52 protein-coding genes and 1 pseudogene (1 of these 53 running past the window's edge) are annotated in these 57671 nt (G+C 48.1%); 23 read left to right on the forward strand and 30 right to left on the reverse strand.

All coding sequences use genetic code 11. From position 1 onward, the window contains the following. Nucleotides 1–217: 217 nt before the first annotated feature. Nucleotides 218–928, forward strand: a pseudogene (locus EHO61_RS00005) (transposase); the annotation flags it as partial. Between the two features lie 67 nt (nucleotides 929–995). Further along, entirely contained in the window at nucleotides 996–2156 is a 1161-nt protein-coding gene (locus tag EHO61_RS00010) for a transposase (RefSeq protein ID WP_246031942.1), read from the forward strand. Here EHO61_RS00010 and EHO61_RS00015 read toward each other — a convergent pair whose 3' ends face one another. Continuing rightward, nucleotides 2157–3434: a PilZ domain-containing protein gene (locus EHO61_RS00015; protein WP_135811626.1), complete on the reverse strand. Its 1278-nt coding sequence runs from the start codon at nucleotides 3432–3434 to the stop codon at nucleotides 2157–2159. A 186-nt stretch (nucleotides 3435–3620) separates the two neighbouring features. Here EHO61_RS00015 and EHO61_RS00020 point away from each other — a divergent pair, with 186 nt between their 5' ends. Beyond that, on the forward strand, nucleotides 3621–4148 hold the full coding sequence (locus EHO61_RS00020; RefSeq protein ID WP_135811627.1) for a hypothetical protein: 528 nt from the start codon (nucleotides 3621–3623) through the stop codon (nucleotides 4146–4148). Next, nucleotides 4148–4936, forward strand: a complete 789-nt coding sequence (locus EHO61_RS00025) for an enoyl-CoA hydratase/isomerase family protein (RefSeq protein WP_135811628.1) — start codon at nucleotides 4148–4150, stop codon at nucleotides 4934–4936. Before EHO61_RS00020 ends, EHO61_RS00025 begins: the two co-directional genes overlap by 1 nt. A gap of 67 nt (nucleotides 4937–5003) precedes the next feature. Here the strand turns inward: EHO61_RS00025 and EHO61_RS00030 are convergent, their stop codons facing one another. Next, the gene (locus EHO61_RS00030) at nucleotides 5004–6146 is read right to left on the reverse strand and encodes a putative glycoside hydrolase (protein WP_135811629.1); all 1143 of its coding nucleotides are present in this window, start codon (nucleotides 6144–6146) and stop codon (nucleotides 5004–5006) included. Between the two features lie 92 nt (nucleotides 6147–6238). Here EHO61_RS00030 and EHO61_RS00035 point away from each other — a divergent pair, with 92 nt between their 5' ends. From EHO61_RS00035 to EHO61_RS00065, 7 genes are all read left to right on the forward strand, one after another. Next, a complete protein-coding gene (locus EHO61_RS00035; protein ID WP_135811630.1) occupies nucleotides 6239–7162 on the forward strand; it encodes a histone deacetylase family protein in 924 nt (307 codons plus the stop codon). A 13-nt stretch (nucleotides 7163–7175) separates the two neighbouring features. Next, the gene (locus EHO61_RS00040) at nucleotides 7176–7445 is read left to right on the forward strand and encodes a hypothetical protein (RefSeq protein WP_425460321.1); all 270 of its coding nucleotides are present in this window, start codon (nucleotides 7176–7178) and stop codon (nucleotides 7443–7445) included. Between the two features lie 94 nt (nucleotides 7446–7539). Further along, entirely contained in the window at nucleotides 7540–9579 is a 2040-nt protein-coding gene (locus EHO61_RS00045) for a tetratricopeptide repeat protein (protein WP_135811631.1), read from the forward strand. Next, a complete protein-coding gene (locus EHO61_RS00050) occupies nucleotides 9576–11579 on the forward strand; it encodes a tetratricopeptide repeat protein (protein WP_135811632.1) in 2004 nt (667 codons plus the stop codon). The genes EHO61_RS00045 and EHO61_RS00050 overlap by 4 nt, the downstream gene beginning before the upstream one ends. A 66-nt stretch (nucleotides 11580–11645) precedes the next feature. Beyond that, nucleotides 11646–12002: a hypothetical protein gene (locus tag EHO61_RS00055; RefSeq protein WP_135811633.1), complete on the forward strand. Its 357-nt coding sequence runs from the start codon at nucleotides 11646–11648 to the stop codon at nucleotides 12000–12002. 62 nt (nucleotides 12003–12064) lie between these two features. Then, nucleotides 12065–14473, forward strand: a complete 2409-nt coding sequence (locus tag EHO61_RS00060) for a TonB-dependent receptor (protein ID WP_135811634.1) — start codon at nucleotides 12065–12067, stop codon at nucleotides 14471–14473. 16 nt (nucleotides 14474–14489) lie between these two features. Further along, nucleotides 14490–14879: a hypothetical protein gene (locus tag EHO61_RS00065; RefSeq protein ID WP_135811635.1), complete on the forward strand. Its 390-nt coding sequence runs from the start codon at nucleotides 14490–14492 to the stop codon at nucleotides 14877–14879. A gap of 42 nt (nucleotides 14880–14921) precedes the next feature. Here the strand turns inward: EHO61_RS00065 and EHO61_RS00070 are convergent, their stop codons facing one another. From EHO61_RS00070 to EHO61_RS00085, 4 genes are all read right to left on the reverse strand, one after another. Then, nucleotides 14922–15368 carry a methylglyoxal synthase gene (locus EHO61_RS00070; protein ID WP_135811636.1) on the reverse strand — a complete coding sequence of 149 codons (447 nt, stop codon included), beginning with the start codon at nucleotides 15366–15368 and terminating at the stop codon, nucleotides 14922–14924. 60 nt (nucleotides 15369–15428) lie between these two features. Then, nucleotides 15429–16589 (reverse strand): glycosyltransferase, encoded by a 1161-nt coding sequence (locus EHO61_RS00075; RefSeq protein ID WP_135811637.1) that lies wholly within the window; start codon nucleotides 16587–16589, stop codon nucleotides 15429–15431. 36 nt (nucleotides 16590–16625) lie between these two features. Then, nucleotides 16626–18185, reverse strand: a complete 1560-nt coding sequence (locus EHO61_RS00080) for a glycosyltransferase family protein (RefSeq protein WP_135811638.1) — start codon at nucleotides 18183–18185, stop codon at nucleotides 16626–16628. Nucleotides 18186–18434: 249 nt separating this feature from the next. After that, nucleotides 18435–19946 carry a hypothetical protein gene (locus EHO61_RS00085; RefSeq protein WP_246031923.1) on the reverse strand — a complete coding sequence of 504 codons (1512 nt, stop codon included), beginning with the start codon at nucleotides 19944–19946 and terminating at the stop codon, nucleotides 18435–18437. A 337-nt stretch (nucleotides 19947–20283) separates the two neighbouring features. Here EHO61_RS00085 and EHO61_RS00090 point away from each other — a divergent pair, with 337 nt between their 5' ends. Further along, complete coding sequence (locus EHO61_RS00090) at nucleotides 20284–21240, forward strand: lysophospholipid acyltransferase family protein (RefSeq protein ID WP_135811639.1); 957 nt, start codon at nucleotides 20284–20286, stop codon at nucleotides 21238–21240. 61 nt (nucleotides 21241–21301) lie between these two features. After that, nucleotides 21302–22117 carry an FcpA-related putative periplasmic flagellar protein gene (locus EHO61_RS00095; protein WP_135811640.1) on the forward strand — a complete coding sequence of 272 codons (816 nt, stop codon included), beginning with the start codon at nucleotides 21302–21304 and terminating at the stop codon, nucleotides 22115–22117. A gap of 20 nt (nucleotides 22118–22137) precedes the next feature. Here the strand turns inward: EHO61_RS00095 and EHO61_RS00100 are convergent, their stop codons facing one another. The 3 genes from EHO61_RS00100 to miaB form a co-directional block, all read right to left on the reverse strand. Then, a complete protein-coding gene (locus tag EHO61_RS00100; protein WP_135811641.1) occupies nucleotides 22138–22974 on the reverse strand; it encodes a hypothetical protein in 837 nt (278 codons plus the stop codon). 71 nt (nucleotides 22975–23045) lie between these two features. Then, the gene (locus EHO61_RS00105; protein ID WP_135811642.1) at nucleotides 23046–24827 is read right to left on the reverse strand and encodes an LptF/LptG family permease; all 1782 of its coding nucleotides are present in this window, start codon (nucleotides 24825–24827) and stop codon (nucleotides 23046–23048) included. Then, nucleotides 24824–26173, reverse strand: a complete 1350-nt coding sequence (gene miaB / locus EHO61_RS00110; RefSeq protein ID WP_135811643.1) for a tRNA (N6-isopentenyl adenosine(37)-C2)-methylthiotransferase MiaB — start codon at nucleotides 26171–26173, stop codon at nucleotides 24824–24826. The genes EHO61_RS00105 and miaB overlap by 4 nt, the downstream gene beginning before the upstream one ends. A gap of 112 nt (nucleotides 26174–26285) precedes the next feature. On the opposite strand from miaB, the gene EHO61_RS00115 reads away from it, so the two are divergent. The 3 genes from EHO61_RS00115 to EHO61_RS00125 all read left to right on the forward strand — a co-directional run bounded on the left by EHO61_RS00115 (nucleotide 26286) and on the right by EHO61_RS00125 (nucleotide 28251). Further along, nucleotides 26286–26933 (forward strand): J domain-containing protein, encoded by a 648-nt coding sequence (locus EHO61_RS00115; RefSeq protein WP_246031924.1) that lies wholly within the window; start codon nucleotides 26286–26288, stop codon nucleotides 26931–26933. Further along, a complete protein-coding gene (locus tag EHO61_RS00120; RefSeq protein ID WP_135811644.1) occupies nucleotides 26911–27552 on the forward strand; it encodes a hypothetical protein in 642 nt (213 codons plus the stop codon). The genes EHO61_RS00115 and EHO61_RS00120 overlap by 23 nt, the downstream gene beginning before the upstream one ends. 147 nt (nucleotides 27553–27699) lie before the next feature. After that, nucleotides 27700–28251, forward strand: coding sequence for a TetR/AcrR family transcriptional regulator (locus EHO61_RS00125; RefSeq protein WP_246031925.1), 552 nt, complete (start codon nucleotides 27700–27702; stop codon nucleotides 28249–28251). A gap of 89 nt (nucleotides 28252–28340) precedes the next feature. Here the strand turns inward: EHO61_RS00125 and EHO61_RS00130 are convergent, their stop codons facing one another. The 5 genes from EHO61_RS00130 to ribH form a co-directional block, all read right to left on the reverse strand. Further along, the gene (locus EHO61_RS00130; RefSeq protein WP_135811646.1) at nucleotides 28341–29021 is read right to left on the reverse strand and encodes a hypothetical protein; all 681 of its coding nucleotides are present in this window, start codon (nucleotides 29019–29021) and stop codon (nucleotides 28341–28343) included. Nucleotides 29022–29065: 44 nt separating this feature from the next. After that, nucleotides 29066–30358: a HEAT repeat domain-containing protein gene (locus EHO61_RS00135; RefSeq protein ID WP_135811808.1), complete on the reverse strand. Its 1293-nt coding sequence runs from the start codon at nucleotides 30356–30358 to the stop codon at nucleotides 29066–29068. 38 nt (nucleotides 30359–30396) lie between these two features. Continuing rightward, on the reverse strand, nucleotides 30397–32331 hold the full coding sequence (locus EHO61_RS00140) for a tetratricopeptide repeat protein (RefSeq protein ID WP_425460322.1): 1935 nt from the start codon (nucleotides 32329–32331) through the stop codon (nucleotides 30397–30399). 82 nt (nucleotides 32332–32413) lie between these two features. Further along, a complete protein-coding gene (gene nusB, locus EHO61_RS00145; protein WP_135811648.1) occupies nucleotides 32414–32878 on the reverse strand; it encodes a transcription antitermination factor NusB in 465 nt (154 codons plus the stop codon). Between the two features lie 3 nt (nucleotides 32879–32881). Then, the gene (gene ribH, locus EHO61_RS00150; protein WP_135811649.1) at nucleotides 32882–33343 is read right to left on the reverse strand and encodes a 6,7-dimethyl-8-ribityllumazine synthase; all 462 of its coding nucleotides are present in this window, start codon (nucleotides 33341–33343) and stop codon (nucleotides 32882–32884) included. 11 nt (nucleotides 33344–33354) lie between these two features. Between ribH and EHO61_RS00155 the strand changes: the two genes are divergently transcribed. After that, nucleotides 33355–34170, forward strand: coding sequence for a tetratricopeptide repeat protein (locus tag EHO61_RS00155; protein ID WP_246031926.1), 816 nt, complete (start codon nucleotides 33355–33357; stop codon nucleotides 34168–34170). A gap of 42 nt (nucleotides 34171–34212) precedes the next feature. Here EHO61_RS00155 and EHO61_RS17140 read toward each other — a convergent pair whose 3' ends face one another. Beyond that, on the reverse strand, nucleotides 34213–34380 hold the full coding sequence (locus EHO61_RS17140; protein WP_167884768.1) for a hypothetical protein: 168 nt from the start codon (nucleotides 34378–34380) through the stop codon (nucleotides 34213–34215). 75 nt (nucleotides 34381–34455) lie between these two features. On the opposite strand from EHO61_RS17140, the gene EHO61_RS00160 reads away from it, so the two are divergent. Together EHO61_RS00160 and EHO61_RS00165 are read left to right on the forward strand one after the other, a co-directional pair. After that, entirely contained in the window at nucleotides 34456–35043 is a 588-nt protein-coding gene (locus EHO61_RS00160) for a hypothetical protein (protein WP_135811650.1), read from the forward strand. A gap of 17 nt (nucleotides 35044–35060) precedes the next feature. Next, nucleotides 35061–36380, forward strand: coding sequence for a peptidoglycan recognition protein family protein (locus tag EHO61_RS00165; protein ID WP_135811810.1), 1320 nt, complete (start codon nucleotides 35061–35063; stop codon nucleotides 36378–36380). Here EHO61_RS00165 and EHO61_RS00170 read toward each other — a convergent pair. Beyond that, on the reverse strand, nucleotides 36377–37507 hold the full coding sequence (locus EHO61_RS00170) for a helix-turn-helix domain-containing protein (protein ID WP_135811651.1): 1131 nt from the start codon (nucleotides 37505–37507) through the stop codon (nucleotides 36377–36379). The two genes, EHO61_RS00165 and EHO61_RS00170, sit on opposite strands and share 4 nt — an antisense overlap. Before the next feature lie 303 nt (nucleotides 37508–37810). Between EHO61_RS00170 and EHO61_RS00175 the strand changes: the two genes are divergently transcribed. Next, nucleotides 37811–40126, forward strand: coding sequence for a hypothetical protein (locus EHO61_RS00175; RefSeq protein WP_135811652.1), 2316 nt, complete (start codon nucleotides 37811–37813; stop codon nucleotides 40124–40126). Nucleotides 40127–40248: 122 nt separating this feature from the next. Here EHO61_RS00175 and EHO61_RS00180 read toward each other — a convergent pair whose 3' ends face one another. From EHO61_RS00180 to lon, 3 genes are all read right to left on the reverse strand, one after another. Next, nucleotides 40249–40716 carry a Dps family protein gene (locus EHO61_RS00180; protein ID WP_135767731.1) on the reverse strand — a complete coding sequence of 156 codons (468 nt, stop codon included), beginning with the start codon at nucleotides 40714–40716 and terminating at the stop codon, nucleotides 40249–40251. 383 nt (nucleotides 40717–41099) lie between these two features. After that, nucleotides 41100–42215, reverse strand: coding sequence for a DegT/DnrJ/EryC1/StrS family aminotransferase (locus EHO61_RS00185; protein WP_135811811.1), 1116 nt, complete (start codon nucleotides 42213–42215; stop codon nucleotides 41100–41102). Between the two features lie 60 nt (nucleotides 42216–42275). Then, nucleotides 42276–44726, reverse strand: a complete 2451-nt coding sequence (gene lon, locus EHO61_RS00190; RefSeq protein WP_135811653.1) for an endopeptidase La — start codon at nucleotides 44724–44726, stop codon at nucleotides 42276–42278. Between the two features lie 112 nt (nucleotides 44727–44838). Between lon and EHO61_RS00195 the strand changes: the two genes are divergently transcribed. Both EHO61_RS00195 and EHO61_RS00200 read left to right on the forward strand, forming a co-directional pair. Continuing rightward, entirely contained in the window at nucleotides 44839–45777 is a 939-nt protein-coding gene (locus EHO61_RS00195; protein ID WP_135811654.1) for an NADP-dependent oxidoreductase, read from the forward strand. Between the two features lie 181 nt (nucleotides 45778–45958). After that, complete coding sequence (locus EHO61_RS00200; protein ID WP_135811655.1) at nucleotides 45959–47464, forward strand: pectin acetylesterase-family hydrolase; 1506 nt, start codon at nucleotides 45959–45961, stop codon at nucleotides 47462–47464. 239 nt (nucleotides 47465–47703) lie between these two features. Here EHO61_RS00200 and EHO61_RS00205 read toward each other — a convergent pair whose 3' ends face one another. The 7 genes from EHO61_RS00205 to EHO61_RS00235 all read right to left on the reverse strand — a co-directional run bounded on the left by EHO61_RS00205 (nucleotide 47704) and on the right by EHO61_RS00235 (nucleotide 53376). Beyond that, the gene (locus tag EHO61_RS00205) at nucleotides 47704–48036 is read right to left on the reverse strand and encodes a metal-sulfur cluster assembly factor (RefSeq protein ID WP_135811656.1); all 333 of its coding nucleotides are present in this window, start codon (nucleotides 48034–48036) and stop codon (nucleotides 47704–47706) included. A 27-nt stretch (nucleotides 48037–48063) separates the two neighbouring features. Continuing rightward, a complete protein-coding gene (sufU, locus tag EHO61_RS00210; protein WP_135811657.1) occupies nucleotides 48064–48504 on the reverse strand; it encodes a Fe-S cluster assembly sulfur transfer protein SufU in 441 nt (146 codons plus the stop codon). After that, a complete protein-coding gene (locus EHO61_RS00215) occupies nucleotides 48488–49729 on the reverse strand; it encodes a cysteine desulfurase (RefSeq protein WP_135811658.1) in 1242 nt (413 codons plus the stop codon). The genes sufU and EHO61_RS00215 overlap by 17 nt, the downstream gene beginning before the upstream one ends. A gap of 32 nt (nucleotides 49730–49761) precedes the next feature. Then, nucleotides 49762–50076, reverse strand: coding sequence for a non-heme iron oxygenase ferredoxin subunit (locus tag EHO61_RS00220; RefSeq protein WP_135811659.1), 315 nt, complete (start codon nucleotides 50074–50076; stop codon nucleotides 49762–49764). After that, nucleotides 50076–51305 carry a Fe-S cluster assembly protein SufD gene (gene sufD, locus EHO61_RS00225; protein ID WP_135811660.1) on the reverse strand — a complete coding sequence of 410 codons (1230 nt, stop codon included), beginning with the start codon at nucleotides 51303–51305 and terminating at the stop codon, nucleotides 50076–50078. Before sufD ends, EHO61_RS00220 begins: the two co-directional genes overlap by 1 nt. Beyond that, nucleotides 51277–52038, reverse strand: a complete 762-nt coding sequence (gene sufC, locus EHO61_RS00230; protein ID WP_135811661.1) for a Fe-S cluster assembly ATPase SufC — start codon at nucleotides 52036–52038, stop codon at nucleotides 51277–51279. Before sufC ends, sufD begins: the two co-directional genes overlap by 29 nt. Before the next feature lie 93 nt (nucleotides 52039–52131). Beyond that, the gene (locus EHO61_RS00235) at nucleotides 52132–53376 is read right to left on the reverse strand and encodes an EAL domain-containing protein (protein WP_135811662.1); all 1245 of its coding nucleotides are present in this window, start codon (nucleotides 53374–53376) and stop codon (nucleotides 52132–52134) included. 242 nt (nucleotides 53377–53618) lie between these two features. Here EHO61_RS00235 and EHO61_RS00240 point away from each other — a divergent pair, with 242 nt between their 5' ends. Continuing rightward, entirely contained in the window at nucleotides 53619–54587 is a 969-nt protein-coding gene (locus EHO61_RS00240) for a DUF2804 domain-containing protein (RefSeq protein WP_135811663.1), read from the forward strand. 239 nt (nucleotides 54588–54826) lie between these two features. Here the strand turns inward: EHO61_RS00240 and purQ are convergent, their stop codons facing one another. The 4 genes in view from purQ to EHO61_RS00260 are tightly spaced (each overlapping or abutting the next) and all read right to left on the reverse strand, a layout consistent with a single transcriptional unit that may run on beyond the window. Further along, entirely contained in the window at nucleotides 54827–55486 is a 660-nt protein-coding gene (gene purQ / locus EHO61_RS00245; protein WP_135811664.1) for a phosphoribosylformylglycinamidine synthase subunit PurQ, read from the reverse strand. After that, nucleotides 55483–55731 (reverse strand): phosphoribosylformylglycinamidine synthase subunit PurS, encoded by a 249-nt coding sequence (gene purS / locus EHO61_RS00250; protein ID WP_135767719.1) that lies wholly within the window; start codon nucleotides 55729–55731, stop codon nucleotides 55483–55485. Before purS ends, purQ begins: the two co-directional genes overlap by 4 nt. Further along, complete coding sequence (locus EHO61_RS00255) at nucleotides 55707–56576, reverse strand: phosphoribosylaminoimidazolesuccinocarboxamide synthase (RefSeq protein WP_135811665.1); 870 nt, start codon at nucleotides 56574–56576, stop codon at nucleotides 55707–55709. The genes purS and EHO61_RS00255 overlap by 25 nt, the downstream gene beginning before the upstream one ends. Beyond that, nucleotides 56573–57671: the 3' portion of a PP2C family protein-serine/threonine phosphatase gene (locus EHO61_RS00260; protein WP_135811666.1), read on the reverse strand. 53 nt of this gene lie beyond the right edge of the window; only the last 1099 of its 1152 coding nucleotides appear in the window; its start codon lies off the right edge, out of view; the stop codon is at nucleotides 56573–56575. The genes EHO61_RS00255 and EHO61_RS00260 overlap by 4 nt, the downstream gene beginning before the upstream one ends.

A 57671-nucleotide genomic window follows, 5' to 3' on the forward strand; every position in this document is an offset into this window, starting at 1 on the left:
TATAGATTTCAATACTTGATATACTTACTTTACTTAAAGGGATGATTGGGAAAAGAAATGCCTATTTTCTCTTTAAGAGACTAAAAAAGGATTCATTATACTATGCTATACTGACAATCGCCTTTCCACGATTACTCCATTCGATTTTATTTTCTACTGGAAGCTTTCGAATTTCCTTCGGGCAATCATAAGCTCCTCGATCAGGATGAAAAATGGATCTTTAAGTCACCAGTTCAAAGACTTCCTTCTACCTCCCAATGAGAACAAAGACATTACCAAGATCATGGCAAAACGGCCCTACGTATGCGTAGACACTGCTGTATTGTATTCTGCGGGAGAAAGAGCTAGTCAGAGAAGGAAACGATACAGTCATAGAGGACAAACCTCTTCTATCTACCTTTCTGAGAAACTAGGAGGGAAACAGATCGGGACTTTAGTCCAAACAATTGCTATTAAAAACGGACCTGTATTCTTCTCTTCTGTCCCTAACCAAAAAGCCGAAACCTTAGGACCTTTAATCAGAGAGCATTTGCCTACCACCACTCCACTTTTCACGGACCAAGGATATCCTTGGCTTTGGGGAGTGTATAGAAATCATAGAAGTGTAAACCACTCTGCTCATTCCAAGGATAACAGGTTTCGGTGGGCAAGAAATCGTTGGAGCAAGAATGGAGTCCATAACCAGGTAGCCGAAGGAAATCACAGGCTTTTAAAAGCAGCATTCTCTTCTTACGGATATATCAGGCCCAAGTATTCCCAGTTATATTTGGATGAGTTTGCTTTCATTAAGAACACTCACGTATTCGGCTTGGATGCGTTGGTGGAGTCGGTTGGGGAAGGTGAAGGTTCTTGTCGGAATAGGGATGTCTTTTCCCCCCGATCGGGAGCTACCGTAGGGCGGACGGTTGGGATTCGGGGGAAGGGATGATTATTCATCTCCCCCTTCGAATCCCAACCGAACCCTACCCTTCCCCCGAATCCAACCTCACCCTACTATAGAAAATTCCTCAGAAAACCAAACCTCAGATCCTTCCTATAAACCCCATATCCTCAGAAACAACCCTCCGAACCTAAACACCCAATTCTTCACTGCTCTTACGAAGAAAATCCTGAAGGACTTCTACCCCAAGACTTGTCCGAATCCGAAATGCGAGAATAGACCGTTAGAGAAAGAAATCTCTACTCACCCAGAATTAATCCGTTGTTCTAAATGTAGGTATCTAACCTCCAGAATCTCTTATACTCCCCTTCATCATTGTAAGCTACCCCTTTGGATGTTCGGATACGTATTCTACGAATCCCTTCTTCAATACCCAAAAGTAATCACAGCAACAGAGATAAGCAAAAAGCTAAGAATCGGAACTAATGCTGCTTCCCTGTTAAAAAGAAGATTCCAGCTCTTTTGTTCGGATCAATTACCTAAGTTTAAGTCCCTTACTTACGAATCCCTAAGCCACCAGTTCAAAGACTTCCTTCTACCTCCCAATGAGAATAAAGACATTACCAAGATCATGGCAAAACGCCCCTACGTATGCGTAGACACTGCTGTATTGTACTCTGCTGGAGAAAGAGCGAGCCAGGGAAGGAAACGTTACAGTCACAGAGGACAAACCTCTTCTATCTATCTTTCTGAGAAATTAGGAGGAAAGCAGATCGGGACTTTAGTCCAAACAATTGCGATTAAAAACGGACCTGTATTCTTTACTTCTGTTCCTAACCAAAAAGCGGAGACTTTAGGACCTCTCATCAGAGAGCACTTACCTACGACTACTCCACTTTTCACCGACCAAGGTTACCCCTGGCTTTGGGGAGTGTATAGAAACCATAGGTCAGTCAATCACTCTGCTCATTCCAAGGATAACAGGTTTCGGTGGGCAAGAAATCGTTGGAGCAAGAATGGAGTCCATAATCAAGTAGCCGAAGGAAATCACAGGCTTTTAAAAACAGCATTCTCTTCTTACGGATATATCAGGCCCAAGTATTCACAGTTATATTTAGATGAATTTGCTTTTATCAAGAATGCTCAAGTATTCGGATTAGATACGTTGGTGGATTCGGTTGGTGAAGATGAAGGTTCTTGTCGGAATAGGGATCTCTTTTCCCCCCGATCGGGAGCTACCGCAGGGCGAACGGTTGGGATTCGGGGGAAGGGATGATTATTCGGAAAGAATCTTCAACTTCTTGCTGAAGATATAATCCTGTAAAAATACCATATCGTCCGGATTCGAATCGAAAAAATTCACTCCGAGATGGTATCTCCCTTCGGGCATCTCCATAAATCGGACGACTTCTCCGCGCAGAATCAAATCCCTTTCCGCGATCGGAACGAACATTTTTATTATATTATGTTTTTTTAAATATTCAAACGTCCTCTTCTCCTCTATCTCGAACAAAAGGCCGTTCATACTTATATCCAGTATTTTCGTCGCCGCCTTGGCCATCTTGTAGTTTTCCTGGCGGATATATACCTTGGTGAACGCGTACGTAAGGATCTCCCCCAATTCCTGGATATATAGAGCCTGCTGTCTTGCTATCGAAAACTTATCCATAGCGGTGGAATACACCCGAATATGACCAATAACATCGTTGAATAAACGCACAGGTGTTGCCACATAGGAAATCATGAAGTTTCTCACTTCGTCCTTCTGCATATCCCGAAAAAAAGCGTCGGCCTTAGCCTGCCCCAGCGCTTGAACCATTCCGAGATATTCCTCCCGAAAATTTTCGAGAGACTCCTCCTTCTCTTCTCCTATATAGTTCATGATCAAGGAGCAGTCCGGAATATAAACCGTACAGTTATGCTCCTTCATAAACCTACCGATAAAACCGCCGTCCCGACCGGTTCCGTAAAGGACAATCTCGTAATCCCGGGATACTGTCATGATGTAATCCGTCGCCATAAGATTGATCAACTTCAGACTCGGATTATCTTTCTTGATTTCCTTCATCAAATGAAAAAACCTCTGTTCCACGTAAAGGTTCTTTCCGAGTTCTCTTTCTCCTCCGCTCAAAGAACGGTAGAGAATGACGTAATTCATAAACAAGTCGTCGACGGCGACCCTAAGATTCTTCCGAAACGCCGCGGCCTGGAGCTCCGCGGGAATCTTGATACGTACGTGATCCTCCCAAAACTGCAGGATCACGACTTCGAACTGATACAGTATATTCAATATTTCGAAACTAATTTTCGCCCGGAGGATCCCCTTGGACTGGACGTAGGGCACCAAGAGAGTCAGGGTATCTTCCGAGACCTCTTCTACGACCGCGCTGAACTTTTCCCCTTCGTAATCGAAAGGAAATTCCCTTTGATCCGCCTTTAAGCTATAAAACAGGTGTTTTACTAGGTTGATATCCGACCCGATGATCGTTTCTCCGAACATCGTTTCGAGAATTGTGATTAACTCCTGTAGACTATCCGACCTGCCGACTGCCATAAAACCGAAAAAGGAAAAACGATCCTATCTATCATTTTCGACTTTTGTAAAAGCCGAATCCAGCCGAACAGTTTTCTTTCTTTTCCGATCCCTTCTTTTTACGGAAAAAGTTATGGGACATATTCGCAAAAATACCGGAAGGAAATTGTTCAATAGGTTTTCGAAACTCCTGCCGAAAGAAATAGCATGGAACAGAATAAGTCCGAACTCAATCCCGAACTCTTCGATATGATGCGCCAAGGCAAACTTTCGGCGGCCAAAATTCTCGCTTTGATTTCGCTGAAAGAATTGGTGGATAAATTCGCCCACAAACCCTTCCTCGAACCGGAAAAGCTCGCGGAAATCAAGGCGAGAACGGGCGCGGAACCGGACATTCTGAGCTGGGGAGATTATTTTCAAACGGAAGTGGCGTCGCGTTTCTTCGATAAATCGGACTCCGACTTCTCTAAAATCGTGGATACGATCCGCTTCGACTTGATTTCCGCGCACCTGATTTTTTCCGGCAAGCCGGATTACTTTACGGATTCCGTCCGCGGCCAGGCCATCATTTCTAGATCCGTCGATTCCAGTTTTTGGACGTTGGAAGACGAAGAAAGCGTTCACCTGGAGATTCTACTGGACTATTACGAGCAGATGGGATTGGGGGAAAAACCTCTGTCCATCTCCGATAGAATTTGGTACGAAAGTTTCGAACTAAAACGGGAAGCCGTCTGATGGCGTTGGTGGATGCCGAAACCGTCGAATTGTCCCGTGATTCCAGAATAGAGATCCTCTACCTGAACAATCCGGAGACCAAGAATTCGATGACTACGGATATGGGCCTGGAATTCAAGGCCCACATAGATCGCCTAAAAAAAAGTTCTCCCCGCGTCGTCGTGATCACCGGCAAGAACGATATCTTTTCCGCCGGTGGAAATTTCGAGCTCCTGAAGTCCTTTGCCTCCAAGGACTTCGAAACGAATAAGCGGGAAATGTTCGAATTTTATAATCTTTTCCTCTCTGTACGGGATCTGGAAGTCCCCGTGATTTGCGCGGCCAACGGTCATGCCGTAGGAGCGGGACTTTCTATCACGTTCGCCTGCGACATACGTGTCTTTGCGAACGAAGGAAAATACCAATTCAATTTCGTGAAATTGGGCATCCACCCCGGAATGGGATCCAGTTATCTGGTCAGAGAACTCTTCGGAACCTCTCTTTCCAATAGACTTCTCTTTTTAGCGGAATCTCTGAACGGCACGGAATGTCTCAAGTCCGGAATCTGCTACGATTCCGTTCCGAAAGAGGAAGTGTTAAAGCGGGCTACCGAAATCGCGATTTCTCTTAGCGAAAGCGCACCCTTGGCGCTTTCGGAACTGAAAAGGAACACTTACAACCGGGAAGCCCTAAACGCGGCCTTACGTTTGGAAGCGGAATCCCAAGCCCGCAATTTTCTTTCCAAAGATTTTCGGGAAACGATCAAATCCATCGAGGAAAAGAGAAAGCCCGTCTTCAAGGGATTCTGATTCCCCGAGGAAAGTGACCGGAAAATCCGGTCGCTTTTTCGATCCGATCCATGTTCCCATCCGAAATTCAATCAGAAATATCTAATTTACCTTCCCGAACGGATTCCTTCATTGCTTTGAAGGTCTCCCTATAATCGCTCCAGGCGTTCCATACTACGAAGCCCTCGCTTTTACTGACCACGCTCGCCTCTATCTGTGCCTTGACGTAATCCTTCAGATTCTTTTTGGAATGGGAGATCTTCATCGAAAATCCCTGGATATAACCTACGACCCTCGTCTCCGGCAAGGCTCTTTTCTTGGCATTGGTCAGTCCGTCGAAGATGGTTTTGTACGGATTCGAGATCCGTTCCGGATGACCGTAAAAATGGGAAGGATACAACATAGGATAGAGAACGTCCACAAGCTGCGCAAAAACCTCCACCTTCTGTCCGATCGTATCATCCTTGTTAAACGGAATTCTACCGAAGATATCGGCGCCCAAGTAAGGCGGATCTTCGCACTTATTGGCTTCGCTCCGGATCCTGGAGATAATGGATCCTATATTTTGATACTTCTTCTTTACCGGAATCTTGAGCTCCGACTCGTCCGCGTAGCGAATATAATCCAGTTGGATCTCCGGAAAACCGGACTCGCACGCATTTCGAACGGTTTGCAGGATGGAATTCAACCGGGAAGGAGCGGGGAATTCCGTCTTCAATCCTCCTGCAAAATTCACGAGACGTCCGATCGGATAAAAGCCCAATTTCCGAACCCGATCGATCTCCGCACGGGACGGAGTGGTCGCCTGCAAATCGATCACAAGAACGTTCACTCCCGCGTCCGCCGCCTCCGTAAGAAGTGCTTCCCATTTTTTCCGATGCGAGCGGTTTGAAACCAAAGAGTTATGCACATAGATTCCCCGATAAAATTTGGGAGGCTTGCTGTCTGAACTTATGGCTTTCCTCGGAATCGGTTTCGTTTCGGGAAACTCTTCCGATAGTTGTTTCGACTCCTTTTCCGGCCGTACTCCGGCAGGTTTAGAAGAACGGTTCGCGGTTTCTAAGAATCCGCTCTTCGCTCGGGCCTGTTCCTCTTTTCCCGCCGATCCGGAAGAAGAAGAGATTTCCTTTTTTCTCGTGTTTTCCGGAAACGGAAGGGTGAATTCCGCACAAACGGAAAGCGGAAAGAAGGAAAAAAGAAATAAGGGTAAAATGGAAAACGATTTGCGCAAGTTTCCTCTCCGGTCTAGTAATAAGTATCGAAACGAGCCGCTCCGATCTTTCCTCGAAGTTTTGAACGTAGGAAAAAAACGGGAGGAACCAAATGAAATTCGGATATGTGTACGAGGACGTTTTTCTAAAACACGATACCGGCAAATTCCATCCGGAACGCCCCGAAAGGTTGGAAGCCGTTTTGGAACGGTTGGGAAAGACTTCCTACTTCGGATCTCTCCTCCGAGTTCCTTCCCAAAAAATACCGCCCGAGCTGATTCTTTCGGCACACGATCGGACCCACCGAGACCGTTTTCTTTCCATCGAAGGGAAGCAAGGCAGCTTTGACGGAGACACCCCTTTTTCTCCGAAAAGCCACGAAGCGGCCCTCCTCGCCGCGGGGAGCGGAGTCGTCCTAGCGGACCGAATTCTTTCGGGAACCTTGGACAGCGGAATCGCCTTGGTTCGTCCCCCCGGCCACCATGCGGAAACCGGAAAAGCCATGGGGTTTTGTCTTTTGAATAATATCGCGATCACCGCCGGCTACCTTTCGGGCCAAGGAAAGAAGGTGTACATCCTGGATTGGGACGTGCACCACGGCAACGGCACCCAAGAAATCTTTTACGGGTCGGACCGGGTGTTCTTTACCTCTCTTCACCAATATCCTTTTTATCCGGGCTCCGGTTCCGCAAACGAGACGGGAAGCGGAGAAGGAAAAGGCTTCACTCTCAACATCCCTCTCCCGGAAAATTCGGGAGACAAAGAATATCTCCGAGAATTCGCGGAGAAGGTACTTCCTTCCATAGAATCGTTCCGACCGGACTTCCTACTGATTTCCGCCGGATTCGACGCCCACAAAAGGGATCCCTTAGGCGGAATGACTCTTTCAACGGAAGCCTTTGCCAAATTTACGGAAATGACTCGGAAAGCGGCCTCCCAATCCGGAGCGCCCATCCTTTCCTTTCTGGAAGGAGGGTACGATTTAGAAGCTCTGGCGGAGAGTGTGGAAGCCCATATCGCGGTTTTAGCAGGATAGGACATCTAAAAAAATGACCACCCTCGTTCGAAACTTCGCCGATAGGAGGAATATGCAGGAGTTTTCTCCCCAATCGGACCTTGCTCATCGCTTTCGGAATTATGTACTCCTGCTGGACAGACTTCTGAGGGAAGTAGAAGAGGAACTCCAAGAAAACCGAGCCGCCAGGAACGAATGGTCGGAATGGAATCGGAATTGGAAGAAGGTTTGGCTCTGTCCGACCGAAGAAAACCGGCAATTGCGGGAAATCGTCTCCGTAAAGTTACGTAACAGACTTCCCTGATTTCTCCCCGCTCTCTTTTGCTCGGGACTTCCTCGAAAAAAGGGGTTGAAATTATGTCTCTAAATGGATTCAATCGGAAATACTGGGGAATAAAATGGGGAGAAAACTGCCGCCTAGACTCTTTTTGTTCTTCCTATTAGGCCTCACCCTCGTTGCCTCCCTTCCTTCGGAACCCCTCCCGTTTTTCGCCTTAAAGGAAAAGGAAGCCAAAACATTCTTTAAAAGAGGATTGGCGTATTATAACAAGGGGGAATTCGCCGCCGCAAGGGAAAACTTCCTCAAATCCCTTTCCTTAAAACCGGACTTTACTCACGCCAAGTTCTTTCTATCCGAGACCTATTATCTTAGCGGGGATTGGCAGGAAAGTCTCGCCGAACTGGAACAGTTGGAATCTTCCGGCAAGCTTGGACTCATCCGAAAGAACAGACTGGATGCTTTGAGATTCCAATTCGGAGGCGGAAACAGGAAAGACACGTTAGAATATTATAAATCTATAAATGGGGATAACCTCCGTCGTTTCAGATTCAGGAACCCGACCGATATAGCCGTGGACGAGGAGGGATATCTCTACGTCGCGAGTTTCGAAACCGCGAATATCCTCAAATTCGACGCGAACGGGAACCCGGTGGACAATTTCAAAGGTTCTTTCGGGAGAAACATGGACGGGCCTACCGCGATCACGATCCGCGGGAAATCGATTTTCGTCGCGGATTACTCCGGCGATAAGATCTACGAATTCGATACGCGCGGAAGCTATGTGAATCGTTTCGGAAATACGGGAAAGCAAAACGGAAGTTTTCACGGACCTTCCGGTATTTTCCTCACGAGAGAAGGCTACTTGTTCGTTTCGGATATGGGCAACGATCGTGTCCAAAAACTCTCCAAAAACGGGGACTTCCTGCAGGAAATCGGAAAAGGCATTCTGAGACAACCGGCCGGTCTCAAAGTCAATACCAGAGGAGAAATCTACGTAGCCGATAAGGGAAACAGAAGGGTCGTCGTCTTCGATAAGGAAGGGAATTACTTGAAGGAAATTTCCCATCCTTCCTTCAAAAAGCCGCGCAACCTCACGATCCGCGAGGATAAGATATACATCGCCGACGAAGGCTCCGGCTTATTCGTCTACGACTCCGTCTCCAAGAATTGGTCCGGTTTCGAAAGCTTTCGCGATTCCAAAAACAACGTCAGGAACTTCGACCAACCGTTTTCCGTCTGCTTCGATTATACCGGAACGATGTTCGTCACGGATTTCAACAGACATCGGTTGGACATCTTTTCTCCCAAGGGACAACTCGCTTCCAACTTGGATCTGTTGATCGAGAGAGTGATCAGTTCCGATTATCCCGAAATCTCTCTGGTCGTCCAAGCCAAGGACCGTCACGGAGTCGCGGCAAAAGCGATTCCCAGAAATTCCTTTAGAGTCTACGAGATGGACAACCTTTCTCCTTTGATCGGATTGACCGACATGAGAAAATACGATCACCGCGTCAGCGTTTCCATCGTTGCGGAAAATTCCAGGTTGATCGCGGATTCCTACCCTTTGATCGAAAAATCCTTACGACCTTTCCTATCCGAACTCAGAGCCGAAGACAAGCTGCAATTGCTGCGTTCCGGCAAGGACACCCAGGTGGCTTATCCGTTCGGAAAAAGTATGTACGATATCCTGAAGTCCGTCCGAGCTTTCGTGCCGGAAGAGGAATCGCAGATCGGCAAATCGTTGCAGAGGGGAATCACCGACCTACTGGACAGCATCGGACCTCGCGCAGTTCTCGCCATCGTTTCCGGAAAAGAATTGCGGGCAGGCTTCACTCAATTTCCTCCCACGAAAATCATCCGCTTTGCGGTCGCGCACGACATTCCCGTTTTCTTTTTCTGCCTGGGAGAAGAAGGCGGATCCACTTCCGTATATAGGGAGATTGCGGAAAAAACCGGAGGAAAATTCCTCCTCATACCGGGAGGCGGAGCGGAAAAGAATCTCCGGAATTGGATCGAAGCCAAAAAGGATCGCAGATATCTTCTTTCCTTCAAAAGCAGAATAGACTCTTCCGGCGGAGACGTTTATATTCCGGTGGTCGTGGAAGCTATATTCAGAAATTCCAATGGAATGGCGGAGACGGGTTTCTTTACTCCATGAAAGTCCTTTACGCATCCCCTACTCTTCTACTCTTCCTCTTAGGAACTCTTCTCGTTTTCCCCGGCCCGCAAAGCGCGAAAGAAACGATCGAATGGATCAAAGAGGGAGAATCGTTTTTAAAGACGAGGAACTATCCGAACGCTTACGATTCTTTCCGGGAGGCGATCCAAAAAAATCCCCAGTCCGTGCGCTCCCACCTTGGCCTTTCCGAGGCCGCTCTTCGCCTTCATAAGGAAAAGGAGGCGCTTCGCTCCCTGAATAAGGTATTGGAGTTGGAGCCGAAAAACAAAGCGGCAGTGAGGTTAAAGGCAGACACCCTAGCGAGATTGGGCAAGTATGAGGAAGCGTTGTCCGTGGTACGGCCCTTTCTGGAAGAGGACAAATACGATCCGGATCTTTTCCCCGTCTTGGTGGAGGTTCATCTGGCACAAGGCAACGTGGAAAAAGCCTCCTTCGAGTTGAATTCCGCCCTTTCTCGCCTTCCCAAAAACAGAGAGATTCGAATGTTAGAAGCTAGGAGCGCCGCCTTAGGCGGAAATTTCTCCAAAGCCCAAACTCTCAGGAACCAACTAGAAGCGGAAACCTCCGACGATCCGGCGGTATTTTTGGAGTCCGGAAAATTCCTCCTCCTTTGGGCGGAAAAACTTTCTGGTCCCAAGAGGGGATCCAAGATCCAGGAAGCCGCCGAAAAATTCGAACGTGCGATAGCCCTTTATCCCGACGAAGAGGATGCTCTGAGACAACTCGCCAAGACAAGGCTTTATGCGGGACGTTATTCCGATGCGGAAGAACTTCTGAATCGGCTGTTGGATCGCTTTCCCTCTTCCACCGAATACCTGTATCTTCGCTCTTTCGCTAGATTGAAAAAAGAACCGGAATCCAAGGAAGCAAAATCGGACTTGGAACGGATCATGATTCTGGACGATTTGGATCCTCTCACGAGAGAACGAGCCGAAACGTTTGCGTTGGAATCGTTAGCGGAAGGAAACGGAACCCGCAGGAATTTGGGGGAATACCGTTTGCAGCGTTTCCGTGCGAATAGAAACTCCTTCTTATACGACCTGGCTTGGGCGCATTTGACGAGAGCCAGAGAGCTCCTCCCGAACCGGCCGGAAATTCTGGTACTTACCCTGGAGGAATACAAAAGAAGGGGATTATTCCCCCGGTATTTCAATCTTCTATTGACCCTGAGGGAAAAATTTCCGGATAACAAAAAATACGGCTACGCCGTGGAAAACAATCTGGATAATTTTAAAAAATCGTTAAGTTATCGGGAAGGATTGGTCAAAATCGGAGACTTCGGAATTGAGGAGGACTATGGACGGACTCCTCCGGAACTTCTGGTCTTCGATCCCGAAAGCGAAGACTTTTTGTCCAAATATCCGAATGCTTCGACGATCGTCGGAAAAGCCCTGCGTTCCTTTTTGTCCAAAGACCCTAGAGTCAAGGCCGTGGACGTGGATTCTTTCCTGAAGAAAGGGGTTCTTGATACGGAACCGTACTCGGGAGCCGTTTCAAAAACCGAAAAGAACTTTTCCGAGATCAAAAATTCCAAGGGAGAGCAGATCCGCTTCGTAGCGAGCGGGAAATTATCCTATAAGAACGGTGCACTTCGCATAGAATGGAGCCTAAGGGACCACAAAGAGGAAAAGGTTTTGGGAACTTTCCGCGTCTACGCCAACGGCCGCGACGGTCTAACGGAAGCTACTTTAAGAAGTCGTGATAAACTCCTCGCTCTGATTCCCGCCATGGGTCGGGTCCATAGAATCAAAGAGGATTCCATCGTCGTCAACGCAGGAATCGTGGACGGCATAACCAGGGGAACCGTGCTCTATCTTTACAATTCTTCCGCGAAAGTGGGGGAAGCCGTGGTGGAAGAAGCGGACCTGTACACTGCTAAGGCCGTACCGACAGGAGGCGAGGAAATCCTCCGTATCTTGGCCGTGGGAAATCGGGCCTATTGGCACCGAGGCAAAGGAACTCCTACAAACGAAAAATAAACCTTCCTTTGAGAAAGGTGCAAACCTTACTTGCTTTTTAATAACGAGTTATCATTATTGGTAAATATGAGTTTCCTTCGGAAACAGTCTATAAATAGAGACTCCAGGCCTTTCTTTCGGAAGAGCGTAGCGACTCTGTTTGTACTAGCGGCGTTTCTAGGCGGATTTTATCTCAGCACTACCCACCAGCATTCTACTCCGGACAAAAAGGCGATCCATGCGGAAAGCAAGCGTTCCTTAAGTTCCGAACATCTCTGCTTCCTGTGTTCCCACGGGCAATTGGGTTCGACGGAAACCGGAAAGCCGTTCCGACTGCTTTCCACGAGCGTATTCTTAGTCCTTATTTTTTCCCCCACTCTCATTGTCCGTAAACACCCTGCAAGCGACTGTCTTAGAGGCAGAGCACCTCCTTTTCTTTCCTAAACTTCGCGTTCCATAAATCGTCCTTTCGTTAGGGCGAAAAGAGCCGCAATAGGAAAAGAAAAATGAAGAAATCATTATATACTAAAATACGTTTTATTCTTGCAATATCCCTATCATTCTCCACGTCGAGCCTCCTGGCATTGGACGTCAATCTGAAAGGATTCGTCAAAGATCCCGAAGGCAGGCCCGTACAAGGCGCTTCGCTGTTCCTGGTGGAAAATAGAATGGGAGCCAAGACCGGAAAGGACGGAAGTTTCGAATTCCTGCACCTTTCTCCGGGAAATTATACGATTACGATAACGGCGCCGGGCCACCAACCCAAGACCGCTTCCGTGGAACTGCAAGACCAAGACCGGTCTTTGGACATAGTTCTTCAAACTTCTCTAATAGAAAGCCAAGCCATCAACGTAACCGCCAAGTCTGCCGCTACCGATTTTCTATCCGCTCCCCAGCCGACGACCGTGATCGAAGGAAGACGACTGGAAAGACAAAGGGGACAAAACGTGATGTCCGCTCTAGACAATACTCCCGGGGTCGCGACCCTGACTACGGGAGCAGGAACCTCTAAACCGATCATACGAGGTTTGACAGGCCAAAGAGTGCTCGTGATGACGGACGGTGTACGCCAAGAAGAACAGCAATTCGGCGACGACCATACGGTGGACGTGGACGCTTTCAACATCGATCGGATCGAAATCGTCCGGGGACCCGCTTCCGTTTTGTACGGTTCCGATGCTCTAGGCGGCGTGGTGAATATCATCCGTTCCAAGGCGCCCACGGCCAAAGACGGAGCTCCTCTTTTAGGAGGCACGATTTCTTCGAATAGCTTTTCGAACAACAAACAGGACGCAGCTTCCGTTTCCCTCTTCGGATACAATAAGGAATCGAATTTCGGATATAGGGTCCAAACCGACACCAGAAAGGCGGGACGGATCGATACTCCCAAAGGAACGCTTCCGAATACCGGTTTTAAGGAAAGAAACGTAAGTACTTCCGTAGGAACGGACGGGAGCTGGGGAAATTTCTATGTGGACTCCTTCCAAAGATTCCAGGAACAGGATTTGTACGACAATCCGACCGAGTCTCCGGGAGCGAAGGGATACCAACAGGTGACCCACCAAAAAACCCACGCTCACTCCTTCTTTATTCTGCCTTTGGTCAACGTGGAATTGGATGCCGGTTATCAGCGGAATAACCGAAGAGAGATCCCCGATAAAAACCGTTACGTCCCGATCGAAAAAACCCTTTTTGACCCGACGGTGGACAACTTCGGCAAAGCCTACGCCATCTATCAGGTCAACCAAAACGCGGTCAAACAGGGATTGAATCTGTTTTTGGATACGACCACCTTCGACGCGAAAGTACACCATAAAGAATGGAAAGGTCTAAAAGGAACCGTGGGAGTCTCGGGAATGCAGCAGAGAAACAGTACGATAGGAACCGATGCACTCATTCCCAGCAATTCTCTTAGTAATATAGGCTATTTCATCCTGGAGGAATGGAAACTAGGAAACCTCACGTTCTCCGCAGGAGCCAGATTGGATCGACGCACGATGGACATCCGAGCGAATCCGACTCTCGGAAATACGAACCAGACCCGCAATTTTTCCGCACACACCGGAACGTTGGGAAGTATCTGGCGCTTCGCGAAGAGCTTTGCCTGGACCGTAAACGTAGGTAGGGGTTTCCGCGCCCCCACGGCTTTCGAACTATTCGCGGACGGGGTCCATGAAGGAACCGGGAGATTCGAGATCGGAAAGGCCAGCCTAACTCCGGAGACATCTTTGAATTACGACACCTCTCTCAGGTTCGCCACGAATAAAATTCAGGCGGAACTCAGCGTATTCAAAAATAGGATCAACAATTATATCTACTCCGTAAGCGCCGGTGCATTCGATCCGGCTTCCGGGCTGCCGATCTACCTATATAGACAGGATTCCGCGACCTTACAAGGCGGGGAGTTTAACGTTCAGGCACAAGCGACTTCCTGGCTCGTGCTGACGGGAGGTGTCGACTTACTCGAAGGAAGAGTGCGAAAAACCGTGCCGAAGGAAGTGCTCCTGAATCCCGGCGGCGTAAATGTGGATTCCATCGTCTCGGATCTCAGAACGAAATACCTGCCTAGGATGACTCCGAACCGGGCAAGAATGGGAGCGAGATTCACCACGGCCAAATTTTTAGGAATCACGAATCCTTATTTTTCCGTCAACGGAACCTTCGTGCAACCCCAATACAAGGTGGACAAATTGGAAACCCATACTGCCGGTTACAATCTCTACGATATAGGTTTCGGAGGAGAGATCCCGGGACTGACGAACGGATCAGAATCCGCCACCTTCGACGTCGCCGTATTGAACGTATTCAATAAGGAATACGTAAATAACCTTAGCCGCTATAAGGATTACGCTCTGAATCCGGGTATGAATGTCACGTTTAAAACGACGATCCCTTTCACATTGATATCGAACTAAAACACGGAAATAAACCATGATTTACAAATATATTATCCTCCTTCTTTTTCTTTTGGCATCGATTGATTGTACTTCGAATCCCCAGACGGAAAAAGACAGGGAAGCGAACCAAAAACAAACTCTATTGTCCCTGATCGTGAACAAAGGAGTGACCGCGGACTGCGTCTATTGTAGTAATACGCAAGCGTTCCAAGGAAGTTGCTCCTGTTATACGAATATCCCCGTACTTACTTGCCAAGGTCTACCCAACGGAAACGGAAAATCCAATTCCTATAAGATTTCATGCGCGGATCTAGTGTCCGGAGGCGGGATCTGGACTCAGGACAGAGCGGGAAATTCCAGCTGTACCTATCTTACCTGCCCTCCGGAAGCGTATCGAGCGGCCTTCACGGCGGAGGGAAGATGATCGTTAGACGGAGCGAAGTCTCGTATCCCGAGACGAAAGGATTCAATAGATCGGAAGACCCGTATTATAGTCGATCAAGGTTCTTTTATAGGAGGAAGAGAGAAGGTCGGAGGAGATCAGATAATCGGCCGAGATCCGGTTATTCGCGATGGGAATATTGTACAACACGGCGATCCTTAATAAGGCCTTGACGTCGGGGTCGTGGGGCTGAGCCGTTAGAGGATCCCAAAAGAAGATCACAACGTCGATTTCTCCTTCTACGATTTTGGCGCCGATTTGTTGGTCTCCTCCAAGGGGACCGGACAGAAATCTATGTACCGGCAGATCCGTCTTCTCGTGGACGATCCGACCTGTCGTTCCAGTTGCATACAGATGGTGCCTAGATAGCTCCGATTTATGCAACTGCACCCATTCTACGAGGTCCTGTTTTTTATTGTCATGGGCGATTAAGACGATTCGTTTCGTCTCTGGAACGTTGGGTGCCTGCATCTTTTCGGATCTCCTCTACCATTCAGAGTTTGCATCCGCCTCCGTTTCTGGAACCATTTTTTAGCGGGAAAGACTCTTCTTCGATTCCATCCAGGTGACGTTGGAATTCAAGAGGTAGTTCGTGAACATGGCCAGCGCGATCGCAAGGAGGTCGCATACAAGACGAGCTTCCCAGCCCGGTGTCGAACCGAACTCGGGGAGCAATCGATAATATAGAAAATGAAAAACGGACAATTGGACGAAAATACCCAATACGCTAACTAGGGAAAATATCAGAAACCCGCGTAAAGCATCCCATCGAAAATACCTTCGTTCGTAAAAAGTGAAATAATTGTTCAATACGAAATTGGAAATCACCGAAAGCTCTATCCCGAAGAGAACGGAAAGCGAAAATTTGGGAAGAATCCGAAAGCCCGTATGCACTTCGCCGAATCCCGCCGCTTCTAGGAAAAGGAACCCTCCGATGTTCACGAAGACCCCGAGGAAGCCCACGATACAATACAATAAAAAAGTGGGCGAAACCCATTTTCCGAATCGGATGTCCAAAATCGCCACGAGGAAGTTTCGGACCACGGAATTATCCAGCTTGGAATCGCCTCGGGCCCTGTTTCTGAATATGTACGGGATTTCTGCGACTTTCAAGGCAACCTTGGATCTGCCTAGAATCTCCAAGAGGATTTTGAATCCCCTCGGATTCATGCGGTTTTCGACTCTGTCGAAAACCTCTTTCTTCAGTCCGAAGAAACCGCTCATCGGATCCGAAACGCCGATCGGAAGAAAACGTCTCGCGAACCAGGTCGCAAAACGACTCATTAGGCTCCTCAAAGCGGACCACTTTCCGACGGACCCGCCCGAAGCATACCTGGTGCCGACCGCCAGATCGAATCCCGACGACAAATCGCCGATCATCTGCGGGAGTATATTCTCGTCGTGCTGGAGATCCGCGTCCATCACTACGAAATACTTTCCCCGAGCGGACGCCATTCCCGTCATCACAGCGGAGGAGAGTCCTTTTTCCCCCATTCTACGGATGATCCTGATTCTTTCGTCGTTTTCTCCTAGCTCTTCGGCGATCCTCCAGGTTCCGTCCGGGCTGTTGTCGTCTATAATTAGTATTTCGTAATTTTCTTTTTTTAGTATATTCGAAACCCTTCCTACAATAAGATTTATATTTTCTGCCTCGTTATAGGTGGGTATAAGGACGGAAACGTCCGGTCTCATGAAAGTATCCTCTAAATAGCTAAACAGGGAAAAAAATCAGCGTATGGGACCGGAAATACGGGACTTCCCGCGTCCTACAGTCGCGCCACAATCGTCGAAACGAAACAGATAAATGCTGGACCTTCTACCGTTCTTAGTCGGATTCAAGGAAACTACGAATTCCTCCAGAGGAGAGGAAGCGAATTCCGCCTCCAGACGCCAAGGCATTTCGGGATCGACTCCGTTCAGAAAATAATCCTTCCGAACGACGAATGCAGTGGAACAAGCGTCGTATGGATCGAAATTACTGATCTTGGGAAGGTGATTCTCGTCCATTTCAGTCACCGGCTCCAAGGTCCTGAGAGGAGATCGATAGGCGTAGGAAACCGGTAAATGCGGAACCGAATCCTTATACACGTAAACGTCCTGAACGTCCGAATTCCTGTTCAGGTATCGAACCAAACCGATCACGTTGTTCTGGATCGTAAAAAAGGAAAGAAAACCGAGTAAGAGAAAATTCAACACGAAAAAGGAAACGATCCTCGGATCCAATACACTTTTTCGTTTATCCCACCAATAAGCGAATAGAGGGGCCGCCAATACCAGGAGAATCGGAAATATCGGTAGGAGAAATCTTTCCTCCTTATGCGGAACACAGGAATGGAAAAACAGAAAGACCAAAGCATACGAAAGTGCGGGGAACAAGCCGCTATAAGTCGACTTCCAACGGAAATCCGTATACTTTCCGATCAGAAACGGAAAAAGACTGGCTCCCAACACCGACGGAACGTACGCGAACCAAGGTGAGGTGCCGTATTCGGAGGAATGAGATAAATTGTATTTAAGATACGCGATTAAAGAAGAATGAAAGGATCCTCTAAAAATAAGATCCGGTAGTCCTGTCAGAAAAAAAGCGAACACACCGGAAGCGATCAAAACCGCGCTCTGTCGGATATTTTTGTGTTTTATACTTTTATAAATAACCATTCCAGCGAGCGGTAGTACACATATGCCGGACTGGAAACGGAAAAGTGCCGAAACGGAACACCACAATACCGACCAAACGATATCCGTATCCTTTCCTGAGATCCAGTATCTGGAAGCGTAGTAGGCGCTCGATAACAGAAAAGGGGCCGACATGGACTCGATCAATGCGCGCGTGGATACGAAGGGCATTAAAAAATGAAGGGAGAGTAAAAAAAGTCCCGTCAATGGAATCCACGTCTCGTATCCGCTTTTTCTCGCATCCTTACTTTCCGAATCGAACAGAAAAGAAAGATATCTATACCCGACAAAAAGAGTGATCGAGGAAAAAATTCCGAGCGTCACGAAGACGGCTCGGATCTGGTCCAGAGGGTCCGTAAATCCGAGTTGGTACGCGACCTTAGCGGCGCAACGTATCAGTAGATCCGGCAAAAGGGAACGGATCTCCGGAACGGAGGAAACAGGATCGATAAAGGACAAAGAAGCGGACTGCGCCGGAATCGAAAAGAAAAGGATATAATAATCGTCCAACGCGAGATAACCGTAATTGAATATCGCCGTTGCGATCCGGACGAACACCCCCAGGATTAGCAGGAGCCAGAACCATTTCGCTTTAAAAAGGGATTTTTCCATTCAGGATATACCAACTGAATTTCATATCAAATCGATAGCAGTTCAATTACACATCGGTAAATAGTGAACACGATGATTCGAATCCGGATATACGATAAGATTTCGTTTCCCAATTGTCCGAAAACTGTAACCGAATGCTAACTCTTAAATTCTTGCCGCCCTCACGCCGCAAAGGCCGGGGTCGTAGCAACAAGATCACTCGTTGGAGATCCGTCGTAAAAAGGGGAAGAAAATAACGACGACTCTAATCTATAACGACAAATCGTCGCGGATCCATTCGGAATAATGCCGAGTCGCCTCCCGAGCAGCTCGGTAAGTAAGATGGTGCGGATCCAAGAATCCGCGCTTATCGGAAATCAATGCGGATGCATCGTGGAAATAAACTCCGTCTGATTTCAGAGAATCTAAAAATTGCAGGTATCCTTTGTACCAAGCTCCGCTTTCATAAGAGTTCCTTTCCAACGGATTTTCCGGAGAGTTGATGAGTATCACCTTAATCCCTCTCTCTTTCAAAAAGGATACCGTTTTTCTCAAGTATTTCATCTCGGACCATTCCAGATAGGAATCGGAAGAGGAAAGCAACTCCTTACTCTTGCGTATCGTTTTCAGACGATTCAACGCTCCTTCTTCCTCTTGGTTTTTGTACAACCGGAGATCGTAGTCCTCGTCGTATTCTCGGGGACTCATACCGGCCAAACGGGAATCGTCCAAGCTTTCCGTTCTTCTATAGGAAATTTCCCTTCTAAAATCCCTTCTGCAGAAATTCTGGGACAATCGGATCCCGTAAATTTCCTCGCGGCCGAAGATGCGAGCATCCACTTCTTCGGAAGAAACCGGCGTATCCGTTTCAAAACGTAACCGAACCGTTTTAGGCCGATCGGAAAACTCGATGTCCAGTTTATGCCATCCGGACTTTTCGTATCTACGCTCCCAAATCGGTTCCGATCTTCCTACCCGAAAGACGGCTAACTTAGCATCGGGTCTGTGCAAAAAGAAACTGTCCCTCAGGAACGCGCCGTTTATCTCGCATTCTATCTCGAATTCCGGTTTCGCCCAACCTCTTAAATAGATTCCGTTTTCCGGAACGATGCCCGTATAATAGTGATAGGACCTTCCCAAGCGGAACCTATGCATGTACCAAGCTACGAACGGATCGTAAAAGAAACTCCTGAGCCGTACGGAAAACAGGAAAGATCGGATGAGAAAGTCCTGAAGGTTCGATTTACTTAATGTTCCGATCTCCCGCCACCTCTCCTTCAGGAACGATTGCGGATATAAGAGTCGATTCTGATGCCTAGCCTCCACCGAGTCCTGAAAATATTTCGCCTCGTCGAAATACAATATATTTTCTTTTTTATTAATATACTCCAGTTGAAAATCGGCGGGATTGAAGACGTAAACGACGGCGGTCGGATTTTTGGAGGCGATATCCTCCTTATAAAAATAAAAATCGGAAGGAGACATGGACGGATGCGCATAGAATTCCGCACGAACCTGCTCCGTTTTTGCAAAAGAATCCGCCGGAAAGATCCCCTCCGGAAATACGGAATACAAGGCTACACTACTACCGACGATGAGAGTTCCTTTTTCGGATCCCTGAAATTCGATGTTCCGTCTCTTAGAAAGGAAATTGTACCAAGGAGACGTATCCCATTCCATTTCGTTAGGAAAGTTGAAAACGATGCCGTAAAAAAGAACCCGATCCACCACCAGAGAACCGATCGAAAAAACGATCGCAGCCGCAAATACTTTGAGCTTCAAATTTATCTCCCGAAAAATTCCGCCGCACCTTTCGGCGAACTCGCTCTACAAGCACCTCCCTAAGTTGAGAAAAACGAAGCAACCGAAATTCCGCTTTTAGAGGAACGGCAAAAAACCGAAAAGAAAGACGATCGTCATAAAATCGAAGAGATCCGTTATTTTTGTAAAAAAAGAAAGCGGATTATCGAACGGCGTTCGTATCCGTTCGATAACTCCCATCAAGGACCTTGGAAATAAATTATACATTCATGATATATAATATGAACCTAGGTCTAGCCGAGAAAAGAGGTCACAAAATTCTTGCGGTTAAGAATGCTAAGAAAAATCTAGGGAGGATATGTCCGACCCGATGCCGACAAGGCAAAACCAAAGGAAACAAGGAGGGCTCCGACTCGGACATTTTTTATCGTATATTTTCCTACGATCAATCCTACTTCCTTTTTCCTTCCTTCCTTACAGAGCCTGCATCTTTCTAGGCTCGGCGTTGATTCTTCTATTTTATCCTTTTGCGAGAAGACACCGTAAAATCGCTTACAAGAACCTGAGTCACGCCTTTCCCGAGTTGGGTCCGCACGAACTCCGTTCCCTAGTCTTTAGGCACTTCCGATTTTTAGGAGTGATCCTGGGTTGCTTCTTTTACGAACAGAGGAAACCTCGGGTTTGGACCGAAAAATACATCTCTTACGACAAAGCTTCCGAACTGCTGGAAAAAGAACTGCACGAGAAAGGCACCGGCGTCGTCATCGTTTCAGGTCACATCGGAAATTGGGAGAGCATGGCGATCTACATGCCTTTACGTCTTCCTAAAGTAGGAACCCTCTTCAAACCGGCCAGGAATCAATACGTTGGGAATTGGGTGGATTCCCGGAGAAAGAACGCGGGCACTGTCGCGACGATTCCGATCGATAGACCCACCGAGGCTCTACGAAAATTAAAGGGGGGATACTGGCTCGCTTTTTTTGCGGACCAGAACGCGGGTAAAAGCGGAATTTTCGTGCCCTTTTTAAACCGGCCTGCCTCCACTCACCAAGGCCCCGCCGTCATGGCTTATACCGCCAAAGTCCCTTTGGTATTTTATACCACCGTTTACAAAGGACGGGGAAAGTTCGAAGTTTCCTGCGAGGACCTGGGAGTCCCCTACCTTCTTGCCGGAGAAACAAAGGAGGATATGATCTTGAGAACCACAAAGCTATGGACGGAAGTTTTGGAGGAAAAAATCAAAAAGAATCCCGAACAGTATTTCTGGGTCCACAGGAGATGGAAAACCCAACCGACGGATCTCTTCCTCAAATAAATAACCCGACGACTTCTTTCGGGTTCATATTTTTTCCTCTGCGACCGATCCTAGTAATGGAATGATTTCTTTTCGCTCTTCCGCCGTATCGGTTTTGGTTTTCCTACATACCGTCCTGATCCCTTGGGCCTCCGTAGATTCGGAAAACGTACCGCAAACTGCGCCTCGGGAAAAGAGTCTAGAAATGTTCCTGCCGGACTCCGAAAACCGTGATCCTTGGGAACACAGTCCTCTCGAATTTCAAGACCCGGATTTTCTCGGAGATTTCTCCGAAGACAATTCCAAATCCTTGGTTCTGAAAGCCCGCGAAGATCTGAGCAGGGCGCTGGACGTCTTTCAAAAAACCTGGGAAGAGACCGATCGAAAACGGAAGGAAGAAGAAGCGAGAAATCTAGACTCGGAAAGATACGATTGGCAACGTCGGATGAGATTGGAAAATCTGGAAAGAAGCCTGAATCGGGAATTGGCCAAGTCTAGACAGGAATCCGTCACTCTCCTGGCCGCAGCTTCCCGCAATCTGGACAAAGTAAAGAGTCCGAAAGTACGCAAGACCCGGAACTATCTGGAAACCCAAGCGGGGGTCTATCGCGAACTTATCAAGCACCAGTACGCTATGAAGAACTACGTGCAATCCGCCGAATTTCTGGAAAAGTATTTGGACCTGGACCCTAGTTTCGGCGAAGAAACGGAACCGCACCGACTGCTCGCGTTCTGTTACGAAAGATTGGCGCTGGCGGCCAAAAAAAGCCGGGACGAAACCGACATGGAACGGTATCTTTCCTTAAAGCGAAAGCACGGAATACTTTACGCGAAACTAAAATACGGCAGCGATTCCTACGAATTCAAAAGAATGGTGCAACTTCTCGCCAAGGATTAAAACGGCATCCTTCCGGATTCTCAGGTAGGTTCGGACAGACCCAATTCCTTGCGCAGCCTTTTATTTTCCTCCACCAATTCCCGGATCTCCTGTTCAGTATAAGCGAACAGTTTGGTCTGAGCTTCGAGGATCCGATTCATCTCGATTTCTTCGATACTGGAGTATTCCAATGCTCTTTCGGTGGCCTTTCTAAGTTCCAGGGCGTGCTTCAATTCCATGGTTTTTAGAGTATCTATGATTTCGGAAACCTTCAATCTTTCGTGAAGAGTCAATAGCTCCTGGTTTTTCAACTCGTTCACACGTTCTATGGCTTTATTGATGTCTTCGTTATTCTTCTTGATTTTGGCCTCGAATTCGAGGATCGCATGCAGAGCGGCATTTGCCTTATTCGCGTCCTGGTATTCCTTGTTTGCCAGCTCGAATACGCCCTCAAAGAAGCCTACGTTCGCAAGACAACTATTTCCGATCTCGTTCGCGATGAGCTTGAAGAATTCCGTTTGGATCACCCTATCCAATATGATGCGCAACGTTCTGGGTTGAACGGGATTTTCCAGCACCTCCGTCTTTCCTTTAGGGGAAAGTTTCGGAAAAATCTCCTCGGCGTCGGGAGATACGACTATGATCAAAGCCACGAAAGGATGCAACTCGAAGCGCTTTAAGAAGTCGTCCTTGATTTCGTTCCAATCTTTGATTTGGGTATTTACGTAAAAAACGTTGATATCCTGCGGATCCAGCTCGATGCTTTTGTATTCCTTCAGTACGACTTTACGTAATTCTATATTGATTCGAGGGTGTTTCCAGATATGGACGGGGAATTCCGCTCCGGAAGTGATATGCCATATATTTGCGGTTTTCAAAGCCGACTTCCCCCTATCAATTCTTTTCGCATAAGTCGATTCGGAACGTCCCGGTATGCCGTCCGGGGATTTTAACCCCTTCCGTCCCGGTTTCTCCATAAGGATAATTTGTTGAGTACCACTGTCAATTTCGTTTTTAGGGGCTCGAAAACCCGAAAAATACGATCGAAAAAATCGAAGACGGGAGAAAGCCGGTCCGTGGTCCGGTTCAAAAATTTCATAACGGGAAGCGGAAGTCTCATGTCCGTGCGTTTCAGCATGATGTTGAGACTGATGATCGTCACCACGATATTTCCCGCCCAAGGACCCAACCATACCGGAACCTTGCTGTTATCGGAAACGTTGCTTCCTAGAGTGAACAATCCCCAATAGATGATGATCAGAACCACGGCCATCGTGAAACTCATCCCTTTTCCCGATCTTTTGACTACCAGACCTAAAGGCAGGGAAATAATGGAAAATATCAGGCAGGAGAGAGGCATCGCGATCCTTCTATGGATCTCCACGTTGAACTTTGCCAGCACCTTCTTGGACTGCTTTAACAGCGCGTCCAATTGGGTCAGGATCGAGAACTTTTGGGTTTTTTCGGAAGCGGAAATATTCGGGTCTTGAGCCGTCTGAAGTACTTCCAACTGCAACTGGGTGACCATCTGCTTGAGGCCGCCGATCCCCTTGATGGAAAGGCCCATTTCCTTTAGGATTTCCAAACCGGGAATATTTTCCAAACCTTCGCTTTCGATGCTATTTCGAATGGAGATCAAAACCGGCATGGTAAAAGTCTCCGGACTTACGTTCAATTCCAGAGTCTTCTTTTCTTCCTTCTTCGGGATATTGTAATCCATCTCCCCGTTTCTCAAGTCGTATACGGAAAAGCCCTTCTTGTCCTGGTTCCACTCCAAAATCCACCCGCCCTTCAACCGGATGGATTTTTCGAACTCCCCGTTCGGTCCCAATTTTTCCACCAAGGTTCCTTTCTTAGCGGCGATGATCTGCGACATGCGGGATCCGCCCATAGGAATCGCGGTGGTGCCTATGTAAAAATATTCGTCCCCTTCGAGAGAGATCGTCCATTCCCTGATCTGAACGCCGCTCAATTCTCCGGACTCGGGATTGACCCCTTCGGTATACATGGTCCGCCCTTTTTCTTCAAAGAGCCCCTGGGTTTTATCCCCGCTGAATTGTCCCGGAGTCATGGCGAGCAACGGGTTATAAGCCATCACCCATTTGTTGAACTCTTCCATCTTTCTCGTATTTTCCGGGGAAAGAAAAAAGTTGAGATACCCCACCAAGAGAGCCATCACCGTTCCGAAAAGCAAAAACACGACGTAGATTCTGGAGAAGCTGATTCCTGCGGAACGGATCGCAGTGATTTCCGAATCTCCGGACAGTCTTCCCGCCGCCATCACTCCGCTCATAAGACAAGCCATGGGAATCGTCATCGGCATGATATTCCCTAAAAGATAACCGAAGTAATCCAATAAACGAAACGGATCCACCCCCTTACCTACGAATAGACCTATCATCTTTTGCAGGGCGAGAGCCATGTAAATGGTGGTAAAGAAAAGAAGGGAAACGAAGAAAGGAGGAACGATCTCGGAAAGAATATAACGATCTAGGATGGGAATCCTTCTCAAAAATTTTTCTCGGTCCGTATGGACAAAGAATCCGGGAGGAAGATCGGCTACCGTATGTACTCGAACGGAACGAAGATCCGTACCCTGCCGGACCTTTCCCTGTGCTTCCACACCGAAACCTTCCGTGGTCTTCCCTTTTGCCGCCTTTCCCTTTTTAGCGGCGGGAGCGGATTCGGTTGCGGCGACTTTCCCCTTTTTCGGCGGGGAAACTTTTTTCAAGCAAGGATCCTTCCCCTGAGGGTAGCGCTGGTGGCGGAGAGAATTTCCACAGGAACCGTTCTGCCGATCCAAGAGGAAGCCTCTCCTTCTTTCGGAATCGGAAACACGGTCATACGTCCGCAAGGAGTTCTTCCGCAGGCTTCCTCGACGGACTTTTTAGAAAGACCTTCTACCAGAATCGGAAAAGTTTTCCCGATGCGAGCCCGATTCCGTTCCAAAGAAATCGCTGTCTGAAGATCGACGAGCTTAGTGAGTCGTTCGGATTTCACTTCTTCCGGCACGTCGTCCGGAAGTCTCCTCTGGGCGACGGTCCCTTCCCTTTCCGAATATTTGAACATAAAGGCCATATCGAAACCGACGGAGCGCACCGTTTCCAAAGTGTCTTCGTACTCCTCTTCGGTTTCTCCCGGAAAGCCCACGATGATATCCGTAGTGAGTCCGACGTCCGGAACATAGCTCCTGATCCTCTTCGCTACTTCCAGAAATTCCTCCCTGGAGTAGCTCCTTTTCATATCGGAGAGTACCTTCGTATTTCCGGATTGCAACGGTAGATGGATATTCGGACAAAATCTGGGATTTTCCGCCATGAGTTCCAAAAGATGTAAAGGAAAATCTTTGGGATGAGGAGAAGTGAATCGGATTCTCTCTATCTCAGTCTCTTCCAAAAGCATTCTAGTCAGCCCCGCAAAATCCGTCCCCTCGTGAGAATAAGAATTCACGTTTTGTCCTAGGAGAGTTAGTTGCTTGATTCCTTGGGAAACCAAGTCCCGAGTCTCCCTTACGATAGACAGCGGATCCCGACTTCTTTCGCGACCACGGGTATAAGGTACTACGCAGAAAGTACAGAAATTATTGCATCCCCTCATGATCGTCACGAATGCCTGCACGCCATTGACGACCCTGGGCTCGATCTCGTCGTACGTTTCGATCTTAGAAAGGCGCGTCAAGGAAACGGACTTTTCTCCGTTTCGAATTCTGGAAATCAGATCCGGGAGCGTCCTGTAATTATCGGGTCCGACCACCAGATCGAGAGGAAGTTCTTGATGAAAAAGATCTTCTCCTAGATTTTGGGCCATGCAACCCAACACTCCAATCACCAAAGAGGGATTCCTTTTTTTAAGGTATCCTAGACTTTGGAGCCTGCCGTAAATCTTCGCGTGCGCATTTTCGCGGATCGCACAGGTATTCAAAAAAATAACGTCCGAGTCCTCAGGATTCGAGACGGTTTCGAACTGGGCTCCTTGCATCAGGCTGGTTACGATTCCGGAATCATATTCGTTCATCTGGCAGCCGTAGGTCTCAACATAGACCTTACCGGTCTTTACCGACCCTTCTAAGACACTCATAAGACGAGTTTCCGGGGTCGAAATCGGGTGTAAAGGGGATTTCCCCCGTTTTTCGGATGCGAAAAATCGTTTCCTATTCCGGCAGGAATCGGAGAAAATCGATCCATCGACGGTGGACAAAGTGACGATTCTTGGGAACGGCTTGAACCGAAAAACGGATTACTACGAAATCTTGGGACTCGCGAGAGACGCGCAAAAAGAAGATATCGAGGAAGCTTTTTGGAATTATGTTACCGAATTGGATTCGCATGAATGGCTCCCCGAAAAGGGAGAAGCCTTTAGGGAAGGACTAAAGGCTTATTACATCCTATCGGATCCGGAGCGAAGAAAACGTTACGACGGTTCTTTGGATTACGAATTGGTGCTACTGGATCCGAACGGAGTGCCCGAGGAATTCGAAAGATACTTCGAAGTCCAAAAGATCAACACACCCAAGGAATACCAAAGACTGTACCGTCAATTTTTGGTTCTGAAATACGAACGGGAAGACAAACTTTGGTCTCTTAGAAACACGACCCTATTTTTCCTAGGATGTTTCACGTTTTTGATGGCGATATCGATCGTGCTGGTAATCTTCCAAAAAAACGGTTGGCTCTCTACCGAATCCGACCTTTTTTACCGAAAGTGGGGCCTGTTTCTTTCTTCCGGTTTGATGGGAGGGGGATATTTCTTCTTCCGGGTCCTTTTTTTGAATCGGGTGCTGTTACAAAGGGAAAAAAAGAGAGACCAAGAGATAGATGAAGAAAGCCGCCAAGCTTGATCCGAAAGCGTTAGCAAAGGAAGAAATCGAATATTATTATTCCTTGTTACAGGAAGAGGTAACCGAATACAATTGCGGCTCCCTCTGCGCACCTTCCAACGGAGGAGTTCCCGTCTGCTGCCAGGCGGACAACGCCCTCCCTGCCCTCTACAAGTCGGAATACGAGATGCTTTCCGCACGAACCGATCTTTGGAAGGAATACGTCCCGGCAACCAAACAGGAAAAAAAGGAATTCGCTGAATACGATCTTAGGAAGATCACGTTTTGCGAATGCAAAGGAATCGAACATTGCGAGCGGGAAAATAGATCCATCAGTTGCCGCACTTTTCCTTTGGAACCCTACTTGGACACGAGAGGGATCCTTATCGGGCTGGTGTTTATGAGGGAGTTCTTAACCAAGTGCCCGCTCACGACCAAAGCCAAGGACATCCGACAGGCATTCATAGACAGCCATTTTCTTTTTTGGGAGAAATTGCTCTTCAGATTGGACTCGGAATACGAGGTCTACTGGGACTCTAGTCGCGCCTATCGAAGGTGGAGCAAACGCACCGGAAAACCGCTGACCATCCTCTTTCCCAGTCATTTGAAAGGCAAAGAATACCTGAAAAAGTACTGCTGAATCCGGAGACGAGAGGGTCTCTTCCCCCGCTCCATTTTCATCCGATCATCTTCGGACTCGCAGTCTCTATTTTTTTATATTGAACGGTCTATTTATTCATGATACTATATCCCGATGGGAGAAAAGGGAGAAAAATCCAGAGAACGAATGATCCGCGCCATGGCGGAAGCATTGGAAATCCGAGGTTATTCCGGAACGGGATTGAACGATATTGTGGAAGCGTCCGGCGCTCCCAAAGGGTCGATATACTTTCACTTTCCCGGAGGAAAAGAGGAACTAGCCGCGGAAGCTTTGAATACTTCGGGAGAGGAAATGGGGGAATTGTTCCAAAAAACCCTCCGATCCTCCAAGTCGGCCGCTAACGGAATCGAGAACATCCTTTCTGCACTCGAGACAAAGATGATCGAATCGGAATTCCGGAAAGGCTGTCCGATTTCCACCACTGCCAACGAAACTTCTTCGGAAAACGGGGTGGTCGGCCTGACTTGTAGAAACGTATTCAAAAATTGGAATTCTAAATTGGAATTATTCCTAAGAAGCTTCGGATACGGAAAAGCGAGAGCGACCGAACTTTCGGTAGCCTTATTGTCCCTCATGGAAGGAGCGATTTTACTCTCGAGAACCAACAAAGATATCAGACCTCTGAGAACCGCGGCAAAAACCGCAAGACAATTGCTCGCGATAGAGGACAAGAGATGAAACCGAAAAGAATCGTTCGGATCTTAAAGGCGGCGGAAATCGATCCGGATTCTTTCCCTATTTGGATCCGTTAAAGAAGGGAAGTCGGCCTAGCGAGTCCCCGATCCGTCGTACTGGAAAAGAAAACGGAAGAGCAGAAGCTCGCTTCCCAAAATCTGTACTTCCAAGCGATTTTCTCCGGGTACGAAACACCTTCCCGGAAAGGCGGCCAAGATTCTTCTGGTTTCTTCCTCGTAGTGGTGCCTCGCTTTTTTTCGGGGAAGCGTCAGGGATTTGTAGGCTTCCTGGGGAGTTTTCGGATATCTCTCCACCTGACCGAAAGCTGCCTCCGGAAAAACGACATACGTATAAGGGTATTCTAATTTATCAACTGCATCGCATTCACCCAATCTGATTCCGGTTTCTCCCAGATCGGAAACCTCCCGTCCGCCCACTTTCGGTTTGATGATGATCAAAAACACCCTAGCTCCGAACTTCTCCATTTCGGAAAACCCCTCCTGCACATGATCCGAATCCGATTCCGGTCTGGAAAAATTATTCGGATCCGCCAGAATCTTCTTTAATCTCTCCGATCCGATTTCGGAGGCGCTTACCAAAAACGCTCCGCTCCATACGTTTGAATCCGGAGTTCCTTTTTTGGATTCGATCCCGGGAGAAGGTGCCGAGCGGACAAAATTTACTTGGGACCTACAGGAGAGAACATAGAAGAAAAGAGGGATCCAGAGGAGAGGAGTGTACCAAACCCGCAAAAGAAAAAAAAGGGATTTCACCTGAAAACCCATCCTCCGCCTCGCCGGATTGTCTTCCCTCGAATTCATCTGGTCGTCTTGATCAGCAGAATTTCCCGAGTAGCCCTTTCCAACTCAGACTTGACTTCAGGGGTCTTTTCGAAGACATAGGCGTCGAATAACGCGGGAAGACAATCCGGATCTCCGATGACCCGGATCGTATCCACTGCTTGCATCCGTAAGGACAATTTTTCCCTTCGGTTCGAAGCGAACGTGATGAGGGCCGGAACGGAAGTTTTTTCCTTAAGATCGCCTAATGCTCGCAAGATGGAAAGCTTTACGTCCTGGTTTTTTTCCTTATCCAAAATCCTCTTTAAATCCGTGGCACCCGGGTTGTACGCCAGCTTTCCCACAGCCTCCGCGGCTCTAGAACGGAGAGCCGGGTCCTTATCGTTTTCCAAAACTGTAAGCAACCCCTGTCCTCCGCCGTGATTCCCCAAATCCAGCAAAAGGTCCATCATCCTGATTTTCAGGCTATTGATGGATTCCCGGGCAAGCTGTTCGGAGACCGATTTTGCCCCTTGCTTGTCCCCGAAGGGAAACAGGGCCTCTACGCAAACCGCACGGAGATCCGGATTCTGTTCGGTGATCCCCTTATAAAAAAGGGAAATGTATTGCCTGCTTTTCCTGTCTTTTAGGATTTCCAGGGCGTGATAGCGTACGTCCTCGTCTTCGTCGGTGGCAGCCATCTTCGGAATCAGGCCCCTTGAATCGAATATATTATTTTTTTGCAATATAATAAAAAACTTACTTCTAAGCGCCGGACTTTCGTCTGAGGCGAATTTCTGTATCAAATTCTGGACCCGCTCATCCTTGATCCAAACCGAGGATTCTAAAAAATATTCCCGAAAAATCGGATTCGGGGAGTTTGCCAGATCCAGAACGTAAGGCATGGCACGATCGTCCTTCATAAGTTGGACGTTACGATATGCGATCTGCCGCAATTCGAAGTCGGTATGAGTAAGACCTTCGATTACCACGTAGATAAGTCTTTTTTCTTTTTTCTTTTCTGCAAGATCCAGAACACGCTTTCGGATCTCTATCTTTTTGGTGATCTTAAACAGACTTTCGCATTCGGAACTCCAATTCGGAGCGAGAGAATCCAAATCCTCCGTTTCCGAAAAGAGATCCAGAATCGCGAAGAGAGTGTCTTCTCTGGTATCGGGATCGGAAAGGATTTTCGGAAGCTCCTTTACCAAGTCGGATCGCGAACGGCTACGTATCTCCCGGATCGCTCTGGCCTGTTTTCTGCCTCCGGAAAGGACCTCCTCTCGGAAAGGATCCTTTGCTTCCTCGGAAAATACCGAGAAGGAAAACACGGAATAGGTGCAGAAGAGAAGCGGCAAAAGAATCCGTTTCAGAAAGCTCCCTCCCTTATGGAAGCCCCTTCCAAAGCCGCAGCGGCAGCCCTTTTATTATCGTACGCTTCCGTATTGGAAGGATCCAAATCGATCGAATTCTGAAACGAACGTACGGCTTTTTTGTATTCTCCGTTTTTGTAATACGCGACTCCTAAATAATTGTAGGCTGTCGACGCCGTCTTAGGTCGGACTTCGGATCTGACGATGGCGGTCAGTTCTTCGATCGCCTTTTCCCGATCCAGTACCGAATTGGAATCCAAAAGGATCTTGGTCAAAACCAGTCTCCCTTCATAATCCTCCGGATTCATATGGGCCGAACGATAGGCCTCGTCCTTTGCTCGATTCCGTAGATCCGGGTCCTTGGATTTATTGTACAAAAGGGCGAGTTTTTTATGGGCTTGCTGGAGTTCCGCCGGGTTCCGTGATTGGTTCAACACCTGTAACAGTATCTTTTCGGCGTTCGAGCTCTGATTGGAACCGACATAAGCCTCCCCGAGTTTCAATGCGACCTTATAATAATCTTCCTTTTGCTTAACGATGGCCGAATATTCCTCTATCGCCTCCCGATAGAACTTATTTTCCAGATAATAGTCGCCTAACGCTTCCTTAGGTTTGATGTCCGAAGGATCCAAGTAGGCGGCCCGACGGAAATTCTCTATCGTTTGCACTCCGTTGCCGGTATGTTTATATACTAGACCTAAATTATAATATGCTTTTGCGTTTTTGGGATTGATCTCGATCAGACGATTCAGGTAGGTGATCGCCTCTCCGTATCGTTCCATCTGATCCAGGACCACGCCCAGATTCAATAAAGCCGTTTCGGTAAAGCTATCTCCCGGAGTGGAATCCACGATCCGACGATACGTTTCCTCCGCGGCAAGCAAGTCTCCGCGATTGTAATAAGTCTCCGCCAATTGGAAAAGAAGGTCCAGATTATTGGGATTGTATTTCAGACCTTTCTGCAACGTGCTTATGGACTGTTCTCCCTGATTCAATTGTTCGAAGGATTCCGCAATGGAACGGAAAATTTCCGGGTCGCTGGCACCCGCCTGTTTTGCGAGTTCCAGATATTTCAACGCTTCCTCCTGCTTTCCGTTTTTCTTAAGTACCACGGAAAGATTGTACAGAGCTTTCGCGTCGTTAGGAGAAAGGTTGGCCGCTTCACGAAAATAATGTTCGGCCGCAACCAATTCGCCGCGATTGTATGCGATGTTTCCCAAATAGGAATTCGACAACGCCGCGAGTTTTCCGCCGCGGGACCTTAGGACCACGAGCTTGAACTGTTCTTCCGCCTGGGGGAGTTCCCCTTTTTTGAAATAACTCACCGCCAAATTGTAAGTAAGGTACGGGTCGTCCGGCGAGGACGAAAGGCCTCGCTTGTAAGAATCTATGGCCGCGTCCGGATCGTTGATTTCGTTGAACAGATTTCCCGCGAGTAACGCGATCCTAGGATCGTCGGGAGCCAACTCCTTGGCCTTCATCGCCGTGGAACGAGCGTCCGCAAATTGGCCGTTATGCTTATAAGCCAAAGTCAGGTTGTAATAGGCGTGCACGTTTTTCGGATCGTAAAGAATCGCTTTTTGAAGCCTTTCGATCGCGAGCGGAAAACGCCCGGCTTCGTCATGGATCACTCCGAGCACCGTCAAAGCTAGAGATTTTTCGGGTTCCGTGGAAGGTCCGTTCAGGAATTCCGTACAGTAATCGAATGCCTGACGAGTAAATCTTTCCTTATACAGATTGATGCACTTCGTAAGCTGCGGATTTGCGGAACCTTCCGGGAGATAGGGTCTCTCTAACAGGCGACTAATATCTCCCTTGGGTGCAAGTAGGTCCTTACTTCCCGTAAATCCCCCTCCGGCAATTTCTCCCGAGCGATGGGAAAGGTAATACCACCCGGCCGCCAGAAATGCCAGAAGAATCAGGAGCACCATGGCCGCCCAAAAAAAGGCGAGTTTATTATAGGAACGACGCGGTTGAAAGGACTCTGGCTCCTCTCCGTAATACGCCGAGGGTTTAGGTTCTTCCGTCTCCAGGAAGATCCGGTTTTTGCGGATCGGGTTTTCCATGTCGGTTGGTCTCGTACTGGAGGATGGAGTTTAGGATCCCGTTGATAAACGGCACGGAATTTTCACTCTCGAACTCTTTGGTTAATTCGACCGCTTCGTCGATTACGACGACCGGCGGGATTTCCATGGAGTTGAGAAGCCCGTAGATGGACAAGCGTAGTATGCACTTATTCACCGGAGAAATTCTTTCAAAATCCCAGTTCCTCGAGTATTTCTTGATTAAAGTATCGATGGCTTCGGAATTTTTCACAACCCCATTTATGATCGAAACCGCGAAATCCCTCTCTTCCGTTTCGATTTTTTTATCGTACCATTTGAATTTCAAAACCTCGGAAATGGGAGGCTTGACTAGTTCCAACTGATAAAGCGCCATTACGGCGATCTCCCTGGCCTTCCTTCTGGAAACGGACATGGATCAGAGGAGAGCCAGCAGATTTACCATCTCGACGGCGGTCAACGCGGCTTCATAGCCCTTGTTTCCCGCCTTCGTACCTGCCCTCTCTACGGCTTGCTCGATCGTGTCCGTAGTCAACACTCCGAAAACGACAGGTAAGGAATACTGGACTCCGATGGAACCGACCTTGGCGGATTCTCCCGCAACAAAATCGAAATGGGCGGTAGCGCCGCGGATCACCGCACCCAAGCAAATGATGGAATCGTATTTTTTAGACGCGGCAGCTTTGGAAACCACGACGGGAAATTCGTACGCGCCCGGAATCCGAACGACGGTAATATCCTTGTCTTCCACTCCGGCGGCGTTCAGAGCATCCAAAGCCCCTTTTAAAAGACTTTCTACGATGAATTCGTTAAAACGGGATGCGATGACGCAATGTTTTTGGCCAGAGCCGTTCAGTTTTGCTTTAAGTTCCTTGGGCATCGGTTTCCTAGTTGATTCTATTATCGAAAAAACACAAGTTACCCTATGTGGCAACCGGAAAAGAACCTCGATCTGCCAAATTATTCCTTCTTGCGGGAACCTTCTTTGCGACTAGTTGCGCCTCCCTACAATCGCTTTGGAAACCGGAAGATCTGTTCGTAAAGAGCCTGCAACTCCCGGCTTGGGTTTTGGATTCGTCGATCAAATTGCGGGTGTTTAACGACACTCCTAACACGGCCAATCCGGAAGACGCCCTTCCCGAAGACGACATCGCATTCTATTCCGGAAATGCAAGAGTGTTGATGGCGGCGTCTCCCGCAGCCATGAAAGACATATACAAAATGGCGGGTTGCTTGGACGGCACGGAATTGGTGACCATCCGAGGAAATAAGATCACCGAAAACCAGGAAGATATCTGGTACGGCATTTGCCGTAGCGGAGCCTCCGACATGGTAGTCTTCAAGGTATTCGATATGGGAAACGAAAGCCTATATAGATTGTACGAGGAAGAACTCCTTCCGAGTTGGGAAGAAGCCCGAAAAATCATGCAAACCAATCCGGAAAAAGCGATGCGCTTAGCGAACCGTTTGGTCGAACACGAACCGGCCCATCCCGGAGCCAGAAGGCTCTTAGGGAGCCTTTACTTAAAATCCGGTTATTGCCTTGGAGCCGTACGAAATTATCGGATCTATCTTCGTATCATGCCGCACACGCCGGAAAAGGGCAAAATCGACGCCTTGCTCAACAAATCCTGCAAGGACGGTCTAGTTCCGAAAAAGAAAGAACAAAAAGAGTTCTCGGAAGAACTCCCTCATCTGGGGGAATAGGTTCAGAAAAAAAAAGGATTCCGGAAGTCGATTCCTTCCCGGTTACTCCTTGATTCTAAGAACGAGCGTGATCTTTCCGTCGGGCCTTTCCACGACTTCGAAACCCTCTTCCTTCAAGGACTTTTTGATCTTATAAAAACCTAGGTTCACCACTTTCGGTATGCCCTTTTTAGAAGGACGGGAGTTGAATTCGTCGGGAAGAGCTTCCATTCATTCTAGTTTCGGTCCGAAAGGTTCGCGTCTTGACCTTGACAGCAGAAATTCCTTCGGAGAAATGAGACTTAAATGAAAAGGACATTCCTCGCTATTCTTGTTCTCCCGCTTTTGGGAGCCGGAATCGTGGGAGTTCTTTTTCCGGAATGGTTCGACTCTCCGGCTCTAGTCTGGTTATTTTCCAAATCCTCCTTCGTCGTTTTTCTATTGGTTCTGCTCTTGGCCGCCGCCGCCATTTTGAGAGTTCTTCTTCGGGCCAGGAACGCGATTCACGCTCAGACCGCTGCCGTGGAATCCCATCTCAGGAATATCTTGGACGAGCTCGTACAGGATTCCCAGGCCCTGGAAGGTTTTTTAAGAACCGATCTTCCCCAAATGGAGGAAAGGTTGAAGGTTTCCAAAGAGACTCTTCCGAAAGAGGTATTCTCCTCGTATCATTCGATCTGGACCAGAATCCGCACCGACGCCGAAGCCGCGTTCCGTGATCTGGAGAATCTCCCTCTCGAACCTCAGACTCAGGAGATGCACAAAAAAAGGTCGGAAATTATTTTAGAATATAAAGATTTACTAAACCGTCATACCCGAGCCAAGACGATTCTGGAAAGGGTGAGGGCGGACCTTTCCCTTTTAAAGGAAAGACTAAAGGAGAGAAATTGCTGAATATCAGAGCGGTCGTAATGATCGCGATCCTTACCGTTCGTTGCAACGCAGGACAACCCGTAGCGCCCGAAACCGCCGAAGGGAAAATCCAAGAACCTACGTTTCCGATCCTTTCCCTTTTAAAGCCCGGAGAAAATACGGCCGATTTGTCTTCCCCTAGAAAGGGAAATAAGACCAAAGGTATTCTGCTGCACCATACGAGGGGACTTTCCCCCGAGGAATATATTCGCAAAAGCGCCGCAGGCGGTTGGCTCGTCCATTACCTGGTAGACAGATCCGGAAAAATCTATGGGACCGAGGACCCGGATAAAATCCGGCTGAAGGCGGCGCCCAAAACCGACGAAGAAGTCATTCACGTCAGTTGGGAAGGAAATCGAGACGAAATCCTGAAACGCCCCTTACAAAAGAAAGCTTTTCTGAAGTTGGTACGAAGGATCGCTTCGGATTACAAAATTCCTTTTACGAACTACGATATAGATTCGAAGAACGGAATCTTTACGCATTCCCAGGCCAAAAAAAGGTACGGAAGGTTCCTGGATGGCGGAGAATGCGGAAGTGAAAACGTTCTGAAGACGATTCTGGAGGAATCCGGGGGAAAATACTATTCCGAAACGGAATGGAAGGAGCGTTTCGGCCCGGATTGGGTATTGAGGAGAGAAAAACCGTTTAGCGGCCCCGCGGGAGAACCCCGGGAACCTACCTACGACAAGGGGAGAGGAGTCACCCCTACACCGAAAGCGGAGTTGGAGACGATCGAAAAAACCCAAGACGGACTCCTACCGGAGGAGCGGAGACTCAGATACAATCATCGCGGGACGATCTCCGCCGATTGCGTGGTCCTGCATTTTACCGCTATTTCAGATTATAATGCTACATTAAACGTATTAGAAAAAAGAAATCTTTCCGCGACCTTTCTTGCGGACAAGGACGGAAAGATCTATCAATTGCTGGACCACCATCTTCACGCGGCTGCCGCGGCTACGGGAACGAACCGCAATTGTTTTCAGGTGGAGATCGTAGGAAAGGATACGGAAATGCTTTTAGGCAACCCCAAGCAGACGGAAGCCGTAGCAAAACTGGTAAAGGAGCTTTCCCGAAAATACGAATTTCCGCTCAACAATAAGTCCATCGAACGTCTGAACGGAGTCTACTCCCATACTCAGGCTAAGAAGAAATGGGGAGGGTCCATTTTTCTGGACGCTCAGGATTTCGACCCCGGAGAACCGTACATGAAGAGGATACTGGAATCCGTAGGCGGGACGTTTTACGAGGAAAAGGATTGGCAGGATCGGAAAAGCGAGGATTGGATCCTTTTACATACGGACTTTCAGCCCTAGGAATTGACCGGCTTTACGATTCTGCCCGGATTTTGTTTGTCTGGCTTTACACCGCCTCTCAACTGACTCGGGGTTTTTCCCGTGATCTTACGGAACGCGTCGTTAAACGATGATTTCGAATTGAACCCCACGAAATAGCAGATCGATAGAATATCCTGGTTGGAATTTTCGGATAGAAGCCCCACCGCCTCGTCTATCCGGAAACGGTTTACATAATTATAAAATCCCACTCCTTTGTGCTCGTTCAGGAATTCCGTCAACTGGTACGGCTTGATTTCCAGATCCTCGGCCAATAGTTGCAGGGTCAGGTCCGGATCCCGATAAAGCTTTCCTTCCCTCATCAACTCCTCTATCCTTAATTCCAATAGGGCCAGGTCCAAACCGACTAATAGCGATTTCTCGTATTTTTTCTTTCTCACTTCCTTTGTCAAAGGGGCGAAAAAATTCGGATATCTGGCGGGAGCGAGAAACAGAAGAACCACCGTAACCGTGACGAGCGTTCCCCCCAACCGGAAAAGATCGTCCCAACCTCCCATAAATCCGAGAATCATGGAATACATAGCAACTGCAGTGACGGTGGCTAAACTGAAGACAAATCTGATTTGAGGACGGATTTCCGGAACGGACAACACCCCCAATAACATTCTGTATCTCGCTCCGAAATATCCGGTCGTGAGTGCCGTAGTAAAAAGAAAGGACAAAGCTAGATAATGCTTATACCTTGCCGCGCGAAAATCCCTTAGATCGGCAACGATTTCAGGGACGGGTCGAAAAAAGAAAACCGTTTCCAATAGGAGAAAGACGGCCGGGACTACGAAATGCAGTCGAATGTCCCTGTCCAACGGCTGGTTCGGATAGAGAAGAGAGCGAGTGTATAAAAGAGTCAAGGGCCCGACCGTGGAAAAGCTGGTCAACAGAAGATAGATGGAATGGGGAAAGGTCTGGTCCAATTCCCGCGTCACATTCCCCGACGTAAATAAGATGGTTCCCAAAGCGGCGAACAAAACCGCGGCCAAACGGTCTTCTCTCCCTTTTGGGGACGGGAGAAGTTTCTGTACGGACAATAGGTAAGAGAGTCCGGAACCAAAATAAATGATCCAGAGACTCCCTTCTTCCCAACGAAACATGCACGGTAGTTTAAAAAAAACAAACGATCTGTCAAGTTTTCCTGAAGCCGAAAACGAATAGAACGGACTTCCTACCCGTCCGAAAGAGAGAGACCGGAAACAGATTCGTTCGATACCAAACCGATCGGAATGATATCATACTTATAAATCACTTATTCGTAAAATAGTCTTTTTGAAACAACAGTTCGAATAATAAAATTCGAACGTTCGGATTCCACCCTCCGGTCGCGCCCGCCTTTAGATTCCGCTATTCTACTTCGACAAGAACCGATGAGAATTGAGCGCATCGAACTGGAGTTTAAAATGGAAACGAAAGGCGTAAAGAAAGCCAATCGGGTTTTCAAAACTGCCGTGATTGCATTGACCGCCCTAGCTGCGGGCTGTCCGGCCGGAATATTTACGGAATTCCCGAACCAAGAACAAGTCTGTACCTTCGATCCTGTACGGGAGGGAATCCGAGCGATCTCTGCGGCCAATTTTCCCCAACCTCAATTGCAGTCTCTATCGATCAATGGAACCCTGGCTTGGCAGAATCTGCCGAACAGCGTGGTTCCCGTTCCTCCGCCCGTCCTGGCGCCGGGACAAGTGATCACTTTAAAAGGGTCGGGATTCGGAGCCGGCCCCGACATCGATTTTTCAAAAATCATGATCGGAAACACAAGAATCCTCGAAACGGATCTGAAGATGTACGAGCAACGCTTGGATGTGGCCAAACAGGTGAACTTCGAAGTGGATAACGTGCACGACCAATGGAATAAATACGTCATCTCTTGGACGGACACGGAGATCCAATTCACCGTTCCCGAGCATACGACCGGCGGCCCGTTGATCGTCCAGGTACAGAAAAGGACAGGATATAACGAATCCTTATTGCGCCCCGGACAGTCGCACAACGTGATAGACGCCCAAACCGGTCGGATCACGGACGAGGATTTCAAACAGAATTGCGACGTAGTTTCCACGTTAAGCGAAGCAAAAGCCACGGATCCTCTTGCCGTTACCGTAAACAATCCGGGATTCGGCGACCTTTTCACTCTGGGAGAGGAAGTCTTTTGGTCCTACGACTTCAACATCGGAATCGCACATATCATTCGGAACCTGGATTGGACCAAGATATTCGGATACCAGGCCACGGACCCGATCACGGGTTTGATCGCCGACCCGGTTCTCCTGTTCGGTGCGAATCGCGCAGTGACAGGAGAGGTACCTTCGGCGGCGACGGATAATGTGTATTTCGATCCTTACCCTCAACCCACTCCGATTCCGGGATTTCTAGGATCGGACCCTTTGCTGAAAGGAAATACGAGAAGCAGCGGTTGGGCAGGCTATAGATATGCCGAAGCTTCCAATCCTTATACCGGCAAAGGAGAATGGATCGGTTTCAACTGCGCTTCCTGCCACGGCTATCGGGTGAGCTTCGAGGCTTCCCCCGGAAACGTGGTTACGAAAGTGATTCCTGGGCTCCCGAATCCGAAATGGTCCATGAAATGGTCCTTGTTGGGCGACTTCAAAGGAGTAAAAGCGAGCGAACCCGGCCCGAGCTTTGACGCCAGCTCAAAAGACGTGGATAAGACGGTTCTGATCTACTCCCTACCCCAGGGGGCCGGCGAACATACTCTGATCCGTATCAAAGGGGAAGGAAGCGAGACGGATAACGATTACCAATTCTCCCCGATCGCCATTCCGAACGTGACGAATTATATGGGGGTCAGAAGGTCCCTGTCTCATACGGAATCCTACGTCGGATTCGAAGGATCCTATATCCATTCGGAAGAACCAGACGGAGCCACAGGTTCGATGAAGACCAAGGCACTCCAAGCACTCACCGCCTACATGACGAAATTGGATCAGAACGACAGATCTTTGCGTCAAGCGGGAATGTATCGTTGGTTGAAGTATAAGGGAAAGCTCTTGGGGCAGGCGGGAGCGGATCCTGGAGAAGGAAGTTTCGTACAAACCGGCTGGGAATCCTATCCGGGCGTTACCTCAGCGGTCAATCGCGGAAAAACAATTTTCCAAAGGGATTGCGGAAGTTGCCACGGAGATAAGGTGGGACTGAATTCGAACGAAAAAATGTTCCGCCTGGATCAGGTCGGAAGATTCTTCGCCCCCACCGTATACCAAAGAAAGCAGCAATCCATACGGGCTACCTTCCTCCGCGATATGTATTGGGTACAACATAGAGGTCTGTTAAGCGACGGACACGTACGGAATTTGGAGGATCTGGTTCATCCTGACAGATGCACCGAAGGATCTTCCCTTTACAATTCCTATTATACGATTCATACGGCAGCGGTCCCTCCGTTAGGCGGTCCCGATTTTCCCGTGCCCTATCCTTCGCATAACAGAAAAGGGGACGTATTCAGAATCCCGAAATCCCCATCCGATACCGACCAGGGCGTAAAAAGGAATCGATTCATAGAAAGGCATAAGTATTTCGTTTCGATCCCCGGAGACAACGACTGGTATTATTGGGACTATCAGAAAATGAGACGGGAATACGGTCCGGAGGAATTGGGCACTACGGCCCCGATCGGATTACCGGCGAGCCCCCACCCTTGGTGTACGAACAATTCCGCGGATGTGGACGATCTAGTGGAATATATCCTCACTCTCTAAGGTCGATGACCGTCCGGTAGGACGTCCGCGGGGTGCGGGCGTCCGGGAGGAGTGTTTCGCCCGAACGTTATTCTCCGTTTGGACTCTTCCGGAAGGAAGCCCTTCTACCGGACTTTTCTTTTCTACTCCAGCATGCTGCGAAGCATCCAGGCTGTCTTTTCGTGAATTTCCAATCTTTGGGTCAACAGATCGGTGGTGACTTCGTCCCCTCCGGACTCGGCAGCAGGAAGGATTCCTCTAGCAGTGCGGATCACTGCCTCATGTCCTTCGACTAAGTTCTTAAGCATGTCTTCCGCTTTCGGAACTCCGTCTTCTTCCTTCAAAGATGTCAGCTTGGCGAAGGCCTTGTACGTTCCCGGAGCGGGGTATCCTAAGGAACGGATCCTTTCCGCCACCAGGTCTAGGGCATTCCAAAGTTCCGTGTACTGGGTCATGAACATGAGATGGAGAGTGTTAAACAAAGGTCCTGTCACGTTCCAGTGATAGTTATGCGTTTTTAGATAGAGAAAATATGTATCCGCAAGCAAGCTCTGGAGGCCTTGGTTGATCGCATCTCTGTCCTTGTCCGGTATCCCGATATTCGGCTTCATAAAATCACCTTTTAGATTTATTCTTATTTTAGACTAATTCTAAATCAATCTACAAACAAGCAAATGAAAAAAAACTCGCATTCAACTGGAGAAGTCGCCATCCAATTTCGAGAATTTCTTGGATTTTTCCCGGTTTTTCTCATTTTCAAAACGCAAGAAAACGGGAAAAACCAGGCGCGCTGGAATCAGCAACGAGAACCGGAAGCGCATTGGCCCTAGCAACTGCTGTACGGAAACCGTCAAATTCGAATGATTCGCAGCAGGATCCGATTCACCTAACGCACTATCGGCGGCTTTTCCGTTGAAAAGCAAAGGAAAGGTATGCGCGGCTCGTCTACTGCCATGATCCGGGTCTGAAAAGCTCGGACACACCTTCTAAAGACCTACTTTTTGTATTCTCGAACGGCTGCAAATACCTCTTCCAGCTCGGAATCCTTCATATAAGGAAATAGAGGAAGATTCAGAACGGAGGAACAAATTCTTCCGGTTCTGTGCTCTTCTCCGTACCGTCCTTGGATGTAGGGTTTGGCCCCTTCCTGATCGCTCATCGCTCCCGGATAGATATTTCCGAAACCGATCCCTTTTTGCTTCAGAATTTCCTGGATTTTCGGGCGTTCGGAAGGATCGAACAAGGTAACGTTACAATAACCGTTTTCGAAAAAATCCTTGGGCGGATGGATCACGTTCACTCCCAGACTCGGAAGTACTTCGTAATATTTTTGACAGGCCTTTCTTCTGGAAGAGATACGCTCATCCAAAAACGGGAGGTTCAAATTCAGAAAGGCTGCTTGTAAGGTATCCAAGCGGGAGTTCCAACCCACGTCCCCATATCCGTAATGGGACGTCCTACCGTGATTGGATAGCATCCTCACCTTGGAGGCAAGAGCTTCGTCGTTCGTAAAAACCGCGCCGCCGTCTCCTGCACCGCCGAGCACTTTTGCAGGATAAAAGGAAGTAGTACTGAGGAAAGCATTCTTATAAATGGACTCGCCTTTGTATTTTACTCCGAAACATTGCGCTCCGTCTTCCAGCAAAGGAATGCCTTTGGATTTACAGAGATTCCGGAAGTCGTCCAGTCGGGAACTTCCCCAACCGTAAAGGTGAACGATGATCGCTGCCTTTGGTTTGACCTTTTCCAGAGCTTTTTTAAAATCCTCGAAGTCCATCTGAAGATCTTCCGGATTCGTGTCCACCGTCGCAGGAGTTGCTCCTACGTTCACCACCGCTTCGAAGGTAGCCCAGAACGTGGAATCGGGAAGCAATACGATATCACCTTTTCCGACTCCTAAGGCCCGCAATGCAAGTTGCAGTGCGTCGGTACCGTTAGCGCATGCGACCGAGTATTTGGTTTCAGCCTTTGCCGCAAGGTTCGCTTCCAGGTTCGTTACTTCTTCGCCTCCGATAAACGAAGCGTTTTTGCTCAGAACCCTGACTTTTTCCTCCCATGATTCCAAAAGACCGGATTCGAAACGTTTTATGTCTATAAAGGGTACGCCCATGTGAACTCCTCCGAACAGGTTCGGAGACATGTCGGAAAAAGCAATTCTTTTGAGACGGTCCTATTTTCGCCGAGTTTTCTTGGCGGGAGGACGTTTTTTGAGCCCTTTTTTTGCCGCCGGAGAACCCTTCAGATCCTTAGGGAGAGCCGCGGATTTTTCGTCAAACAGCAATCGGACGACGTCTTGGAATCGGCTCACCGGAAAGAATTCCATTCCCTTTTTTACGTAATCAGGAATCTCGTCTAATTGCGGTTTGTTGTCGTTCGGAAAAATGATCTTATGGATCCCCACCCTTTTGGCGGCGACTACCTTCTCTCTCAATCCGCCTATGGCCAACACTTCTCCGGTTAGGGTGAGTTCTCCGGTCATTCCGTATCCTAGCTTGATTCTTTTTCCCAAGGCGAGAGAAAGGATAGCCGTAGCCATCGTAATTCCGGCGCTGGGTCCATCCTTAGGAGTGGCTCCGTCAGGAACGTGCAAATGAATCGTTTTATCCGCAAAAAGCTCCTCAGAACCTAAGAAATTCTTAATATAACTCAGCGCGATATTGGAGGATTCCTCCATGGATTTTCCGATCATCCCGGTCAAAAGAATTCCCCCTTTGCCCTTGATAAAGACGGCCTCGATCAATAAAGTGGCTCCTCCCACCGAGGTCCAGGCCAATCCGAGAGCGGTTCCCGGAACCGTAGGCTTAGTCATGCGGTCATCCGTGTATTTCGGGACTCCTAAAAACCCTTCGAGATCGGAAGCGCGGATCGTCTTAGGATATTTTTCCCCTTTTACGATCTGCAGGGCGATCTTTCTGGCCAACTTGTCGGTCTGTTTTTCCAAACCTCTTACGCCTGATTCCCGGGAATAATGATCGATCATCGTTACGATCGCGTTTTTGTCCATCTGGAGTCCGTACTGCTCCAATCCGTTCTTCTCCAATATCTTCTTCCAAAGATGTTTGGAAAAGATCTGCACCTTTTCGTCGGTAATATATCCGGAGAGATGAATGACCTCCATCCGATCCAAAAGGATTCGACTAATGCCGTCCAATGTGTTTGCGGTGGCGATAAAGAAGATGGAAGAAAGATCGAAGGGAAGATCCAAGTAATGATCTCGGAAGGATTTGTTCTGTTCCGGATCCAATACTTCCAAAAGGGCGGCTGCCGGATCTCCCTGCATTCCTATGCCGAGTTTGTCGATCTCATCCAATAATAGGACCGAATCCTTTTCTTTGGTGATCCTGAGAGCTGTGATGATCTTTCCGGGCATGGAACCGATGTAAGTCCTGCGATGTCCTTTGATTTCGGCCTCGTCCCTCATCCCTCCTACCGAAAAGCGGAAGAATTTTCGACCCATGGATTCGGCGATGGATTTTGCGATCGAAGTTTTTCCCACTCCCGGTGGGCCGACTAAAAGAAGGATGGATCCTTTTTCCGCTGGTTTGAGTTTTTTTACCGCGAGAAATTCCAGGATCCTTTCCTTTACGTCGTCCAGCTTGTAGTGATCCCTATCCAAGGTTTTTTTCGCCTTTTCCAAATCCATATCCCGAGACGGCGCGGGTTCCCACGGGAGACTTTCCAGAATGTCGAGATAATTCCGGATCACATTGTAATCGGCGGTATTCTGATCCGTGTAGAGGAATTTGTCCATTTCCCGCTCCACTTCCTCGATGATTTCCGGATCCGCGGGAATGGATTTGAGTCTCTCTAGAAATTTTTCGTATTTCTTCTCGTATTTATCTTCTTTTAGACCCAATTCGGACTGGATGGCCTTGAGTTGTTCCCGGAGAAAGAACTGTCTTTGCTGCTTGTCTATTTTTTCCTGGATGTTTTCCTGGATTTCTCTCTGAAGGCTTACGAGTTCTATCTCCTTTTTCAGGAAAAGCAGGACTTTCTCTATCCTGTCCTTCAGGTTGATGGATTCTATGACCGATTGATATTCCGCCTTTTCTATATTCAAAATACTGCATACGAAATCGGCCATTTTTCCCGGCTCGTTTACGTTGAGCATGGTCAGCTTCATTTCTTCGGTAAATAGGGGATTATTCTGGGCCAATTCCCTGGTCATTACCAAGAGCGTTCTCATCATGGCTTTAATGGTATTCTTAGGGGCGCCCGGCTCTTCTTCAGGATAGGAAACTGCGGCAACCAACAACGGGTCCACCGCGACGAAGGATTCCACCTTGAATCTTCGGACGGTATTGATCAGAATGTTGACCGCTCCGTCCGGGAGATTGACCTTTTTCAGGATTTTCGCGACCACTCCGAAAGAGTATATATTCTCCTCCGTATTCTTTTCATGTTCCTCGTCGATGAGTAAGACCAAACCGATGAACGAATTTCCATTGAGAGAATTCTCCACGGCCTTTGCGAATTTTCCTCCCGGAACGATGAGAGGAGTGATGATCCCCGGAAAGACAGGACGGGATTTGATCGGGATCAGGAAAAGTTCGGGAGGCAGAATCGCATCCACCGGAACTATGTGACTTTCAATTTCATTCAAATCGCCGTTGTATTCCACGTTTTCTCCTTTTACAGCGCGTGCGGAAAGGCTGGCCCTACGGACCTACAGAATCCAAAATCTTATATACCTCTGGATTCTCAAACCATTCTTTGTGTCTAAAGTATCGTAGATGAAAGCCATTCAATTTAACCGATTCGGCGGCCCTGAAGTTTTAAGCTATGTGGAATTACCCGACCCTATCCCGGAGGAAGGGGAAGTAACGGTGAAAATCCTGGCATCCGGCGTCAACCCCTCCGACTGGAAAATCCGAGAAGGAAAATTCCAAGCCAGAATGCCGAATGTCCTCCCGATCATTCCGGGTTGGGAATGTTCCGGAATTGTGGTCCAAAGGGGATTTGCTGCGAGAAGATTCGAGGTCGGCGACGAAGTATTTTCTTATTGTCGTAGGCCTTGGATCGAAAAAGGGACTTACGCGGAGATGATCTGCCTACCGGAATCTTATCTAAGTTTGAAACCGAAATCCCTTACCCACGAAGAGGCGGCCGGAATCCCTTTGGCCGGCCTGACCGCCTACCAGTGTTTGTTCCAAGCTGCCTCTTGCGCCGAAGGAAATCTCGTCCTGGTTCTGGGCGCGAGCGGAGGAGTCGGCTCTTTTGCGGTGCAACTCGCTCGAATCGCGGGTGCAAAGGTGGTAGCGGTGGCAAGCGCGCGTAACGAGAAGTACGTACTGAGCCTCGGTGCCGACGGCTTTATAGATTATTCGGAGGGAGAATTGCGAAATACCTTTCTCTCAAAATATCCCGAAGGAGCCGATCTAGTTCTGGATTTCGTGGGCGGGGAAACTTTTTCCCAAGGATTGGGATGCGCAAAATCCGACGGGAATCTAGTGTCTATTCTTGTAAAGGAAATGCCGACGGGAACCCAAGTCCGAGGTTCTTACGTATTCGTAGAACCGAATGCGAAACAACTCACCGAGCTTGCAAGACGGGCGGACGAAGGTCGTTTGAAAGTCCATGTAAGCGAGATCTTCGGCCTTGCGGAAGCCGCCGATGCCCAACAAAGGATTTCACAACTTCATACCAGAGGAAAAGTGATCCTGAAAATGTGATTCGCAATGAATTATTTTATATAACAAACGATATTTTATCTTGGGCAAAATCTGTGGAACGATTGACTTTTGTCAAAGATTGTCGGATCATGAAACGTCTCCTTCTTCAAAAGAGAATTTCACGAAGATAGAAAGATACATGCGGAATAAAACCTAAAAAAGAGCAACAAGAGTCTCCGAAATGAACGTAAAAAGAAAGATCGCCTTGTTTTTGGTATCCTGTATTTGGCTTTCCGGCTGCCACCAGGAGAAGCACGACAAGAATAAGGAATTAACCGAAATCGCCTTAGGGGTCATACTTTACAATCCGTACCAAAAAATCGTTCCTACTGCAGGATCGATTACGATTTCGAGTATCGCTAGTTCCGGTTATAATAGCAGAGCCTTTAATCCGCAATGTACCGGCGTAACCGGAAATACGACCTTCGAATTTTTCAGGAAACAAATCGTACCGAATAATACCAATTTAGTCATCAACTTCATGGGCGGAGGGGCTTGCTGGGACAATGCCAATTGTTTCGGAAATACGACGACCACTTACTTCAACCAATTGAACGCGGTTCCGGATCTTTTCGTAAAATTCGCCTTTCGCGGAATTATGAATGAGACGGCAGCTTCCAATCCCTTCAAGAATTACGACGTGATCTTCATTCCGTATTGTTCGGGAGACCTACATGTCGGTCACAAAAGCAACTCCTATGTCAACCCGTTGACAGGCGGAACCGTCGCCATCAATCACTACGGTTATGACAATGTACTATCCGTTCTCCAATATATCCAACAAAACTACACGAACGTCCAGACGGTTTTCGTGACGGGACAGAGTGCGGGAGGATACGGTGCCATCCTAAACTATCCCGTCGTTCGAGAGACCATCAAAGGGATCAACAGTGGCGCTCAGGTGCGTATGCTCTCCGATGCCTCGAACGGGATCGTTCCTCCGACGGGAACACCCCAAGCGTTCTTTCCCAATCTGAATTCCAAATGGGGAGTGGAAACCGCGCACAACCTACCAACCTGGGTGACAGGTATCGCGTCGGATTATACCTCCAATGCGGCGAATAACGCTTCCATCGACGACTTCTTTAAGAAAGTGGCCACTTATTATAGCGGAGACCGCTTCGGACAATACGCGGCCATATTCGACGGAAACCAAAGATTCTTTTATAACGTGATGGGGCAAATCAACAAAGTCAATGCGGGGTCGTTAACTTATACGGATGCTTCGACCTCGGATCCTTACGACGTGGGCAGAACCTATTCCTCTCTTTTCGGAGATAGCGATGCTACTTCCATGACGGACGGCACGTCCACCAGCTCCAACGATTTTTCCAGTTGCGATTGGTCCAAACAGGCAATCTCGAAGATGAAAGGGGTCGCAACCGCGAATTCCTCGAATTATAGATATTTCTTGGCTCCGGGAGATGTGCATACGATCACTACTTCCGATTCCATGTTCACGCTGGGAAGCGGTGGGAGCGATTTTACCACTTGGTTGACGAATCTAGCAATGGGAAGCATACCCGGCAACGTGGAATGCAGCGACAACAGCGGCTCGTGCGTGAGTTCCAACTTGAATTCGAATACGGTGGATACGAATTTAAAGCAAGCGACCTCGGACCAATCGTACGCTTCCTCTCGAAGTCTTTACACTGCCTGCGGGGGATTTGCCGGACTGGGCTTGTGAGAAGTTGCCCCACCCTGCTCTGGGTGGGGGCCGGTGCGGTGGTACCCCGAAAGTGCCTCGAAACGCGAATTCAGACCAGGTATCAGAATTTTGTCGTTTCGGCAAGAAAGTTTCTTTACGAATTCTTGTTGGACCTCCTGCAAGAAAAACCTATAAACCTATCCAAAAACACGTTTTTATAATAGAGAAACGCACGAATAGATCACTGCCTCCTTCGAACCAAGGCGGAGGCTTCAAACCTAATACTCGAAAATTCCCAAATCCATTTTCGCTTCGTCGGAAGCCATGGTTCTCGGATCCCACTTAGGAACCCAAACGACTTCCACTTCGGCGGAATCCACTCCTTCTACTCGCAACGCATTGTCTTGGATTTCCTGTTTCATCTGGGGTCCGGCAGGACATGCCATAGAAGTGTAAGTCATCTCTATTTTAGCCTTTCCGTTTTCCACGTTGATGCGATAGATTAAACCGAGCTCCGCCACGGAGATTCCGATCTCCGGATCCTCCACGCGACTGATTTCATCGTAGACTTTTCGCTCTAATTCCGTTTTAGGTTCTTCTAATAAAGGCATGAACTTCCTTCCGATCTCGGTTCGATATTAAATCGCTTTAGGGAACTTTTCAACGGCTTTTTCCAGCGTGTTCCAAGGTAATACCGCACATTTGATTCTAGCGGGTAATTTCTTAACCGCCTCCAAAGAATCGAGGTCGGAATATTCCTCCGCATAGTCCGATTTTTTATCTTCCAAAAGATTCGCTTTTAATTCTCTCAGCAATCTTTTCGCTTCCGAGAGATTCTTACCCGAAAGGCATTCCGTAAGCATGGAAGCGGAGGCTTGGGAAATGGAACATCCTTTCCCGCGGAAACGTATCTCCGAAATCACGTCTCCGTCCAATCGGACGAAAAGTTCCACCTCGTCTCCACAGAGCGGATTCACTCCCTCCTCGTGCAGATCCGGATGCGAAATTTCCCCGTAGTTCCGCGGATTTTGATAATGGTCTAAAAGAACTTCCTTATAAAGCTCATCGCTTAAGGACACGGCCGAAAATCTCCTTCACCTTCTTTAGACCTTCCAAAAGACGATCCACGTCTTCTTTCGTGTTATAAAGGTACAAGGAAGCGCGGCAAGTTCCGGAAATTCCCATAAAATCCATAAAAGGCTGAGCGCAATGATGGCCCACTCGGATCGCAATCCCTTCTTCATCCAGGATGGAGCCTACGTCGTGAGGGTGAACCCCCGGAAAATTGAAGGAAATCACTCCGCCTCTTACGGATAGATCCTTCGGACCGTACATCTCCAGTCCTCCGAAATCTTCCATCCTTTCCAAAGCGTACGATAAAAGTTCCAGCTCGTGTTTTCGGACCGCATCCATACCGATCGCTTCTAAATAATCGATTGCAGCGCCGAAACCGATCACTCCGGCAATATTCGGGGTCCCCGCCTCCAATCTGGCAGGAAGATCGGCATACGTCGACTTTTCCTTCCAAACCTTCGAGATCATATCCCCGCCTCCCATCCACGGAGGCATGCTTTCCAAAATCTCTTCCTTCGCGTAGAGAATCCCTACGCCCGTCGGACCGAGCATTTTGTGTGCGGAAAACGCATAAAAGTCGAAATCCTGTTTTTGCACATTCGCCGGTAAATGGCAGACCCCTTGAGCTCCGTCGACCAGAACCTTGGCTCCGACCTGTCTCGCCCGGCGAATGATCGGCGCCAGATCATGAACGGTTCCTGTCACGTTCGACATTTGGGAAACTGCTACCAATTTGGTTCGATCCGTGATGATCTGATCCAGATTGGTCATGTCCAACGTAGAATCGTAATTTAAAGGAATGAATTTTAGAACTGCCTGTTTTTCCTGAGCAAGCATTTGCCAAGGGACCAGATTGGAATGGTGCTCCAACTCCGTTAAGACGATCTCATCCCCTTCATGCACATTGGTTCTTCCCCAAGATTGAGCCACGAGATTAATGGATTCGGTTGTATTTCTGGTAAAAATGACCACTTTCGCACAAGGAGCTCCGATAAAACGGGAAACCTTGATGCGAGCGAACTCGTATTTTTCCGTAGCTTTTTGGGATAGAAAATAGACTCCGCGATGGATATTTGCGTTCTCCATCTCGTAGTATTTACGCACCGTTTGAATAACGGAGTTCGGCTTCTGGGAGCTCGCGGCGCTATCTAAAAACACCAAAGGTTTGCCGTTCATTTCCGTGGAAAGAATCGGAAAATCTCCGCGAATCTTTTGAACGTCTAGAGCCAAATGCGGTCCTCCTTCCTCACCGGAACCATAAGTCAATCCTCCAACTCCACTTCCACTTCGTCACCCACGATTCTAACCGGAAAAACCGGAAGATCTTCCACGGCGGGGGGACAGAGCGCTCGTCCGCTTCGGATATTAAATTTCGCGAAATGCCTGGGACAGGTAATTACGTCGCCTTGTAGTTCTCCATGGGAAATCGCTTCTCCATCGTGAGTACACGTATCCTCGAAGGCAAAGACCTTACCCTCGATAATAGTTAGACCGATTCTGTTGAATTTAGTCTCCACGATCCGAATCTGTCCTTCCTTCAGATCCCTTAGTTTGACGAGAGGGCGATATCTTGCCATCACGCTTCTCCCAGCATTCTAGTTTCTATCATTCCGGTCAGCTCTTCCCGGATGGACTCGGACGGGAATTCACGGATCACTTCGGCCAAAAAACCTTCCACGATCATCCGACGGGCTTCATCTTTGGAAATTCCCCTGGAGGCAAGATAGAATAACTGTTCATCGTCGATTTCACCGACCGTAGCACCGTGCTCGCATTTAACGCTATCCGCAAACACTTCGAGCTTAGGAATGGACTCCGCTCTTGCGGTACGGTCCAGGAGAAGATTATTGTTGATCTGAACGGCGCTCACGTCCTTGCAATTGGACGGAATATGCAAATTGCCGGTAAATACATTATGCGCCTTGTCACGGGCAACCACCCGGAAGAGTATGGAACTCTGCGCGTGGCTTTCCTTATGAAGTATCCTGATTTCCGTATCCTGAAACTCCCTCTTGCACAAAGGACTTAAGCCGGCGTATCTAGTCCAAGCCCCTTTTCCGACGACTTCGGAATCGAAGAATGCCTTTCCTTTATATCCGCCCCAAATCGCAAGAGAAGCGTGGAACTTGGAATCGCGCTCTTGGAACGCTCGGACCGTCCTGAAACGGAAAGTGGAATCCCCGAGGTTCTCCAGAGCCGAGTATTGAAAATCCGCTTCGGCCCGAATATTCAGAAGGGTGATTCCGTTCATAAAAACAAAACCTTCCTTGGAGGGAGATTTCCAGCGTTCCGAAAAACGGCCTTTCAAACGATCCGGAACGTCTATAACGAGCAGAGGCAGGATAAAATCGCCGCCCTCGCAATCCACGGAGATCTCCGGAAGGAAATCATCAGAAACTTCGTTTAACAACTTAATATAATATGCGTGAGTAAACCGGGAAGCCGCAAGAAGGGTGATCCATTCCGACTCGTAGGAGGACAAAAAAGCCTCCAGCAGCGGCCGCAAGCGATCCCAATCTTGCCGGTCCAATTCGGAAAATTTTTTGACTTCGGCAAATTTTCCGGTCGCAAAACCCAAGGAGGACGGTGGGCAAGGATTATGATATTCGGATAATCTGAAATTAGAAAGATTTAATTTTCTCCAGGATTCGAGATGCGAATCGGGAAATTTAGCCGATTGCAGAAGGGTATCCGCTTTTTTCCGGAATTCCTTCAGAAATTCGGGCTCCTCCAACGAAGACAGGAATTCTTCGAAACGTCCGACTTGCAGCGTCCCTTCAGTTTGCACCGGAAAGAATCCAATCATATCCTTTTTCTTCCAATTCCAATGCCAATTCTCCGGTTCCCGTCTTCAGGATTTTCCCCTGCGCAAAAACGTGGACAAAATCGGGAGTCACATAGTTTAACATTCTTTGATAATGTGTGATCAATAAAACGGCTCTGTCCGTGGATCTGTTCTTGTTGATTCCCTCGCTGATGATCCTGAGTGCGTCTATATCCAAACCTGAGTCCGTTTCGTCCAAAACGGAAAGACTGGGCTTCAATAGAGTCATTTGGAGGATCTCGTTCCGTTTCTTTTCTCCTCCCGAAAAGCCGTCGTTCACATAACGGCCTACCCAGGATTCCGGAACCTCCAACAGGGAAGTGGCTTCCTTTAATTCTTTGCGGAATTCCTTTACGGGCAGATCCTTTCCCCTTACCGACTTCAAAATGGTACGTAGGAAACTTCCGATGGTGACCCCCGGAATACTTGTGGGATATTGAAAACAAAGAAAAATTCCGGCGCGGGCACGCTCGTCCGTAGGTTTGTCTAGTAAGGACTTCCCCTTGAACAAAATATCTCCCGAAATCACCTTATACTTCGGATGACCCATGATCACGTTCGAGAGCGTGCTCTTTCCCGAGCCGTTCGGCCCCATAATCGCGTGGACTTCCCCGTCGTTGATTACGAGGTCGACCCCTTTTAAAATCTCTTGGATTTCCCCGGATTCGGTTTCTATTCCCGCCCGGAGTCCGACGATACGTAAGTTTTCCGACACTGCAGACTCCCGCCTGAGACTATGTTTTTAATTCGGACTCGGAGATCAATAGGAAACGAAACGGAAAATTCGATCGGAGAAGAGGTATATACTCTAAATCGAATCCCAATCCAATCTCAGGACCAGGACATAGTCCGAACCGAGATTCAAAGTAAATAAGACATATTGCCTTTTTGCATCTATATCATGAATCGGTTCCGTAAAACCCCAAAGGCGATTGGAATGAAAGGATTCCGCCTTATGCCGGATAAAGAAGGGTTTCCAGGCATAATTGTTTCCGATCTCGGTCAAAAGTTTCGCCCACGGTAGCCCGTAAGCGTCTCTCTGAAAGGTCGGGGTGACCTGATATCCCTGAAGATCGCAGACGAGAACGGAGGTAGCCTCCTTCGGCAACTCACCGAGTTTCTCCTCCAAGCTTCGAGCCATATTTTCGGGGGAGTCGGCGGATATCTGTTTAAAAGTATCGGTGAACAAATCGGAAAAGAATTTTTCCTTCTTCAGATTTTCCAGGATCTCCAAAAATCTTAACCCGGAGAATTTTTCCAAAGAATCTTTCAGGGTCTTGCTGAAACGTTTCTTATCCTGAAAATCCAGAGAAGGCTTGGAGAAATAAAAACCCTGCAAAAGATTCGCCCCCATGGAAAGAGCAAGATACAACTCTTCTTCAGTTTCGACTCCTTCGAACAGGAGCTGCGATCCCAGCCTCTGGGACATTTCCGAAATAGCAGCCAAAACGTTTTTAAAGGATCGCCTATTCAGACTTTCCCTCATGATTTTTATATCCACCTTCATGATATCCGGATGAATATAACCGATTCTTTCCAGGTTGGAAAAACCCACTCCCAAATCGTCGACTGCGATTTTGATGCCTCTTTCCCGGAAGACACTCACGATATAAAGGAGTTTTTCTATATTCCCTTCGAACTTGTCCTCCGTGATCTCCAAAACGATATCCGCAGGATTGATTTCATATTTTTCGACCAAGTGCAGCACGTGAAGCCGCTTGATATCCAAAACCTCTCCGCTATAAACCATGGAAAGAAAATTGGGCATCATATTCAGGAACATCTTGGTCTTCAGCCCCGTTTCCTTCAGATGCTTGATCGCTTTCTCCCTGATGATTCGGTCGATATGAACGAGACGGACGGTGTCCGTGTCGGGATTGTGAAAATGATAGCCGAGAGAATGATATTCCTGCGATTCCGGAGCCAGAGCCCTACCGAGTACCTCGTATCCGATGATATTCCGATTCCCTACGTCCAGAATTGGTTGGTAATGGGGGGAGTAGTATCCTTCGCCCAACGAGAGAATTTGATGGTACTCTTGTTCCACAAGCATGAGGAGTTCCTGCACAACTACAACCTGAACGAAAAGTACCTACAAGCATATTTCCTTTTTGAAGCGTCGCAGAAAAGGGCGAAAGGAAGGAAAATTTCCGTATTTTTTCATTGAATACGCAGACGCAAGTAGAATCGTTTCTTTTCAGCGCGTCTAAAAACAGAAATGACCTAATCCGTTCGGTGTAGAACGTATGATGGTCCAGTAAGCTAAACTAACGAGGAATAGTTGAAAAATCTTTCATGAAAGAATCTGTCGGATCCTTGCTCCATCCTTCCACGTTGGAACCTCTTTTTGGAACGTATTCAGGGACCATTCTCGTAGATAACTCGAGAGAATACAAAAGCGGTCTTCTATCGAAAATTCGTTCCGTGGATTCCGTTCTCGTGGATATAATAAATCAGGATATTTTTCTGGAGCTTCGTTTGTATCGAACCCTTCTTCGGTCCGGCGCAAGCCTCTTCCTGTGGAACAAAAAGAACGGAACGGTCCGAGAAACTCAAATTTCCGAAAAAGGAAATTCTTCTTTTTTGCGGCAGGGTACTTTTCGCGATGGATACTGGAGCTTCACAAAGGACAATTATCGGTTTAACTTCAGACTGGATGATACGATTCGGCAAGGATATACACACTCTGCCGTTTGGGAAAAGGATCTGAATTTTCAATTGGATGCGTTAGTCGGCATTGGCGATAAGAACAAATCCCTTCCCTATTCCGCGATTCTTCCCTCGGGAAAGGATTGGTATTTCATCACTCATTCCCCCGATTTGTCCGTGCAGGGACAATTGTCCTGGAACGATCTATCCTTCGACATGGAAAACGAAACCCTTGCCTATTCGGTCGCCAAAGGATATTCCAGTTCCGCCTTTCCGTTAGAGAATCGGATTTACGCTCGTACATCCGGAAAGAAAAGGATTCATCTCTACGAATCCCAGGACCCGAGCGTCTTTTTATGGAAAGACGGCTCCTGGGAAACCTCCTTGCCGTTCGAACAAAAAATGCGCGGTAAGAGCAGAATTTTAGTCGGAGAAAATTCCAGATTCGAACTGGAATTGGAACCTAGCGTGGAAGCCAGTTTTTCCAGACCTACCACCTGGGGATCGAATAAATTTAGAAAAACGATATATACCGTATCCGGCTGGATCAAAAATAAGGGAAAGAAGGAAACGATTAAAGACGGAATCGCAATCTGGGAAGAGGAATTGGATTAGGGGGGTTCCCCACCCCTCTCTGGGTGGGGGCCGGTGCGGTGGTACCCCCGGAACGCGACGGCTCCGAATCAATTATCAGAATTTTGGCCTTTCGGCAAGAAAGTTTTTTTGTAAATTTCTTGCAGGAACTCCTGCAAGAAAAGTCTGAAAAAATGAGCAGCTGAAAAGACCTTTTTGTGATAGAGAAAAAGCCGACAATTGGCCCACGCCCCGCCTTGCTCCGGGTGAGGGTCCGAAACCTAGGCCCCCAAAATCAAATCCAACACCACCTTTCCATCCATTTCACCGGTAACCTCGTTCATTGCTCGCTCCGGGTGCGGCATCATTCCTGCCACCTTAAAATCGGAGGAACAAATTCCGGCAATATCGTCCAAACTCCCGTTCGGATTTCCTCCGGAGTACAAAAAAAGAATCCTTCCTTCTTCCTTTAATTGCTTCCGAACCTCGGAGGATGCGAAATAGCAACCGTCTCCGTGGGCAACCGGAACTCTCAATATCCGATCGTCGGACAATTTTCCGCTGATCCGATTCGAATCGGAGGCCTTTTTTAGACCGACGGTCTTGCAGACGTATTTTAGGTTTCGATTTCGGATCAAGGCTCCCGGGAGATAACCCGCCTCGGCTAGAATCTGAAAGCCGTTACAGATTCCGAAAAGTTTTCCGCCGCGACCCACATGCTCTTTTACGGATTGCATCACGGGCGAAAAAGCCGCCATGGCCCCCGACCGCAGATAATCTCCGTAAGAAAATCCGCCCGGCAAAATCACTAAATCGTATTTTACGGAAAATTGATCTTTGTGCCAGATCTTATCGACTTGAGCGGAATAAAAATTCTTTAATACTGAAACGATGTCGTTATCGCAGTTGGAACCGGGGAACGTGACTACCGCAACTTTCATGCGGGTATGATCTCCGAGCGATACGTTTCTATCACGTGATTTACCAATAGTTTTTCGCAAATGCGATCCACGATTTTCTGCGCGGAAGCGATATCGGGGGAATCCAATTTTACTTCTATATATTTTCCCACCCGAACATCCTGCACCGAAGACTCTCCTAGTTCATGAAGAGTTCCTTGCACGGTGCTACCCTGGGGATCCAGAACGGATTCCTTTAAAGTTACGTTGATTCTTGCGATAAACATTGCAAAAGCCGATCCTGTATTTGCTGGTAAGCTGCGGCGAGTTCCGAAATCAGATTTTCCGGTAAATTCGGAGCCGGAGGTTGTTTGTTCCAACCGGACGCTTCCAAATAATTCCGTAAAATCTGCTTATCCATACTCGGAGGAGTCGTTCCTTTTCGGTATGTCTCCGCGGACCAATAACGGGAAGAATCCGGAGTGAGAATTTCGTCGATGAGAATGACCTGACCGTCTAAAATTCCGAACTCGAATTTAGTATCGCAGAGAAGAATGCCCGCCTTCCCTACCAATTCGGCGGCTCGGCTATAAATGGAAATCGATTTTTCCTTTAGAATCCGAAAGAGATCCGTTCCTAGTTCTTCCTCCATACGCTTTTCGGAGACGTTTTCATCGTGTCCGGAATCGTTCTTGATTGCCGGTGTAAAAACCGGCTCGGGGAGCTTTTCGGATTCGGACATGCCGGAGGGCAGTTTTTTGAAGGCGAGAGTTCCGTTTTCCTTGTATTCCTTCCAGCCGGATCCTGACAAATAACCTCGTACCACGCATTCGAAATCGATCCGTCGGCACTTTTTTACCAGAATCGATCTTCCTTCCAGTTCGGGACGATTCCGGAACGGTTCGGGAAAAGAGGAAATATCCGTAGAAATCACATGATTCGGTACGTCCCGGAAGGTTCGAAACCATTCGGCCGAGATGCGGTTTAGGATCTTTCCTTTGTCCGGAACCGTCTGCCGGAATACCACATCGAAGGCGGAAACCCTGTCCGTAGACACTAAGATCAATTCGTTTCCTAGATCGAAAACGTCCCGAACCTTTCCCGTATAACTCGGATTCGGAAGAGTCATCATCCTTTCACCACCATCAAGGCGATATCGTCGTCGTGAGTCAATCGGTTGGAATGCATTAGAATTTTATCCAGACAGAAATTAAGGACGTCCTGATCGGATTCCACGGCCTCTCTAAAAATCCTTTTGAGATTCTCTTCTCCCAGAATATTATAATTTTCATCCGTGATCTCGGTGGCGCCGTCCGTATAAAATAGCAAGGAAGAACCCGGTTCGAAAGGTATCGTGCGAAACTCGTCTTCCGTACCCAAGTCCAGAGGAATGATCAGCGGTCCCATCCCTGACAATTCTTCGACCGAGCCGCTACGATACAACAAGGGAGGCGGATGTCCCCCGTTCGCGTATTCTAGGGTCCGATTCTTATTTAAAATTCCGTAAAAGAACGTGATGGAAAAATCTTCGGGAAGGATCTTTTCCAGTTGAACCCTTAAATTCGAAACCTTTTCCTTTAAGCCGGTAATTTTGCTAAGATTGGAAACCTGCATTTTTACCATTGCGGAAAGCAATGCCGCGGACGGTCCGTGCCCGGAACAATCCGCGATGAACAAATGAAGATTATCGTCTTCCACCCAAGCGTCTATAAAATCCCCTCCGATCTGCATCAAAGGGTGAAAAATGGAGCTCACATGCAGGTTGTTCCAATCGAGGGATTTTTCCGGCACCAATTCCTGCTGCACTCTGCGAGCCATTACGAGTTCCTTCTCGTATTTTTTCTTCTGTTGCATGAGCTCGTCTTGCAGATTCTTGATCCGAATAAACGCGCGAATCTTTGCGACCAATTCCCGAGGCTGGAAAGGCTTATGCAAAAAATCGTCTCCTCCGTGGGTAATGGCTTCGTCAAAACCGATTTCCCTATTGTAGGCGGTAATGAATAGGATCGGCAGAAGTTTAAATCGATCGATTTCCCGAAGCTCTTTGCAGAACGAAAATCCGTCTTGGCCCGGCATACTTACATCCAGCAAAAGAACATCCACATGATTCGTAGCGAGGATGGCGCGAGCCTCTTCCGTATTGATCGCGGTCAAAACCTGAAAACCGAGAGGCTTCAAAGTATGGACCAGAAGTTTCAGATTGATATCCGAATCGTCGACGGCTAGA

The sequence above is a fragment of the Leptospira fluminis genome (assembly GCF_004771275.1).
GTDB lineage: Bacteria > Spirochaetota > Leptospiria > Leptospirales > Leptospiraceae > Leptospira_B > Leptospira_B fluminis.

Coding starts and splice junctions, on each gene's coding strand:
- EHO61_RS00015 (WP_135811626.1), bottom strand. CDS start 3,434: ATGGCAGTCGGCAGGTCGGATAGTCTACAGGAGTTAATCACAATTCTC.
- EHO61_RS00020 (WP_135811627.1), top strand. CDS start 3,621: ATGGAACAGAATAAGTCCGAACTCAATCCCGAACTCTTCGATATGATG.
- EHO61_RS00025 (WP_135811628.1), top strand. CDS start 4,148: ATGGCGTTGGTGGATGCCGAAACCGTCGAATTGTCCCGTGATTCCAGA.
- EHO61_RS00035 (WP_135811630.1), top strand. CDS start 6,239: ATGAAATTCGGATATGTGTACGAGGACGTTTTTCTAAAACACGATACC.
- EHO61_RS00040 (WP_425460321.1), top strand. CDS start 7,176: ATGACCACCCTCGTTCGAAACTTCGCCGATAGGAGGAATATGCAGGAG.
- EHO61_RS00045 (WP_135811631.1), top strand. CDS start 7,540: ATGGGGAGAAAACTGCCGCCTAGACTCTTTTTGTTCTTCCTATTAGGC.
- EHO61_RS00050 (WP_135811632.1), top strand. CDS start 9,576: ATGAAAGTCCTTTACGCATCCCCTACTCTTCTACTCTTCCTCTTAGGA.
- EHO61_RS00055 (WP_135811633.1), top strand. CDS start 11,646: ATGAGTTTCCTTCGGAAACAGTCTATAAATAGAGACTCCAGGCCTTTC.
- EHO61_RS00060 (WP_135811634.1), top strand. CDS start 12,065: ATGAAGAAATCATTATATACTAAAATACGTTTTATTCTTGCAATATCC.
- EHO61_RS00065 (WP_135811635.1), top strand. CDS start 14,490: ATGATTTACAAATATATTATCCTCCTTCTTTTTCTTTTGGCATCGATT.
- EHO61_RS00070 (WP_135811636.1), bottom strand. CDS start 15,368: ATGCAGGCACCCAACGTTCCAGAGACGAAACGAATCGTCTTAATCGCC.
- EHO61_RS00075 (WP_135811637.1), bottom strand. CDS start 16,589: ATGAGACCGGACGTTTCCGTCCTTATACCCACCTATAACGAGGCAGAA.
- EHO61_RS00080 (WP_135811638.1), bottom strand. CDS start 18,185: ATGGAAAAATCCCTTTTTAAAGCGAAATGGTTCTGGCTCCTGCTAATC.
- EHO61_RS00090 (WP_135811639.1), top strand. CDS start 20,284: ATGTCCGACCCGATGCCGACAAGGCAAAACCAAAGGAAACAAGGAGGG.
- EHO61_RS00095 (WP_135811640.1), top strand. CDS start 21,302: ATGATTTCTTTTCGCTCTTCCGCCGTATCGGTTTTGGTTTTCCTACAT.
- miaB (WP_135811643.1), bottom strand. CDS start 26,173: ATGAGTGTCTTAGAAGGGTCGGTAAAGACCGGTAAGGTCTATGTTGAG.
- EHO61_RS00120 (WP_135811644.1), top strand. CDS start 26,911: ATGAAGAAAGCCGCCAAGCTTGATCCGAAAGCGTTAGCAAAGGAAGAA.
- EHO61_RS00125 (WP_246031925.1), top strand. CDS start 27,700: ATGATCCGCGCCATGGCGGAAGCATTGGAAATCCGAGGTTATTCCGGA.
- EHO61_RS00140 (WP_425460322.1), bottom strand. CDS start 32,331: ATGGTGCTCCTGATTCTTCTGGCATTTCTGGCGGCCGGGTGGTATTAC.
- nusB (WP_135811648.1), bottom strand. CDS start 32,878: ATGTCCGTTTCCAGAAGGAAGGCCAGGGAGATCGCCGTAATGGCGCTT.
- ribH (WP_135811649.1), bottom strand. CDS start 33,343: ATGCCCAAGGAACTTAAAGCAAAACTGAACGGCTCTGGCCAAAAACAT.
- EHO61_RS17140 (WP_167884768.1), bottom strand. CDS start 34,380: ATGGAAGCTCTTCCCGACGAATTCAACTCCCGTCCTTCTAAAAAGGGC.
- EHO61_RS00160 (WP_135811650.1), top strand. CDS start 34,456: ATGAAAAGGACATTCCTCGCTATTCTTGTTCTCCCGCTTTTGGGAGCC.
- EHO61_RS00165 (WP_135811810.1), top strand. CDS start 35,061: ATGATCGCGATCCTTACCGTTCGTTGCAACGCAGGACAACCCGTAGCG.
- EHO61_RS00170 (WP_135811651.1), bottom strand. CDS start 37,507: ATGTTTCGTTGGGAAGAAGGGAGTCTCTGGATCATTTATTTTGGTTCC.
- EHO61_RS00175 (WP_135811652.1), top strand. CDS start 37,811: ATGGAAACGAAAGGCGTAAAGAAAGCCAATCGGGTTTTCAAAACTGCC.
- EHO61_RS00180 (WP_135767731.1), bottom strand. CDS start 40,716: ATGAAGCCGAATATCGGGATACCGGACAAGGACAGAGATGCGATCAAC.
- EHO61_RS00185 (WP_135811811.1), bottom strand. CDS start 42,215: ATGGGCGTACCCTTTATAGACATAAAACGTTTCGAATCCGGTCTTTTG.
- EHO61_RS00195 (WP_135811654.1), top strand. CDS start 44,839: ATGAAAGCCATTCAATTTAACCGATTCGGCGGCCCTGAAGTTTTAAGC.
- EHO61_RS00200 (WP_135811655.1), top strand. CDS start 45,959: ATGAACGTAAAAAGAAAGATCGCCTTGTTTTTGGTATCCTGTATTTGG.
- EHO61_RS00205 (WP_135811656.1), bottom strand. CDS start 48,036: ATGCCTTTATTAGAAGAACCTAAAACGGAATTAGAGCGAAAAGTCTAC.
- EHO61_RS00220 (WP_135811659.1), bottom strand. CDS start 50,076: ATGGCAAGATATCGCCCTCTCGTCAAACTAAGGGATCTGAAGGAAGGA.
- sufD (WP_135811660.1), bottom strand. CDS start 51,305: ATGATTGGATTCTTTCCGGTGCAAACTGAAGGGACGCTGCAAGTCGGA.
- EHO61_RS00235 (WP_135811662.1), bottom strand. CDS start 53,376: ATGCTTGTGGAACAAGAGTACCATCAAATTCTCTCGTTGGGCGAAGGA.
- EHO61_RS00240 (WP_135811663.1), top strand. CDS start 53,619: ATGAAAGAATCTGTCGGATCCTTGCTCCATCCTTCCACGTTGGAACCT.
- purQ (WP_135811664.1), bottom strand. CDS start 55,486: ATGAAAGTTGCGGTAGTCACGTTCCCCGGTTCCAACTGCGATAACGAC.
- purS (WP_135767719.1), bottom strand. CDS start 55,731: ATGTTTATCGCAAGAATCAACGTAACTTTAAAGGAATCCGTTCTGGAT.
- EHO61_RS00255 (WP_135811665.1), bottom strand. CDS start 56,576: ATGATGACTCTTCCGAATCCGAGTTATACGGGAAAGGTTCGGGACGTT.